This window comes from uncultured Negativibacillus sp., assembly GCF_944388365.1.
Classification (GTDB): Bacteria; Bacillota; Clostridia; order Oscillospirales; family Ruminococcaceae; genus Negativibacillus.
Window position 1 is genome coordinate 1 of record NZ_CALXIN010000005.1, and the last position, 56,826, is coordinate 56,826.

Annotated in this window: 57 protein-coding genes (1 of these 57 only partly in view); 27 read left to right on the top strand and 30 right to left on the bottom strand. The window is 48.8% G+C overall.

What is annotated here, in order from left to right:
* Window positions 1-92: 92 nt before the first annotated feature.
* Window positions 93-395, bottom strand: a complete 303-nt coding sequence (locus Q0L39_RS01400; RefSeq protein WP_296626554.1) for a sigma-70 family RNA polymerase sigma factor — start codon at window positions 393-395, stop codon at window positions 93-95.
* A 175-nt stretch (window positions 396-570) separates the two neighbouring features.
* On the opposite strand from Q0L39_RS01400, the gene Q0L39_RS01405 reads away from it, so the two are divergent.
* A complete protein-coding gene (locus tag Q0L39_RS01405) occupies window positions 571-822 on the top strand; it encodes a helix-turn-helix transcriptional regulator (protein ID WP_296626555.1) in 252 nt (83 codons plus the stop codon).
* Between the two features lie 6 nt (window positions 823-828).
* On the opposite strand, the gene Q0L39_RS01410 is transcribed toward Q0L39_RS01405, so the two are convergent.
* Window positions 829-2,259 (bottom strand): MATE family efflux transporter, encoded by a 1,431-nt coding sequence (locus Q0L39_RS01410; protein ID WP_296626556.1) that lies wholly within the window; start codon window positions 2,257-2,259, stop codon window positions 829-831.
* Between the two features lie 374 nt (window positions 2,260-2,633).
* On the opposite strand from Q0L39_RS01410, the gene Q0L39_RS01415 reads away from it, so the two are divergent.
* The 4 genes from Q0L39_RS01415 (at window position 2,634) to Q0L39_RS01430 (ending at window position 6,818) form a co-directional block, all read left to right on the top strand.
* On the top strand, window positions 2,634-3,965 hold the full coding sequence (locus Q0L39_RS01415; protein ID WP_296626557.1) for a patatin-like phospholipase family protein: 1,332 nt from the start codon (window positions 2,634-2,636) through the stop codon (window positions 3,963-3,965).
* A 112-nt stretch (window positions 3,966-4,077) separates the two neighbouring features.
* Complete coding sequence (locus Q0L39_RS01420; protein WP_296626558.1) at window positions 4,078-4,824, top strand: gamma-glutamyl-gamma-aminobutyrate hydrolase family protein; 747 nt, start codon at window positions 4,078-4,080, stop codon at window positions 4,822-4,824.
* A gap of 236 nt (window positions 4,825-5,060) precedes the next feature.
* Complete coding sequence (locus Q0L39_RS01425) at window positions 5,061-6,569, top strand: IMP dehydrogenase (protein ID WP_296626559.1); 1,509 nt, start codon at window positions 5,061-5,063, stop codon at window positions 6,567-6,569.
* Between the two features lie 120 nt (window positions 6,570-6,689).
* The gene (locus Q0L39_RS01430; protein WP_296626560.1) at window positions 6,690-6,818 is read left to right on the top strand and encodes a helix-turn-helix transcriptional regulator; all 129 of its coding nucleotides are present in this window, start codon (window positions 6,690-6,692) and stop codon (window positions 6,816-6,818) included.
* Window positions 6,819-6,909: 91 nt separating this feature from the next.
* Here Q0L39_RS01430 and Q0L39_RS01435 read toward each other — a convergent pair whose 3' ends face one another.
* Window positions 6,910-7,605 carry a hypothetical protein gene (locus Q0L39_RS01435; RefSeq protein ID WP_296626561.1) on the bottom strand — a complete coding sequence of 232 codons (696 nt, stop codon included), beginning with the start codon at window positions 7,603-7,605 and terminating at the stop codon, window positions 6,910-6,912.
* Between the two features lie 391 nt (window positions 7,606-7,996).
* On the opposite strand from Q0L39_RS01435, the gene Q0L39_RS01440 reads away from it, so the two are divergent.
* Window positions 7,997-8,206, top strand: coding sequence for a hypothetical protein (locus Q0L39_RS01440; protein ID WP_296626562.1), 210 nt, complete (start codon window positions 7,997-7,999; stop codon window positions 8,204-8,206).
* Between the two features lie 2 nt (window positions 8,207-8,208).
* Here the strand turns inward: Q0L39_RS01440 and Q0L39_RS01445 are convergent, their stop codons facing one another.
* The gene (locus Q0L39_RS01445) at window positions 8,209-9,111 is read right to left on the bottom strand and encodes a helix-turn-helix domain-containing protein (RefSeq protein WP_296626563.1); all 903 of its coding nucleotides are present in this window, start codon (window positions 9,109-9,111) and stop codon (window positions 8,209-8,211) included.
* Window positions 9,112-9,281: 170 nt separating this feature from the next.
* Here Q0L39_RS01445 and Q0L39_RS01450 point away from each other — a divergent pair, with 170 nt between their 5' ends.
* Window positions 9,282-9,953 carry a hypothetical protein gene (locus Q0L39_RS01450; RefSeq protein ID WP_296626564.1) on the top strand — a complete coding sequence of 224 codons (672 nt, stop codon included), beginning with the start codon at window positions 9,282-9,284 and terminating at the stop codon, window positions 9,951-9,953.
* A gap of 215 nt (window positions 9,954-10,168) precedes the next feature.
* Here Q0L39_RS01450 and gpmI read toward each other — a convergent pair whose 3' ends face one another.
* The 7 genes from gpmI to metF all read right to left on the bottom strand — a co-directional run bounded on the left by gpmI (window position 10,169) and on the right by metF (window position 18,989).
* On the bottom strand, window positions 10,169-11,686 hold the full coding sequence (gene gpmI / locus Q0L39_RS01455; protein WP_296626565.1) for a 2,3-bisphosphoglycerate-independent phosphoglycerate mutase: 1,518 nt from the start codon (window positions 11,684-11,686) through the stop codon (window positions 10,169-10,171).
* 317 nt (window positions 11,687-12,003) lie between these two features.
* Window positions 12,004-12,768: a triose-phosphate isomerase gene (gene tpiA / locus Q0L39_RS01460; protein ID WP_296626566.1), complete on the bottom strand. Its 765-nt coding sequence runs from the start codon at window positions 12,766-12,768 to the stop codon at window positions 12,004-12,006.
* Window positions 12,769-12,794: 26 nt separating this feature from the next.
* Window positions 12,795-13,379 (bottom strand): hypothetical protein, encoded by a 585-nt coding sequence (locus Q0L39_RS01465; protein WP_296626567.1) that lies wholly within the window; start codon window positions 13,377-13,379, stop codon window positions 12,795-12,797.
* A gap of 84 nt (window positions 13,380-13,463) precedes the next feature.
* Window positions 13,464-14,660, bottom strand: coding sequence for a phosphoglycerate kinase (locus Q0L39_RS01470; protein ID WP_296626568.1), 1,197 nt, complete (start codon window positions 14,658-14,660; stop codon window positions 13,464-13,466).
* 341 nt (window positions 14,661-15,001) lie between these two features.
* On the bottom strand, window positions 15,002-17,449 hold the full coding sequence (locus Q0L39_RS01475; RefSeq protein WP_296626569.1) for a homocysteine S-methyltransferase family protein: 2,448 nt from the start codon (window positions 17,447-17,449) through the stop codon (window positions 15,002-15,004).
* Complete coding sequence (locus Q0L39_RS01480) at window positions 17,430-18,101, bottom strand: hypothetical protein (protein ID WP_296626570.1); 672 nt, start codon at window positions 18,099-18,101, stop codon at window positions 17,430-17,432. Before Q0L39_RS01480 ends, Q0L39_RS01475 begins: the two co-directional genes overlap by 20 nt.
* Window positions 18,102-18,113: 12 nt before the next feature.
* Window positions 18,114-18,989 (bottom strand): methylenetetrahydrofolate reductase [NAD(P)H], encoded by an 876-nt coding sequence (gene metF / locus Q0L39_RS01485; protein WP_296626571.1) that lies wholly within the window; start codon window positions 18,987-18,989, stop codon window positions 18,114-18,116.
* Between the two features lie 237 nt (window positions 18,990-19,226).
* Here metF and Q0L39_RS01490 point away from each other — a divergent pair, with 237 nt between their 5' ends.
* Complete coding sequence (locus Q0L39_RS01490; RefSeq protein WP_296626572.1) at window positions 19,227-19,667, top strand: GNAT family N-acetyltransferase; 441 nt, start codon at window positions 19,227-19,229, stop codon at window positions 19,665-19,667.
* Between the two features lie 54 nt (window positions 19,668-19,721).
* Here the strand turns inward: Q0L39_RS01490 and Q0L39_RS01495 are convergent, their stop codons facing one another.
* Window positions 19,722-20,348, bottom strand: a complete 627-nt coding sequence (locus Q0L39_RS01495) for a hypothetical protein (RefSeq protein WP_296626573.1) — start codon at window positions 20,346-20,348, stop codon at window positions 19,722-19,724.
* A gap of 15 nt (window positions 20,349-20,363) precedes the next feature.
* On the bottom strand, window positions 20,364-20,618 hold the full coding sequence (locus Q0L39_RS01500; RefSeq protein WP_296626574.1) for a hypothetical protein: 255 nt from the start codon (window positions 20,616-20,618) through the stop codon (window positions 20,364-20,366).
* A 228-nt stretch (window positions 20,619-20,846) separates the two neighbouring features.
* Between Q0L39_RS01500 and Q0L39_RS01505 the strand changes: the two genes are divergently transcribed.
* From Q0L39_RS01505 to Q0L39_RS01515, 3 genes are read left to right on the top strand one after another with little or no spacing between them, the layout of a single operon-like run.
* Window positions 20,847-21,218, top strand: a complete 372-nt coding sequence (locus Q0L39_RS01505; RefSeq protein WP_296626575.1) for a GntR family transcriptional regulator — start codon at window positions 20,847-20,849, stop codon at window positions 21,216-21,218.
* 28 nt (window positions 21,219-21,246) lie between these two features.
* On the top strand, window positions 21,247-22,098 hold the full coding sequence (locus Q0L39_RS01510) for an ABC transporter ATP-binding protein (RefSeq protein ID WP_296626576.1): 852 nt from the start codon (window positions 21,247-21,249) through the stop codon (window positions 22,096-22,098).
* Window positions 22,099-22,122: 24 nt separating this feature from the next.
* The gene (locus Q0L39_RS01515; protein WP_296626577.1) at window positions 22,123-22,740 is read left to right on the top strand and encodes an ABC-2 transporter permease; all 618 of its coding nucleotides are present in this window, start codon (window positions 22,123-22,125) and stop codon (window positions 22,738-22,740) included.
* Here Q0L39_RS01515 and Q0L39_RS01520 read toward each other — a convergent pair.
* Both Q0L39_RS01520 and Q0L39_RS01525 read right to left on the bottom strand, forming a co-directional pair.
* Entirely contained in the window at window positions 22,737-23,129 is a 393-nt protein-coding gene (locus tag Q0L39_RS01520; protein WP_296626578.1) for a hypothetical protein, read from the bottom strand. The two genes, Q0L39_RS01515 and Q0L39_RS01520, sit on opposite strands and share 4 nt — an antisense overlap.
* A 98-nt stretch (window positions 23,130-23,227) precedes the next feature.
* Window positions 23,228-25,822, bottom strand: coding sequence for a LysM peptidoglycan-binding domain-containing protein (locus Q0L39_RS01525; protein WP_296626579.1), 2,595 nt, complete (start codon window positions 25,820-25,822; stop codon window positions 23,228-23,230).
* Window positions 25,823-26,239: 417 nt separating this feature from the next.
* Between Q0L39_RS01525 and Q0L39_RS01530 the strand changes: the two genes are divergently transcribed.
* Window positions 26,240-27,478: a class I SAM-dependent rRNA methyltransferase gene (locus Q0L39_RS01530; protein ID WP_296626580.1), complete on the top strand. Its 1,239-nt coding sequence runs from the start codon at window positions 26,240-26,242 to the stop codon at window positions 27,476-27,478.
* An 81-nt stretch (window positions 27,479-27,559) separates the two neighbouring features.
* On the opposite strand, the gene Q0L39_RS01535 is transcribed toward Q0L39_RS01530, so the two are convergent.
* The 4 genes from Q0L39_RS01535 to Q0L39_RS01550 all read right to left on the bottom strand — a co-directional run bounded on the left by Q0L39_RS01535 (window position 27,560) and on the right by Q0L39_RS01550 (window position 31,206).
* Window positions 27,560-28,873, bottom strand: coding sequence for a cation:proton antiporter (locus tag Q0L39_RS01535; RefSeq protein WP_296626581.1), 1,314 nt, complete (start codon window positions 28,871-28,873; stop codon window positions 27,560-27,562).
* 362 nt (window positions 28,874-29,235) lie between these two features.
* A complete protein-coding gene (locus Q0L39_RS01540; protein ID WP_296626582.1) occupies window positions 29,236-30,054 on the bottom strand; it encodes a hypothetical protein in 819 nt (272 codons plus the stop codon).
* The gene (locus Q0L39_RS01545) at window positions 30,048-30,788 is read right to left on the bottom strand and encodes an ABC transporter ATP-binding protein (protein WP_296626583.1); all 741 of its coding nucleotides are present in this window, start codon (window positions 30,786-30,788) and stop codon (window positions 30,048-30,050) included. Before Q0L39_RS01545 ends, Q0L39_RS01540 begins: the two co-directional genes overlap by 7 nt.
* 40 nt (window positions 30,789-30,828) lie before the next feature.
* Window positions 30,829-31,206: a GntR family transcriptional regulator gene (locus Q0L39_RS01550; RefSeq protein WP_296626584.1), complete on the bottom strand. Its 378-nt coding sequence runs from the start codon at window positions 31,204-31,206 to the stop codon at window positions 30,829-30,831.
* 139 nt (window positions 31,207-31,345) lie between these two features.
* Between Q0L39_RS01550 and Q0L39_RS01555 the strand changes: the two genes are divergently transcribed.
* The 11 genes from Q0L39_RS01555 to Q0L39_RS01605 all read left to right on the top strand — a co-directional run bounded on the left by Q0L39_RS01555 (window position 31,346) and on the right by Q0L39_RS01605 (window position 44,840).
* The gene (locus Q0L39_RS01555; protein ID WP_296626585.1) at window positions 31,346-32,977 is read left to right on the top strand and encodes an amidohydrolase; all 1,632 of its coding nucleotides are present in this window, start codon (window positions 31,346-31,348) and stop codon (window positions 32,975-32,977) included.
* 146 nt (window positions 32,978-33,123) lie between these two features.
* Window positions 33,124-33,816, top strand: a complete 693-nt coding sequence (locus tag Q0L39_RS01560) for a GntR family transcriptional regulator (RefSeq protein ID WP_296626586.1) — start codon at window positions 33,124-33,126, stop codon at window positions 33,814-33,816.
* A 306-nt stretch (window positions 33,817-34,122) separates the two neighbouring features.
* A complete protein-coding gene (locus Q0L39_RS01565) occupies window positions 34,123-34,761 on the top strand; it encodes a GntR family transcriptional regulator (RefSeq protein ID WP_296626587.1) in 639 nt (212 codons plus the stop codon).
* Between the two features lie 115 nt (window positions 34,762-34,876).
* A complete protein-coding gene (locus tag Q0L39_RS01570; RefSeq protein WP_296626588.1) occupies window positions 34,877-36,568 on the top strand; it encodes a peptide ABC transporter substrate-binding protein in 1,692 nt (563 codons plus the stop codon).
* 122 nt (window positions 36,569-36,690) lie between these two features.
* Window positions 36,691-37,614 carry an ABC transporter permease gene (locus Q0L39_RS01575; protein WP_296626589.1) on the top strand — a complete coding sequence of 308 codons (924 nt, stop codon included), beginning with the start codon at window positions 36,691-36,693 and terminating at the stop codon, window positions 37,612-37,614.
* A gap of 15 nt (window positions 37,615-37,629) precedes the next feature.
* The gene (locus Q0L39_RS01580; protein WP_296626590.1) at window positions 37,630-38,586 is read left to right on the top strand and encodes an ABC transporter permease; all 957 of its coding nucleotides are present in this window, start codon (window positions 37,630-37,632) and stop codon (window positions 38,584-38,586) included.
* A 10-nt stretch (window positions 38,587-38,596) separates the two neighbouring features.
* Window positions 38,597-39,619, top strand: coding sequence for an ABC transporter ATP-binding protein (locus tag Q0L39_RS01585; protein WP_296626591.1), 1,023 nt, complete (start codon window positions 38,597-38,599; stop codon window positions 39,617-39,619).
* Window positions 39,619-40,608, top strand: a complete 990-nt coding sequence (locus Q0L39_RS01590; protein ID WP_296626592.1) for an oligopeptide/dipeptide ABC transporter ATP-binding protein — start codon at window positions 39,619-39,621, stop codon at window positions 40,606-40,608. The genes Q0L39_RS01585 and Q0L39_RS01590 overlap by 1 nt, the downstream gene beginning before the upstream one ends.
* 59 nt (window positions 40,609-40,667) lie before the next feature.
* Window positions 40,668-42,047: a TldD/PmbA family protein gene (locus tag Q0L39_RS01595; protein WP_296626593.1), complete on the top strand. Its 1,380-nt coding sequence runs from the start codon at window positions 40,668-40,670 to the stop codon at window positions 42,045-42,047.
* The gene (locus Q0L39_RS01600) at window positions 42,044-43,387 is read left to right on the top strand and encodes a metallopeptidase TldD-related protein (protein ID WP_296626594.1); all 1,344 of its coding nucleotides are present in this window, start codon (window positions 42,044-42,046) and stop codon (window positions 43,385-43,387) included. The genes Q0L39_RS01595 and Q0L39_RS01600 overlap by 4 nt, the downstream gene beginning before the upstream one ends.
* A gap of 175 nt (window positions 43,388-43,562) precedes the next feature.
* A complete protein-coding gene (locus tag Q0L39_RS01605) occupies window positions 43,563-44,840 on the top strand; it encodes a M20/M25/M40 family metallo-hydrolase (protein ID WP_296626595.1) in 1,278 nt (425 codons plus the stop codon).
* 58 nt (window positions 44,841-44,898) lie between these two features.
* Here Q0L39_RS01605 and Q0L39_RS01610 read toward each other — a convergent pair whose 3' ends face one another.
* The 6 genes from Q0L39_RS01610 to Q0L39_RS01635 form a co-directional block, all read right to left on the bottom strand.
* On the bottom strand, window positions 44,899-45,348 hold the full coding sequence (locus Q0L39_RS01610; RefSeq protein WP_296626596.1) for a hypothetical protein: 450 nt from the start codon (window positions 45,346-45,348) through the stop codon (window positions 44,899-44,901).
* 16 nt (window positions 45,349-45,364) lie between these two features.
* On the bottom strand, window positions 45,365-45,727 hold the full coding sequence (locus tag Q0L39_RS01615) for a NusG domain II-containing protein (protein ID WP_296626597.1): 363 nt from the start codon (window positions 45,725-45,727) through the stop codon (window positions 45,365-45,367).
* 99 nt (window positions 45,728-45,826) lie between these two features.
* Window positions 45,827-46,201, bottom strand: a complete 375-nt coding sequence (locus Q0L39_RS01620; protein ID WP_296626598.1) for a desulfoferrodoxin family protein — start codon at window positions 46,199-46,201, stop codon at window positions 45,827-45,829.
* A 205-nt stretch (window positions 46,202-46,406) separates the two neighbouring features.
* Window positions 46,407-47,102, bottom strand: a complete 696-nt coding sequence (locus Q0L39_RS01625; protein ID WP_296626599.1) for a hypothetical protein — start codon at window positions 47,100-47,102, stop codon at window positions 46,407-46,409.
* A gap of 11 nt (window positions 47,103-47,113) precedes the next feature.
* Complete coding sequence (locus tag Q0L39_RS01630) at window positions 47,114-47,965, bottom strand: ABC transporter ATP-binding protein (RefSeq protein WP_296626600.1); 852 nt, start codon at window positions 47,963-47,965, stop codon at window positions 47,114-47,116.
* Entirely contained in the window at window positions 47,962-48,330 is a 369-nt protein-coding gene (locus tag Q0L39_RS01635) for a GntR family transcriptional regulator (RefSeq protein ID WP_296626601.1), read from the bottom strand. The genes Q0L39_RS01630 and Q0L39_RS01635 overlap by 4 nt, the downstream gene beginning before the upstream one ends.
* A gap of 223 nt (window positions 48,331-48,553) precedes the next feature.
* Here Q0L39_RS01635 and Q0L39_RS01640 point away from each other — a divergent pair, with 223 nt between their 5' ends.
* Window positions 48,554-48,928, top strand: a complete 375-nt coding sequence (locus tag Q0L39_RS01640; RefSeq protein ID WP_296626602.1) for an SdpI family protein — start codon at window positions 48,554-48,556, stop codon at window positions 48,926-48,928.
* 47 nt (window positions 48,929-48,975) lie between these two features.
* On the opposite strand, the gene Q0L39_RS01645 is transcribed toward Q0L39_RS01640, so the two are convergent.
* Window positions 48,976-49,992 (bottom strand): hypothetical protein, encoded by a 1,017-nt coding sequence (locus Q0L39_RS01645; protein ID WP_296626603.1) that lies wholly within the window; start codon window positions 49,990-49,992, stop codon window positions 48,976-48,978.
* 154 nt (window positions 49,993-50,146) lie between these two features.
* Here Q0L39_RS01645 and Q0L39_RS01650 point away from each other — a divergent pair, with 154 nt between their 5' ends.
* A complete protein-coding gene (locus Q0L39_RS01650) occupies window positions 50,147-50,944 on the top strand; it encodes a hypothetical protein (RefSeq protein WP_296626604.1) in 798 nt (265 codons plus the stop codon).
* Window positions 50,945-50,988: 44 nt separating this feature from the next.
* Here the strand turns inward: Q0L39_RS01650 and glsA are convergent, their stop codons facing one another.
* Window positions 50,989-51,909 carry a glutaminase A gene (glsA, locus tag Q0L39_RS01655; RefSeq protein WP_296626605.1) on the bottom strand — a complete coding sequence of 307 codons (921 nt, stop codon included), beginning with the start codon at window positions 51,907-51,909 and terminating at the stop codon, window positions 50,989-50,991.
* A 209-nt stretch (window positions 51,910-52,118) separates the two neighbouring features.
* Between glsA and Q0L39_RS01660 the strand changes: the two genes are divergently transcribed.
* Window positions 52,119-52,610, top strand: coding sequence for a hypothetical protein (locus tag Q0L39_RS01660; protein ID WP_296626606.1), 492 nt, complete (start codon window positions 52,119-52,121; stop codon window positions 52,608-52,610).
* 63 nt (window positions 52,611-52,673) lie between these two features.
* On the opposite strand, the gene budA is transcribed toward Q0L39_RS01660, so the two are convergent.
* Window positions 52,674-53,381 carry an acetolactate decarboxylase gene (budA, locus tag Q0L39_RS01665; RefSeq protein ID WP_296626607.1) on the bottom strand — a complete coding sequence of 236 codons (708 nt, stop codon included), beginning with the start codon at window positions 53,379-53,381 and terminating at the stop codon, window positions 52,674-52,676.
* Window positions 53,382-53,447: 66 nt separating this feature from the next.
* Window positions 53,448-54,440: a 2-keto-3-deoxygluconate permease gene (locus Q0L39_RS01670; protein ID WP_296626608.1), complete on the bottom strand. Its 993-nt coding sequence runs from the start codon at window positions 54,438-54,440 to the stop codon at window positions 53,448-53,450.
* 151 nt (window positions 54,441-54,591) lie between these two features.
* On the opposite strand from Q0L39_RS01670, the gene Q0L39_RS01675 reads away from it, so the two are divergent.
* Window positions 54,592-55,794: a CdaR family transcriptional regulator gene (locus tag Q0L39_RS01675; RefSeq protein WP_296626609.1), complete on the top strand. Its 1,203-nt coding sequence runs from the start codon at window positions 54,592-54,594 to the stop codon at window positions 55,792-55,794.
* Between the two features lie 64 nt (window positions 55,795-55,858).
* Here Q0L39_RS01675 and Q0L39_RS01680 read toward each other — a convergent pair whose 3' ends face one another.
* Window positions 55,859-56,826: the 3' portion of an acetate kinase gene (locus Q0L39_RS01680; RefSeq protein WP_296626610.1), read on the bottom strand. It continues 226 nt past the right edge of the window; only the last 968 of its 1,194 coding nucleotides appear in the window; its start codon lies beyond the right edge, outside the window; the stop codon is at window positions 55,859-55,861.

Consider the following 56,826-nt stretch of genomic DNA (forward strand, 5'->3'; position numbering starts at 1 on the left):
CACAGACAACAAGCCCTTTCGGTTGCTTAAACAATTTTTACTTTCAAATATTGTCTAACTTTTGGGGGTCACTTCAGTTGGCAGGCGTTTTTTTATCGTTGATTACATGAAAAGTAAAGTTCAGCCAAATCTGCCAGCCGATCCAACGCGCGATGCAGCACGCGGCAGGCGGAAGATTTGTTGATATGCAGCTGTCGTGCAATTTCTTCAAAGGTCATTCCTTCAAAAAAATACATCGAAAGCACCTGCCGCTGCCGCTGCGTCAGCTCGGTTTTGATAGCGCGGTACAAAAAAGCGCGATATTCCTCCAACTGCCGCCGGTTGGTTTGTCCGCGAAAACAGCTCACCAGATCGGGGTAAGCATCCATGTTGTCACTCGAAAAATGTCGATTCATCCGCTTCACCTTCTTTAAATGTGATTCTCATGTGAATTTAAGATTAGATTAGCACATAAAACAGATGAAGTCAAGAATAAAATCACATAAATCATACAAAATTACTTGATAACCGCCTGATTATCTGTTAAAATACAAAATGAAAGATGTGATTTTGTGTGAAATGGAGGCCGCGATGTTTTCAAAAAAACTCAAACAACTGCGCAAAGAAAAAGGATACACCCAGAAACAGCTGGCAACACTGTTACAGACAGCAGAAAGCACCATTGGAATGTATGAGCAGGGAAGGCGGATGCCTGGACCAAAGATGGTGCACAAAATCGAGCAGGTGTTGGAATTGCCGGATGGCTATCTGATGCAGGAGCTGGAACAGGCGCAGGGAATCGACCTGCTGTCCAGCGAGATTAAGAGAAGATTGAGCCGCTGAGCTCGTTTAAGCTTCAGCTTCTGCGGGTTCAGCAGAAGGCTGATGCGCTGCGAGGATCCATTTTCCCTGGCGATAGCGCAGGAAGTAGAGGACAAAACGGACGATATTGTCCAGACACATAGCGGCGCAAACCCATGGCAGATCCTTGTGCAGCAGTCTGACCACGATGAGAGAACCGAGGATACGGACGCCCCACATCGAGAACAGAGTGATGACAAATGGGCTGCGGGTATCTCCGGCACCACGCAGAGCACCGGAAAGAACCATTGCCAGCATCTGTGGAACCTGGATGAATGCAAGGATGCGCAGCAGTTTGCCGCCCAAAGCAATGACGGCAGCATCTGGTGTGAACAGTGCGATGATGTTTTCTGCACCAAAGAATAGGAAACAGCTCATGACAAACATGACAAGAGAACCGATCAGCGAGGAGAGCCGGACATATTTTCTGGCCAGCTGTTCGTTGCGGGCGCCCAAAGACTGACCAACCAGAGTGGTTGCGGCAGTACCAAAAGCAAAGCCAGGCATAAAGCTCAGCGATTCTGCCTGTCCTGCCAGGGAGTTTGCCGCCAGAGAAATGGTACCCAGCGAAGCGATGATCGAGGAGGTTACCACGAAAGCGCCGGAGATGGTGAAACGTTCAAACATAACAGGGAGACTGACCTGAGCAACATCCTTGAGCGTTCCCCAGCTTGGACGGAAGCTTTCGTTGAGGAAGATGCGCATAGGGCCGGAGCGAGGAAGGAAACAGATCAGCAGCAGCACCAGCGAACCGAGGATACCGGAGGCAGCGGTGGAAAGAGCCGCACCGGCAACACCCATATCGGCGCCCCATACCGTAAAGGTGTGTCCAAAGAGGGTGACATCGTGGGTGTCATAGATCAGCAGATAGTTGCCGATAACGTTCAAAGCGTTGATGCCGACGTTGATAAGCATCGGAGTACGGCTGTCGCCAAAGCCGCGGTAGATAGCAGTCAGAACCATCAGCAGTCCACGGAACATCATGGCGCAGGCAATAATGCGGATATAGATCTGCGCATCGTCCAAAATTTCGGGAGCGCCGCCCATCCAAATCGGAATTTTGCGGGAAAGCGCAAAACACAGAACGGACAGAGGGATACCCAGACCGACGACGACAACGATCGACTGACGAATCAGCAGACGGCTGTATTCATATTGTTTAGCACCGACCGCCCGTGCAATCATGGTGGTAAAACCGACACCGAGTGCCATAATGACCGAGTTGATCAGGTTGATAGGGTTCTGGCTGATCGCGACCGAGGCGGTAGCTGTGGCGCCCAGCGAGCCGACCATGGCAGTATCGACCGACTGAACCAGAGAAACCAGGACCTGCTCAAGAAAGATCGGCCATGCCAGCATAACGATGACCTTAATGGGATTGCTGGCAGGGTCCGTTACAGAAACGATTCGATGCTTCATTAAAAACCCTCCTCAAATATACAAAACACGATAAAAAAAGTGGTGTTTCACGTCGGAAAAATAACGCAAAACAACCATATCGTTATGTTAAATATAGCATATTTTAAATATGATTACAAGGCAGGGGACTTCCATAAGATATTCTGGTTTTTTGTATATATTTTATAAAAATATTCGCTTTTCAGAAAATACTTCTTGTCAAAACGGGCGATTTATGGTATTACTGGATAGAGTGTCTATTTAAAAAAGAGGGTCGGCGAATCAGAGGAGAACAATGCCTTTACAGGGGCAGTCAAGTGCAAAAGAATCATCGGCCCAACGATAAAAGGGTGTATATTTTTACAATTATTATATGGTGATAAGGAGTGACACAGATGAGCAAAACAGCAGTTGTGCTGGCAGGAGGCGGTTCCCGAGGCGCTTATCAGATTGGCGTATGGAAAGCGCTTCGCGAACTGGGTATTGAATATCAGCTGGTTACCGGCACTTCCGTTGGTGCGCTCAATGGTGTGCTGATGGTGCAGGGCGATTTTGAAAAAGCGCTGCAAATCTGGGAAAATCTGTCCTCTCAGGACGTAGTAGGCGATATGCTGGAAGGCAAAGGAGAGCTGGACGACCGTCAGCTGACTCGAGTGTTTGCACATGAGGCATTGGCAAAGGGTGGAGCAGACATATCCGCTTTGGAAAAGTTTGTCAATTCGATGCTGGATGAACCTCTGTTCTGGAAATCGCCGGTGGACTTTGCACTGGTGACAGTGGAGTATCCGTCGATGAAGCCGCTGGAACTGGAGAAAAAAGACATTCCCCAGGGAATGCTGGGAGAGTATCTGTTGGCCTCAGCAGCGTGTTTTCCTGCGTTTCAGGCAAAGGAGATCGACGGAAAGAAATATATTGATGGTGGTTATCACGACAATATGCCGATCAATCTGGCGCTCAAAATGGGTGCAGATCAGATTATCGCCATTGATCTGGAATCGGTTGGGGTCAGCCGCAGGATCAAAAAGGGAGATCAAAAGATTGTTTTAATTCGCAGTCTCTGGCCGTTGGGTTCCTTTTTAAAGTTTGAAGGACAGCTGGCAAGGAGAAATATTCAGCTTGGATATCTGGACGCCTGCAAAGCATTTAATAAGGTAGACGGGCAGATGTATGCCTTTGTCAAGGACAGCGCGTTTTTCTATACGGCTGCGCTGCATGAAGCGATGGAAGAACTGGCACAGCAGGCAGAACAGAGGGAACCTAAAATTGTTTCTGCTGTGCAAAATGTGGTGCTGCACCGGATGCTGCGGGAGTTTCGCAAACGTTCACGTTATATGAGCACACCTCATTCCTTTACGCTCTCTCGCCAGATGATGATGGCGGCGGAGTATCTGGGAGAAATTTTGGGAGTCGACCCGCAAAAAGAATATCTCTTCGGGGATTTTCTGCAGCTTCTTTTGCAGAAGTCAGAGCAGTGCAGAGAAAAAACGGTGGATACAGAGGCATTTCATCCCGAACATTTTACCGATCTTCAGCGGATGGCGGAGGAGCTGCAAAAGCTGGATCGCTCCTTCCTGGTGCTGTTGATCCGGCAGCGGATCGAACATTTCCTGCAAGGCGGAGGCAGTCTGGCGGAGCTGGTGGTTGTTTCTGCCTTTTGGCGGGAATTTGTGGCAGCAGTATTTTTGTACCTGCTGGAACGGATTTCGTTTGAAGATATCATCGAATAGACAGAAACACAAAAAGCATATAAAATATGAAGAAGAGAACACAGGTTCATTTTAGATGCAGCATTTCCTGATATAACATCGGGAAACGCTGATGACAAGACGGAGGGATCTTATGAGAAAACCAGTGATTGCAATTACTCCCAAAAATGGGGAATATGAAAAAGAAGAAAGCAAGTTCTGCTATGCGCTGCCGCGCTTTATTCGGGCGATCCATGCCTGCGGAGGTATTCCGATTGCGCTGACCAACCTGGAGGATGGCTTTCATCCGTCCGATGTGACCTCTATTCTGGAGCATGTCGACGGAGTGCTGTTCAGCGGCGGTGCGGATATTCACCCTGGACTGTACGGTGAGGAAACGCTCGATTGCTGCGGAGAACTTCAGCCGGAGAGAGATGCGCTGGAAATTCCGCTGATGCAGGAGGCTGTCCGTATGAACAAGCCGGTGCTGGGTGTGTGCAGAGGATTTCAGATTATGAACGTGGCGCTGGGAGGAACACTGTATCAGGACATCAATTCCCAGCACAGCAGCTCGGTACATATTGAGCATTGCCGCGACAAGGAAGAGGAACAGGAAAAGCCGATGCACAAGGTCAATGTCATCCGCGATACCCCTCTGTACACCTTCAGCGGAGGACTCTTGCAGATCGGCGTCAATACCCTGCACCATCAGGCGATCAAAAAGCTGGCGGATCCGCTGCACAGCATGGCGACAGCGGACGATGGCATCATCGAGGCGGCATATCTGCCAGATAAAAAGTTTGTCATGGGTATCCAGTGGCATCCGGAATATCTGGGGCTGGGAGATAAAGTATCGGAAAATATTTTCTGCGCATTTATTGATGCCTGCTCCAAAGCATAAACGAAAGTTCGGCAAAAAGCGCTGTTTTCACAGGAAAACAGCGCTTTTTTCTATTAAACTTTTGTAGCATATTTGCGAAAAGGCACGCCTGCGCATCGGCCAAAATTTATTCACTGTGCCGTTTTGCAAAATTTGCTGTTGAAATTGTCGTGGGCTTATAGTATCATTATTAGAAATACAGGAGTTTCGTAAACCGGTTTTACAGACAAATTAATGTATCGAGGAGAGTTGAGATTATGGCATTTTATTTTAGTGAACCGTCCCACACCTTTGGCGAATATCTGCTGGTTCCTGGATATTCTTCTTCCGAGTGTATCCCAGCAAATGTCAGCCTCAAGACCCCACTGGTCAAGTTCAGAAAAGGCCAGGAGGAATGTCCGCTGACCATGAATATCCCGCTGGTATCTGCAATCATGCAGTCGGTATCCGACGACAACATGGCGATTGCACTGGCTAAAGAAGGCGGAATTTCCTTCATCTATGGCTCCCAGACCATCCAGGACGAGGCAGCGATGGTTGCAAGAGTAAAAAGCTATAAAGCAGGTTTTGTCACCAGCGATTCCAACATCAGCCCAGACAAGACTCTGAAGGACATCCTTGATCTGAAAGAGAAAACAGGTCACTCCACCGTCGCAGTTACCGAGGACGGCACTGCCACCGGCAAGCTGGTTGGTATCGTCACCAGCCGTGACTACCGTGTCAGCAGAATGAGCCTGGATACCCCTGTTTCCGAGTTCATGACCAAATATGAAAACCTCATCACCGCTGATGCAGACACCTCTCTGAAAGAGGCAAACGACATCATCTGGGATCATAAGCTCAATGCACTGCCGCTGGTAGATAAAAACCAGAGACTCAAATACTTTGTATTCCGCAAAGACTACTCCTCCCATAAAGAAAATGCAAACGAGCTGCTCGACCAGCACAAACGTTATGTTGTCGGCGCTGGTATCAACACCCGTGACTATGAGGAGCGTGTGCCTGCACTGGTAGAAGCTGGCGCAGACGTTCTGTGTATCGACTCCTCCGAAGGGTTCTCCGAGTGGCAGAAACGCACCCTCGACTTCATCCGTGCAAAATACGGCGACACCGTTAAGGTCGGCGCAGGCAACGTTGTTGACCGCGATGGCTTCCGCTTCCTGGCAGAAGCTGGCGCAGACTTTGTCAAAGTCGGTATCGGCGGCGGCTCCATCTGTATCACCCGTGAGCAGAAAGGTATCGGCCGTGGACAGGCTACCGCAGTCATCGAAGTAGCAAAAGCCCGCGACGAGTACTTCAAAGAGACTGGTATCTACGTTCCGATCTGCTCGGACGGCGGTATTGTTCAGGACTACCACATGACTCTGGCACTGGCAATGGGTTCTGACTTCATCATGCTGGGCCGTTACTTTGCACGTTTCGATGAAAGCCCAACAAACAAGGTCAATATCAACGGCAACTACATGAAAGAGTACTGGGGCGAAGGCTCTGCCCGTGCAAGAAACTGGCAGCGTTATGACCTGGGCGGCGACAAGAAGCTCTCCTTCGAGGAAGGCGTTGACTCCTACGTTCCATACGCAGGTTCGCTCAAGGATAACGTTAACCTCTCGCTGAGCAAGGTTCGTTCCACCATGTGCAACTGTGGCGCAATGACCATTCCGGAACTGCAGGAGAAAGCAAAGATCACACTGGTATCCTCCGTTTCGATCGTCGAAGGCGGTTCCCACGACGTTGTCCTCAAGGACAGCAACCGTCAGATCATCTAACGGTTTCTATGCGAAATTGAAAAAGACCTCACCAGCTGGTGAGGTCTTTTTTTGCTGTTTGACAAAGATATCAAAAATTCGCTGGCTGTGATATAATAAAGAAAACAGGAGGTGGAAGGTGTGAAAGGTTATCATATCGGTTTTTGTATCCGCAGAAAGCGGGAAGAACAGGGAGTCAGCCAGTCCCAACTGTGTTATGGTATCTGCGACCGCACCACCCTCTCGCGCATCGAGTGCGGAAAGAGCTAGGCAAGGATTTCATCAAAATAAAAACCCATCCTGTATAGGCTGGGTTTTTATTTTGATGAATCTATTAAGGGCAAGAGAAAATGAGGGGTTGTTATTGTGCATAGCCAAGAACACTACCGCTGTAAGGACCGAAATCTTCTTCTGCTTGTATTGGGAGATGATTAATGATATATTCAAATTCCAGTGTCAAAGAGAATGTTGCGCGGAAGTTAACACGATTGTTTCCAGATGTAGGCGTAGCACTTGTATTAATATTAAATAAATGATAGTCAAATGCACTACCAGCCCAGAAATAATCAATATTTAAATATGCGTTAGAATAATCAACAATTTGCCTGCTAGAGCTATCAAAAGAGTAATCGCCACTAACAGTATATGTCATTTCAAAAGTTTTTCCAGGAGAAAATTCTGTTGTTTCGTCTATAACATAAAAACTTTTTTCTACAGAACGATTAACAATTGTTCCTCGTGTGGATTTCTGTGTTTCATCTTCCCACATGATGCCGTACAGTTCATCCTTAAAAGCATCCCATAATACGCCATATTCTTCGGCAGCATAATATGAAGCATACTTATTGATGAAAATATTAGTGACATCATTCTGTCCTTTATCAAGTGCCTTGTATTCTTCAGGGTTATTAAAAAGATTATCGCACATCTCAATGAACTTTTCTGTGGGCTCTGTAAGACCTTGATTCGATGGAGCAGCAGCAAAGCATGATGTCGATACGATGAACGTCATAGCAATAGCTAGTGCGGTGCTAAAAACAGCTTTTAGTTTCTTCATAATAAGTTGACCTCCCTTATGTTTTCTACTGCATGTGATCGAAGATTATCAAACAAAGAACAACCGCATAAAAAGCAAAGGGTATGATTTTTCCAAGCAGATGTTCTTTCTGAATGATGACCAGATAAAGCAGAAATACTATACCGACAACGCATAAAAAACACGTCAAAAACGGTGAGTGCATAAAGAGACTGATTGTAAGAAGAGTGCTGATTATGGCAACTGCTTTCTCTGAAAAATCTTGATTTAGCATGAGATAATCTATCCATCCTCTGCATAGAGTTTTAGGAGCTCCTGATTCACATAATACCCTATAATATTCCAAAAATCAATGAGCAATTCACGCAATTATATTATTGCGTGAATTGCCTATTGACAAGGATGTAGTACTATGGTTATAGTTAATACGTTGCAACAAAAACAAGTGAAGAAAGGTTGTATATCGATGAAAAAATTTCTGGTTTCCATGCTTGCTGTTTTAATGATTCTTGTTGTTGTTCCACAGATATGTTTTGCGGACGATACAAATATTCCAGAAGAAGCAGTCAATGCAATTGACACCTATAAGTGTGTAGACGATCCTGATGGAGACGTAATGTAAAATTAAAGTTTCATTCCGAAAGTTTCTTCTGCATATTTACGGACGACATCACAACTTTTGCATTTTTTCATCAAACGATTGGCATAATAAGAATCTATAAGTCTAGATTTACTTTCTTCATCTTGTCCCAATGCATGAAGACTATAAGATATGTTTAGGAGAAGTCCTCCCATTTCCTGACATTTATTGTATTTCACACAGATGTCATATCCATACTGGGCAACTTCGATACATTCTTCATATCGTCTTTCTTTTCCCAATAATCGGGAATAATTATAAGCAAGTAATGATAAAACAGAAGCTCTTGCTTCGTTGTTCACTACTTGTTGTAAAGGGGATTTAAATAGTTGTTGATAAATGTAGATAGCATAGCGGCGGTCGCCTGTTTCCGAATAGGTAACTGCAATTTGATTTAAAATTTTTACTTCATCGATACTCAGAAGATAGTCGCCGATGTGGTCGAAATCAAAATCAGGATGGGTTATGCGGAGTGATTCTAATAATATTTCACGTGCAGTCGTATAATCTGTCCAACAGCATGCGAGTGCTTTGGAACGTAGAATGAACTGTTTTACGATCTTATCTTCGGAATCCGCAATTTTTTCAAGCTGCTTTATTTTTTCCGCTGCTTGCTCAAATTGCTTTTGTGTATTGAGGAATACAATCTCCTTTTGGAGATTTGATATTTCAAAATCTTTGGGACCCAACAGAATGGAAAACGGATCTTCATCCATGCCTAAACGTTGTAATAATGCTTTTAGAATACTAATGGATGGCTCATGTTTTCCTCGTTCGATGCGTGATAATGTTGAGTTATCACAAATCCCTTTGCAAAGTTCTTTCTGGCTGATTCCTTCTTTTTCTCGCTTTTGCTTGATGAAAAAACCAATGTGGTAAGCTTTCACAATAATCACCTCCTAATATGCATATTATAGGGTAAAAATTAAACCAAATCAAGCCACCGAAAAAGGACATCCGTTCGGATGTTCTTTTGCCCTCTTGACTTTGCGATCGTTGTAGAGTAATATGATGACAAGGTGAACATAAGCTTTTGCGGGAAAAAGGAGGCAATCCTATGAACAGACACCTTTGTAAAACTGCGAGAAAACTTGCCATTGTGATGGCGTGTGTGCTGGTTAGCCTCGGCTTGTCGGCGTGCAGCAAGGATGCTGCCAGCGGCTATCTTCCAGATGAGGGCGCTACCTGGGGCGACCTGTGCCGCGAGATGGACAAGTCGTGGTTTGAGTCGCAGCCCGATGAGGTGCAGGCAACGTTTGATGCTCTGACTCTGGGCGAAGTTCCACCCAAAGAGGTGGACGAAGAAGTACATACCATCCACGCATCGACACCGGTGATAGAGGTTGAGCAGGATGAGCAAAAGAATACCATCTTTGCCAAAGACCATGGCTGGCTGACCGGCGAAGGATTGGAACGAGAGATGGTGGAGCTGGGTCTGCTGCTCGACGAGCAGGAAGGCAGCGTTGACTATCAGGTGCTTGTCGCCTGCGAGGAGCTTGCGCCACAGGCAGCGGTCGTTGTTGCTCTATCCGACGCAGAAACAGGAGAATACCTTGCGGTCAAGATGCTGGACACCTCCATCGAGCAGATGGAACAGCTCGACGGCAGTTTTGACGGCTTGACCAGCGGTCACGAATATCAGGTGCAGGCGATTTCGCTGCTGACACCTCCCGACGGCTACACCAGCGATGGAGCCCTGTATGCAGCAGAAAGCGTCACTGCAAAATAAAATATGAGATCTCCTCAACACAACATCAATAAATTCCCAAAAGGAAAAGGACATCCGTTCGGATGTCCTTTTCTCGTGTATCCATTTTTGTAGGTTTCGCCTGCCTTTACCCTGACGGGAGAGTAACGCGAAGCGAACACTTTTTGTTCCCTTTTTATCCAAGCAAGGAAGGAGCGCCGCGAAGCGAATACTTTTCTTTTTGCTCCCTTTTTCTTTTAGCAAAGAAAAAGGGAAGTGCCGGTCATTGCTTTGGGCTGAGGCAGACCCAGAATCTGGAGCATGGTCGGCGCGATGTCTGCCAGTCTGCCTTCGTGCAGCTTGCAGTCGCCCTGACCGATGACCAGGAACGGAACTGGATTGGTGGTGTGTGCGGTGAATGGAGAACCGTCCTCCTCGTACATCTTGTCGGCGTTGCCGTGGTCGGCGGTCAGCAGAACGGTGCCCTGCATCGAGAGAACCTTCTCGATGATCTTGCCGGCACAGGTGTCGACTGCTTCCACTGCTTTGACAGCGGCATCGAATACACCGGTGTGTCCAACCATGTCGCAGTTTGCGTAGTTGAGGATGACAACATCATATTTGCCGCTGTCCAGACGGGCAAGCAGCTCATCGGTGACTTCGTATGCGCTCATCTCCGGCTTCAGGTCGTAGGTTGCAACCTTTGGAGAATTGATCAGTGCGCGATCCTCTCCTTCGGAGACGGTTTCCACGCCGCCGTTAAAGAAGAAGGTAACGTGTGCGTACTTTTCGGTTTCTGCAATGCGCAGCTGGGTCAGTCCTTTTTTGGAGATATATTCGCCAAAGGTGTCGTGCAGGCTCTGCGGTTTGAAGGCAACCTGTACGTTTGGCATGGTGGCATCGTACTGGGTCATGCAGACATAGTACAACGGGAAGAATTCGCGGGCAAATCCGGTGAAGTCCGGATCAACCAGAGTGCGGGTGATCTCTCTTGCACGGTCTGGACGGAAGTTAAAGAAGATGACCGAATCATTTGCGGAGATTCTGCCCTCTTCAGGATTGCCGATCACGCATGGAATGACAAATTCGTCGGTGACTTCGTTTGCATAGGAATCCGCCATCGCCTGGACGGCATCTTCACAGAGGACGCCTTTGCCGCGAACCAGTACATCGTATGCTTTTTCGACACGTTCCCAGCGGTTGTCGCGGTCCATTGCATAATAACGACCCATTACAGAAGCAATTTTTCCAATTCCAAGTTCGGAACATTTATTCTGGATCTGCTGTACAAAGTCCTTGCCGGAGGTAGGCGGAACATCTCTTCCGTCCATGAAGCAATGAACATAGACGTTGGAGAGGTTGTTTTTCTTTGCCATTTCCAGCAGACCATACAGATGTTCGATGTGACTGTGTACGCCACCGTCGGACAAAAGTCCCATTAAATGCAGGGAAGAATTGTTTTTCTTGCAATTTTCGACTGCACCCAGCAGTGCTTCGTTCTGGAAGAAGTCGCCGTCCTGAATGGATTTGGTGATGCGGGTCAGTTCCTGATAGACGATGCGGCCGGCGCCGATGTTGGTGTGTCCAACCTCGGAGTTGCCCATCTGACCATCCGGCAGACCGACATCCAGACCGGAGGCACCCAGCTGGGTGTGTGGATACTGAGCAAAATATTTATCGAGGTTTGGTGTTTTGGCAGCATGGATAGCGTTGCCGTTGTCGGAGTGATTGATACCGAAACCATCGAGAATCATTAAAACGAGTGGTTTTTTCATGGGAATACACCTTCTTTTGATACTGGAAGATTATAGGAATGTGGTGGATGAAAACTTTTGTTTTACAGACTACCTGTCTTTGCGCCGAAGGCAAATGGGCAATGTTTTGCTTTGTGATCAAAACAGGTTTTGCGTTCATTGCCCCCGAGAATGTCGCTGCGCTCCATTCTCCGAAAGTTTGGCTGAAAAGAACAGGGTGCAGGCTCAGCCTGCTTTTTGCTTACTATCGAAAGAGTGCCGCGAAGCGAACACTTTTCTTTTGGTCGGACAAATATGGAACATATTTTGTCCTCTTTTCTGCGCAAAGAAAAGGTAACTTAGCGGGCAGCGTCGATGATAGCTGCGAAGTCGGAAGCAACCAGTGCAGCACCGCCGATCAGACCGCCGTCAACATCCTCCTTGGAGAGCAGCTCTTTGGCGTTGCCTGGTTTCATCGAACCGCCGTACTGGATGGTCAGCGCGTCAGCAGCAGCTTTGGTGTAGAGTTTTGCAACCACGCCGCGGATGATAGCACAAACTTCCTCTGCCTGCTCTGCAGTAGCAGTTTTGCCGGTGCCGATTGCCCAAACTGGCTCGTAAGCGATGATAACGCGGGAAAGCTCCTCCTCGCTGACGCCGCCCAGTGCAACCTTGGTCTGCAGGCTGACAATCTCCTCGGTGATGCCCTGCTCGCGCTGTTCCAGCACTTCACCGACACACAGGATGACCTTCAAGCCTGCATCCAGTGCAGCACGGACGCGCGCGTTGACGGTCTGGTCGGTTTCGCCGAAGTACTGTCTGCGCTCGGAGTGGCCGATGATGACATACTCAACGCCCATTTCAGCCAGCATCTCAGCGGAGATTTCGCCGGTGAAGGCGCCGCTCTTTGCCCAGTGGCAGTTTTCAGCGCCAACATGCATGTTGGTGCCTTCGCACAGGGAAAGTGCAGTTTCCAGGTTGGTGTATGGTACGCACAGAACGACCTCACAGGCAGCGTCTTTTACCATCGGTGCCAGTTCGGTGATCAGTTTTTTTGCAGCGTTGCGATCGTTGTTCATCTTCCAGTTGCCGGCTACAACGGCTTTGCGGAGCTGTTTGTTCATATTCAAAAACATCCTTTCAGTAAAGTCTAATGTACATTGTATTTTGGCTGGACGGGATAACATCTGCCGGCAATTCCCACCGGAACATTGTGGCGGGACAAAAACAGCAGAATGCCGCCCAGATCAAAGAAAGCGAGAACGGTGTACAGTACTGCGCGGGATGGCTCGTAATCCATCGTCACGTAGTAAAAACTGAGCAGGTAAAATACCTTGTATGCGATACCCACAAGGCTTGCCAGGAACAAAAACAGCAGCAAAGCAAGCAGCAGAATGGGTACGTTGTAAAATAATGGGGAAAGAACAATAGCAATGATGACCAGGAAATAAAACAGCGGAGTCTGGATACCGCTGAGGATGGTCAGCCACAGATGCAAGGAGGTGTTTTTGTGCATCGCTGTGCTGTTATAACGGTCAGCAAGCGATCCCAGCAGAAAGTCTCTGGCGATGGGAATCCAGGCAAACCAGGGGTTTCTGACACCGGTGTTGCGGGCCATGCTGTAAAGTCCTACCGATCCGAGGATATACAATACCAGGCTGATCAGCGAAGAAAAACTAAACATCACGGGAACCAGGGTGCTGAAAATATGGGAAAAATCGGGATAATACATCATGATTCGAAGGTTCCTTTCGGGAAAAGTTGACAGGCAAAAAACAGATGCAAGAAGGTTCCTGCATCTGTTTTTAGAAACGTGCGATTATTTCTCGTTGAGAGCAGCGATACCAGGCAGCTCCAGACCTTCCAGGAATTCCAGCGAAGCGCCGCCGCCGGTGGAAATGTGGGTCATCTTGTCGGCAAAGCCCAGCTTGGTAACAGCAGCAACGCTGTCGCCGCCGCCGATGATCGAGATGGCGCCCGAAGCAGCGATTGCTTTGGCAACTTCCAGTGTGCCCTCTGCAAATGCAGCAAATTCAAATACGCCCATAGGACCGTTCCAGATGACGGTGCCGGCATCCTTGACAGCGTCGCAGAACAGTTCGATGGATTTTGGACCGATGTCCATACCCATCCATCCGTCTGGAATCCTGTCGGAATCAGCAAACTGGGTCTGGCAGTCCTCTGCGAACTTGTCGCCGAGTTTGTTGTCAACCGGCAGCAGGAATTTAACGCCTTTTTCTTCTGCTTTCTTGAGCATCTCTTTTGCAAGGTCAACCTTGTCGTCCTCGCACAGCGAAGCGCCGACGTTGTAGCCTTTTGCTTTGAAGAAGGTGTAAGCCATACCGCCGCCGACAATCAGGGTGTCAACCTTTTCCAGCAGGTTATTGATAACGCCGATCTTGTCGGAAACCTTAGCGCCGCCCAGGATAGCAACCAGCGGACGTTTTGGATTGTTGAGCGCCTGGCCCATCACCGAGATCTCTTTCTGAATCAGATAGCCGCAGACAGCCGGCAGGTAGGATGCAACACCGGTGGTGGAGCAGTGTGCGCGGTGCGCGGTACCAAATGCGTCGTTGACATAGATGTCAGCCAGCGAAGCCAGCTCTTTGGAGAAGTTTTCTTCGTTCTTGGTTTCTTCTTTTCTGAAGCGAACGTTTTCGAGCAGAATTACCTGACCCTCCTGCATTGCAGCGGAGAGAGCCTTTGCATTTTCGCCGACAACATTTTCATCTTTTGCAAGTTTTACTTCCTGACCAAGCAGCTCGGACAGTCTTGCAGCGACCGGAGCCAGCGAGAATTCCTCTTTGTATTCGCCCTTCGGTCTGCCCAGATGGGAGCAGAGGATGACCTTTGCATTGTGTGCAACCAGGTACTGAATGGTTGGCAGAGCAGCAACGATACGTTTGTCGTTGGTGATAACGCCGTCCTTGAGAGGAACGTTGAAGTCGCAGCGGACAAGCACACGTTTGCCGGCTACATCAATATCTTCGATGGTTTTTTTATTCAGAGAGTTCATCGTAAATGACCTGCCTTTCCTTTTATCACACCATTTTGGTGTTTGTAAAATCTGTGATTCACAAGGGAAATTTGTGCCCAAAATGCAGATGAGAATATCTACAATTTAAGTCTATTGTAATCTATCCCACCTCTTTTTGCAAGGGCAGAGGATATGGTTTTGCAGCATTTTAACAAAGGTTTTCCTTTTTGTGGTGTCCAAAGGAGAATCACAAAGATAAATTGTGTAATTTTTCACAAAGCTTTGCAGGAACGCCGTTGCACTGTCTGCGAGATAATGGCAAATTTGCAGGAAATCCTGCTTATTCTTGCAAAATAGAACAATTTCTTTGCAAAATACGGCTATCCCAGCACCTTTTTGGCGATGTCTGCGGATGCCTTGGCATCCTTTGCATAGAAGTCAGCGCCGATTTTTGCGGCATATTCCTCGGTCAGCACGGCACCACCCACCATGATTTTGCAGTCGAGTCCCTTTTGACGGAGGGCAGCGATGGTTTCCTCCATGCTTTTGAGGGTGGTGGTCATCAGGGCGCTGAGTCCCACCAGACGAATGTGATGCTGTTCCACAGCGGCGACCACCTGCTCGGCAGGGACATCCCGTCCGAGGTCGATGACCGGATAACCGTAGTTTTCCAAAATCACTTTGACAATATTCTTGCCGATGTCATGCACGTCGCCGTGGACAGTTGCCAGCACGATTCCTTTTTCGGAAAGGGACTGGGAAGAAGATTTTGCATTTGGATGAACGGAAAAATAGTTCTTAATTTCTTCAAATCCGGACTGAGCTGCCTGGGCGGACTGGATCATCTGAGGAAGAAATATTTTTCCGGTTTCAAACTCCTGTCCGACGATATCCAATGCAGGGATGAGTCGGGTGTTGATGATCTCCTCCGGCTCGACAGAGCCGAGCAGCGCAGCCACTTCGCGGCGCACCGATTCACCCAAACCTCGCTTGATGGCTTCGGTCAGGCTGTCGGCAGCTGCCTGAGCAGTGGGAGCTATTGTTGCTGCAACTGCAGCAGGTTTGGCACTGATGCGGGCAATTTCCTCAGGACGGCTGAAGTTTTCGATGTAGCGCGCAGCGTGAGCATCGTGGTTATAGAGCACCTCAAAGGCGCGGATGGCGTCGAGCATCGACGGGACGTTTGGATTGATGATCGGCAAATCCAGCCCTGCTTCCAGCGCCATCAGCAAAAAGCTGTGGTTTAACAGTTCACGGTTTGGCAGACCAAACGAAATGTTGGAAACACCCAGTACCGTTTTGACGCCGAGTTTCTCTTTGACCATCCGCATGGCTTTGAGCGTTTCGACGACCTCCTTCTGCTGTACCGAGGCGGTCAGCGTCAGACAGTCGACGAAGATGTCCTCCTTCGGGATGCCATATTCGGCGGCGCGGCGGACGATGCGCTCCGCGACAGCAAAGCGCTGCTCAGCAAGCAGTGGGATGCCGGTCTCATCCATGGTCAGAGCGACCACGGCAGCGCCATATTTTTTGACCAGCGGCAGGATGGTTTGCAGCGATTTTTCCTCGCCATTGACCGAGTTGACAATCGGCTTTCCGTTGTAGACGCGCAGAGCAGCCTCGACCGCCTTTGGATTGGAGGAGTCGATCTGCAAAGGGGTATCCAGCACACTTTGCAGTTTTTTGACAACGGCAGGCAGCATGACAGCTTCGTCGATGTCCGGCATTCCCATGTTGACGTCGAGAATGTCTGCACCGGCTTCCACCTGGGAGATGCCCTGGCTGAGGATGTAGTCAAAATCCTGCTCCACAATGGCCTGTTTCAGCCGCTTTTTGCCGGTAGGATTGATGCGCTCTCCGATGATGCGCACGCGGTCAACCGGCACAAAGCAGGTCGGCGTGCAGACGCCGGCAATACGGGTCGGTGCCGGCACCGAACAAGGCGTGTGTCGATCGAGCATTTGACGCAGTGCACGGATAAACGCAGGGTCGGTGCCGCAGCATCCGCCCATCATGCAGATGCCAAGCGGCAGATATTCCTCCATGCAGGCGGCGAACTGGTTGGCGTCGATCGAGTAGAGGTTGGTCTGTGGGTCGGGAAGTCCTGCGTTTGCCTTGATGAAGATAGGGAGCGAGGTGTGCTCACGAAGCTCCCGAGCAAGCGGCAGCAGCTCCACCGGTCCCAACGAGCAGTTAAAGCCGATGGCGTCGGCGCCGAGTCCCTCAATGACGGCAGCCATCGAAGAGATGCAGCAGCCGGTAAAGGTGCGGCCGTTCTGCTCAAAGGTCATGGAAACGAGCAGCGGCAGCTGTTTGCCGAGCTTCTCACAGGTTTCTTTGGCGGCGAGGATGCCGGCTTTGACCTCGTACAGATCGGTCATCGTTTCCAGCACGATGAGGTCGGCGCCGGCAGCGATACCGGCATTCATTTCCTCGGCAAAGATATCATAGGCCTGCTCAAAGGTGAGGGTGCCAGTCGGCTCCAGCAGCTCTCCAATAGGACCGACATCCAGCGCAACCAGTGCATCGGTGCCGCTGGATGCAGCCTTTGCATTTTGAATGGCCGCGGTGATGACCTGCTCGACGGTGTAGGAGCAGCCTGCCAGCTTTTTGCGGTTGGCTCCAAAGGTGTTGGCATAGAGGATGTTGGAGCCGGCTTGCAGGTATTCGCGGTGTACCTGGGTGACGACCTCAGGGTGAGTGAGGTTGAAGGTCTCGGGCTGGACGCCCAGCGGCAGACCGCGCTTTTGCAGCTGGGTGCCCATCGCTCCGTCCAGAAGCCAGAAGCGGTCGGCACGCTGCAAACAATCAATCAGAATATTTTCCACAAAAGACACCCTTTCTTCGTAATTCACAGTCGTTGTTTCGAGGACAGATGGCGCAGGGGAGAGCAGTCTCATTAGGAACGACACCCTCCGGCAGAATACCTGCCACTGCTGTCACCGATTTGATGGGAATGAGCATCCCGGATGGACTTAATGTCAGCCCGATCCTACGTCCGGCATCGAGCACACGCAAGAAATCTCCCTGTGCGATGAGCGGCAGGTCGCCGTAGCCACAGCTGAAACGGGTGGTCAGGCTTTTTCCCAAGGTCAGGGCAATCTGCTGCTGAGCGCCGTCGCAGACTTCCTCGATGGCGGCGGAGGCGGCTGCATCCAGCCACAGCGCCTGAGCCATGTCGCAAACCTGGGTGCGCCGGATGAGCGCGTCCACCTGCGGACCCAGTGTGGCACACAGCAGAACACAGTCGCTGCACCCTGACAGATGGCGGCGGATGTCCTGCCCTGTCAGAAAGGAGTCGAGCAGCGGCTGCACCGAATCGATTTGATAGTGATACCTTGGCTGCGCACAGTCCAGCACCTTTTGGCAGGCAGTCTGTGCCTGCTGCAAAAAGGCGTCCGGCAGCGGGTCGGGAGGTTTTGTTCCCAGTGCATAGCGCAGCACCTCCCGAATAGGGATGGAGGTCAACCTGTACTGCATGAGGACACTCCTTTAGCGGTTGGAACAGCGGATCAGGCTTGCCACCGACTGACTGATTCTGCGTGCAATGAGCGGATTGTTCATGGTGTACAGATGGATGCCCTGCACGCCGTTGGAGATGAGGTCGACAATCTGCTCCACCGCATAGGCGATGCCTGCATCCTGCATGGCGACGGGATCATCGCCATAACGGTGCATGATCTTTACAAACTTTTTGGGCAGGCTGGCGCCGCACAGCGACACCATCCGTTCAATCTGTTTGCGGTTGGTCACCGGCATGATGCCCGCTTCCACCGGCACCATGATACCGGCCTCACGCACACGGTAAAGGAAGTTATAAAAGTCATTGTTGTCAAAAAACAGCTGGGAAATCAGATGGGAAGCACCGGCGTCCACCTTTTCCTTCAGATGGAGGATGTCCTCCTCCATATCGGGACATTCAGGGTGTACCTCGGGATAGCAGGCGGCAGCAATGTCAAAGTCACCGTGGCTGTGCAGCTCCCGAATCAGATCACCGGCATAGTGGTAGTCGGTCTGAGGCGGAACATTGGGGTTAATATCTCCGCGCAGTGCCAGAATATTTTCGATGTCGTTCTGGCGCAGGTCATCCAGCACCTGACCGATGTGTTCCCGTGTCGAATTGACACAGGTCAGGTGGGCCAGAGGTTCGATATGATACTTGTGCTTGATGGTGGAGGCAATCTCCACCGTTGAGCGGTCGGCAGGATTGCCGCCCGCACCGTAGGTGACGCTGATAAAGTCAGGGGAAAGATCGACAAGCTCCTCCAGGGTGTCATAGATGGTCTGAATCGAGCTGGTCTTTTTGGGAGGGAACACCTCGAAAGAATAGACGATTTTCTTTTGTTCAAATAGTGAGTTTAATTTCATCTGTCCTCAAGCCTTTCATGATTTTTTTATTACACAGTTTGTACGCAAATTCGGAATCAAACAAAAAACGATTTATTACATTATAGGGAAAAAGCGGTTCGATGTAAAGGAAAAATATCAAACACGAGGGTATCCCGAACCGGACAGAGAAAAACGAGATAATTGTCGGAGGACCTTGCCCGAAGGAGATGGCTATGTTATAATGAAGGTCAACAATGATAAGGAGGGATACAAACGATGGAAATTCGTGATTTCAGACCAGAGGACCGACAGGAATATCTGGACATGTCGGTTGATTTTTATTCGGGAGATGCGTCCCTGTTTGATGTGGATATGAAAAAGTTTGAGGATACCTTTGAAATCGGAGTCAAAGGCTCTCCATTGATGCGTGGACTGACCATCACCGAGGGAGAAGAAATCATCGGCTATGGTCTGCTGGCGCTCTACTGGAGCTGTGAAGCGGGCGGATTTACCGTACAGGTGGAGGAACTCTACTTTAAGCCGCAGATCCGCGGCAAAGGCTGCGGACATAAGTTTTTCCAGTGGCTGTTTGAGGAATACCCGCAGGCAAAACGTTTCCGCCTGGAGGTGTGTCCACACAATCCAAAGGCAAAGTTGTTGTACAGCCGTTTAGGGTTTAAAGATCTGGATTACGGACAGATGATTTTGGACAGATAAATGACAGAAAATAAAACAGGACGCCCAAAGCATTGCTTTGGGCGTCCTGTTTGTTTATCCTTTTTGAGCAAAATAATCGTCGCAGAATTTCCACCAGAGCGCTTTATAGTCCTGGTCGGACAGCGGCTGCAAGTCAGCAACACGGAAAATATTGCGTTCCTGCGCCATTCTGACAAAGTCCGGAAGATAATCGCCGCTGTCCTCTGCATCGTAGATGTAGCATTGCCCGATTCCCATTTGCAGAGCAGCATACAGTCTGGTGTGCCCGTCACAAATATAGTTGGTATCGGGATGGACAGGGATGATGAGATGATGGGCGTCCTTTACCCATTGGGAACATTGTGCCATCTTATCCAGATTGACATAAAACTGGGAGGGCTGCAAGGTGTCGATCTCCACCAACCGCAGCTCGACAGGAGGGAAGGCTTTCAGCAGACGGTGCTGCTCATCCAGAAACTGGGTGACATGAAAGCTGTAAAACCGAAATTCCTGGATGACTTCCTCCAGAAGAAGCTGATTTTCCAGCACGGCTTGGTCGCAGTGGATGACAGCCTGTTCAGGGTTTAAAATTTCAAAAGATACGACCGAGTCACCAGCTAAAAAGGCTGTGTGACAAGCGATCCATCGAAGGTCTGCACTCGGGTGCTCATCGGGCGACTCGATGCGTTTGATGTTGGTCATAGGATTCCTTTCCGCTTATGCGCTGTACGGCAGAATCATCAGACTGAGGAACAGCAAAATTGCCATGGCAAGGTTAAAGGACAGAACAATCCACCGGCGATGAAGTCCGCAGTAGACGGTGGTAGCCAGAAACAAAACCAATGCTGCCAGCCAGCTGATGAACACCGGTGTCTGTTGATAGCCGTTTGTATAAAAGAAATAGATCAGGGTCAGAACGATGGACAACCCCTGAAGAATCAGATAGCGTTTATCTGAAAACAGTTTTTTCATAGGAAACCTCCAAAGTTGAGAGATGATGGAATTTTGGTTGCTTCTCATAAGTCGGTTTTTTCATCAGCCTCCAAAATCAGGTAACTGCCGCTGCTTTTTTGAGTATAACACGCGAAGATGAATTTTTCTACAAAAATCAAGAAAAACCTATTGACAGGTGGAAAATAGTGTGATACTGTATATATACGATATATACAGTATATACGGACAGCAAGGAACGGTGATTTTTTGAATCTGATAATCAGTAATTCCAGCGGCAGACCGATCTATGAACAGATCACCGCCCAGATCAAAAACAGCATTATCAGCGGCGAATTGCAGGAGGGAGAGGCGCTTCCCTCGATGCGCGCGCTGGCAAAGGATCTGCACATCAGTGTGATTACCACCAAACGTGCCTATGAAGATCTGGAGCGGGACGGATTTGTGGTGACGGTTGCCTCCAAAGGGTGCTTTGTTGCACCAAGAAATCTGGAACTCATGCGGGAGGAGCAGCGCAAAAAGGTAGAAGGTGCGCTGCAGCAGGCGGTCGATCAGGCAAAGATGGCGTCGATCACCCTTTCAGAGCTTCAGGAGATGCTCAAACTTTTGTATGAGGAATAGATCTTTTTGCAGAAAAGGGGTCAGAAGTATGGAAAATAGTATGATGCTTTCGGTCAATCATCTTTGCAAAAACTATGAGAAGTTTACTCTTTCGGATGTTTCCTTCTCCCTTCCAAAGGGAAGTATCATGGGACTGATCGGCGAAAATGGCGCAGGCAAGTCCACTACAATGAAAATTATTCTCGGGATGACCTGTTCGGACGGTGGAAGTGTCTCTGTCTTTGGGCATGAGGGCATCCGCGCAGAGGATCGGGAAAAAATCGGTGTTGTCTTTGATGAACTGCCGTTTGTACAGACGATGTTTACCTCTCACCTGGGGAAGGTGATGAAGGGTGCCTATAAAAACTGGGATCAGAAACAATATGAGGAATATCTTCGGAAGTTTGCTCTGCCAGATAAAAAGGAGCTCAAGGATTTCTCCCGCGGCATGAAGATGAAGCTGTCGCTGGCGGTGGCTTTAAGCCACAATGCCAAGCTGCTCATCCTCGATGAGCCGACCAGCGGATTGGACCCTGTGGTTCGCTCGGAGATTCTGGACATCTTTCTGGATTTTATCTCGGACGGTGAGCGTTCGGTACTGGTATCTTCCCACATCACCAGCGACCTGGAAAAGGTAGCGGATTATATCACCTTTATCCACAACGGCAGACTGATGCTGTGCGAAAACAAGGATGACATTCTGTATGGATATGGCATTGCCAAAGCCGACCAGGACACCATCGACCATCTCGACAGCGAGCTGGTCCTCAAAAAGAAAAAAGGCAAGTATGGAAGCGAGGCGCTGGTGAAGGATAAAGAAGCATTCTTGCACCAGTATCCCGATATTTTGGTGGACAATATCAATCTGGACGAGCTGATGCTTCTGCTGTGTTCCGACTAAGTGCTGCGGAAAGAAGGGAATTTTATGAAGGGCTTGATTTTAAACGATTTTTACGCGATGAGAAAGCTGCTCAAAAGCATTCTGTTTGTCTTTGTTATTTTTGGCGTTATCTGGGGAATTGGAAAACAGCCGACGACCGGCGCTCTGGTGATCTCAGTCATGGGAATCAGCTATCTGTTTAACCTTTTCTCCTACGATGAATATTACCATTGGGAGCAGTATGCGGCAATCCTTCCGGTGACCCGCAAACAGATCGTACTGGCACGCTATGCCACCTTTGGCATCACTGCGCTATTGACGCTGGCAATTTCGCTTGTTTATGTGATTGCGCTGGGTGGCATCGCTGACTGTGCCATGGTGCTGGTGACCATCCTGTGTATGCAGGGCTATACGGCGGCGGTGATTATTCCGGTCGCATATAAGTTTGGAATCCAGCGCGGACGCATCCTGTATGTTCTGCTGATGTTTGTTCCGTTTGGAGTTTTGCTGGGACTTATGACGGCACTTCAGCTGGGCGGCGGCTTTTCGCCGGATGGTTCTATGCTGGCGGGAATACTGGTCGGTGTGGTCGCAGTCGTCGCTTTGATGGTGGCAATTTCCATCAAAATCTCCATTGGCATTGTCAGCAAAAAGACCTTTTAAATGCCGCTTAGTTTCCAGAGCAGATACAAACCGCCGCCCAGCGTGCGAAAGCGAGCGGGAATAAAAAAGCGAAAGCGCAGATAATCTTGTTTTAACCGGTCGATCAGCTGGCTGGTTTTGAGTGCAGATAACTCCTTTTTCAATCCAAAGAAACTGATGGAAAGGACATCCGTGTCATCGAACGGATGTCCTTTCCCATCTGTGGACAGCGGCTGAGAAGAGGAAAGGGAGGCAGAAATCAGCGGTTCCTGGATGCCGCTGTCCCGCCCGTAGGCGATATAAAGAAATGCAGTGACAAATAACAGAAAAATCAGGCTGATAAAAAAGCTTTCCCAGAACCAGCGCCACTGGCGGGAAGTAAATAGTTGACGTTTTTTAAAATGGTGCATCGTCACTCCTCCTTGGTAAAAGAGGATGCACCAAAAGCAGGAGAATATACGAAAAAAAGGATGTATGCAGCTGCATACATCCTTTTTTATGGTTCATATCAATGGCTGTATCCGATGTAGTTACGAGCATCCAGGTAGGAACCGCCGCTGATAATCTCAAAGTGGCAGTGGTTGCCGGTTGCCCATCCTGTACGGCCGACATAACCGATGACCTGTCCCTGCGATACCTGCTGTCCGCTGTAAACCGCCAGACTGCTGCAGTGTGCATAACGGGTCTTGGTGCCGTCTCCGTGGTCGATGAGGATGTTGTATCCATAGCCGTTGGACCAGCCTGCATAGGTGACGGTACCGGACTTGGCTGCCCAGATGGTAGTGCCTGCCGGAGCCGCAATATCCGTACCGGTATGGCCTGCATAGCCCCAGATTGGACAGGAGATATAACCGCCGTTGACCGGCCAAATATATCCGCCGACATTGGATTCGGTGGAAGCAGTACCGGAGCCGGAGGTGTTGTATCCGGAACCATACGAGCTGCTCGACAGCGAGCCGACGATCACCTTGGCGCTGACCGGTTCTTTAATAACATTTTCAGAAACGACGGTGCGCGCGGTTTCATAGCCATCAATATAGGTGATCTCGCTGGTGACCTCTTTCAGACCGTTCTGGCCTTGCTGAACGACCTCTTCGTAGCTCTTTTCCTTGTTCTGGTCGATTTCCGTTTCGGTGGTATAGGCAATTTCCTCTTCCTCGGTAACGGTGCGGACGACCTTGGTCTGTAAGAATGGCTGTTCCTGCGAAACGATCATTGTTTCTCCGACCAGCATAGTCTTGCTGACCTCAGGGTTGAGGTTGATAAGTGTCTCGGTTGGAATATCAAACTTGTTGGAGATGTCCCAAGGAGTATCACCCTGCTGGATGGTATAGGTCTGTTCGCCTTCGACGATGCGGTCGAGTTTAACGTTGATAGATTCGAGGGTTTCCACAGAAGAAACTGGATACAATCCTGTTTCCAGACGGATTGACTGAACGAAGCTGACTGTTTCCGAGGAAACAGTACCGGATTCTACCTCTGGAAGGTTGAGGTGAGAAGGTGTTTCGGTCGATGTTTCCGTATCGGAGGTCTCTTCCGAGCTGTCTTCCGTATCAGTGGAGCTGCCGTTGGAGATGATCAGCTCATCGCCGACCAGCATCGAATCCTCGATAGAAGGATTGAGTTCAATCAGTTCATCCACCGAGATGCCAAATTCGCTGGCAATCGTCCATGGGGAATCCCCTTCCTGAACGACATAGGTTTGCTGTTCCGAAGAAGTGGAAGTGGTTTCTTCGGACTCGGTTTCAGGTTCTTCTTCTGGTGTTGTGTCAGCAGATTCTGTTTCTTCCGACGTTGTGTCGGTAGATTCGGTGCTGCTGGAAGCGGTGTCACCGACCAGAGTCAGCTCATCACCAATGAGCATCGAATCCTCAATGGAAGGATTGAGTTCGATCAGTTCATCCACAGTCATGCCAAACTCACTGGCAATCGTCCAAGGAGAGTCGCCTTCCTGAACGGTGTAGGTCTGTGGTCTGTCTGTAGATTCAGAATCTGTTTCAACAGAGCGTGAACTTTGAGTATCGGCGCTCGAAGCAGAGCCGCCTTCCGAAATAATCAGCTCGTCGCCGATCAACATGGAATTTTCAATGTTTGGATTGAGCTTAATCAGCTCGTCCACCGAGATGCCAAATTCGTTGGCGATGGTCCAAGGAGAGTCGCCCTCCTGAACGATATAGGTTTGCTGCTCCGGTGCGGTTGTTTCCGGTTCGGTGGCAGGTTCCTCCGCAGGTTGTTCTGCAGGTTCCTCCTCCGGAGTTTCCGGCTCCACAGGCTGTTCTTCCAGTGTTTCCGATTCTTCAGGGATGACAGCTCCTGGTGTGTAGGTGCCGTCCTTACGGGACTTCAGGCTCATCAGCAGTGCATCGCCGTCTTCGACAGCGCCGATAAATTCACCGTCGACATACAGACCTGCTGCTTCTTCGATTTCATTTCCCGAAGCGCGGATAATGTTGTTGATGAGGACATCCTGGTCAGAGATCTGATCGTCCTCGACGATGACAAGCGAGAAGATAGGGACGCTATCCTCCGGAGGGAGATATTCCTCGTTGACAATACGTTCCCTTACCTTGGCTTCGGCTTCATCGAAGTCAGATTCAGAGAGAATATAACCCATATGCTGACCATTGTACTGTACCTGCAAACCATAGGTGAGCGTACTAAAGTGGTAGATGGTGGAGGTTAAGATGATAATACCGACTAAAGGGAGAATGTAGTTGACTGCACCAACAACCAGCTTGAACGAAGGGGACAAAGCCCTGACCAGCTGAGGCAGACAAAGGCCTGCAGAAGGCTGTTTGCGTTGTCTGTTCCAGTCCTGTAATCCGCTGTTGGTCTGGGAGATGATCTTTTGCAAATCCCGTTTCCAGCGTCCTCTTGATGGCGCCGCAGCGGCATGTTGATCCTTGATATCAAAATAGAATCGGCGCACAGCCCATTTCAGATGGAGGGCAGTGCGTTTCAAAATGCGCCGATGTCGGCGATAATATCGAATGATTCTTGCGCCGATCAGATAGCAGATGGCGTAAAGAAGAGAAATCAAAGAGGAGAAAGCTTCAGGAAGTCTGGAAGCAGAGGTGTTGTTACAGTTTTCCGGTTTTTCCACCGGGCACCCGCTCCTTTCCTATCTTCGAATAAAAACCAGTGTATACGTCGAAAAATGACGTTCTTTAAAAGTTGCACTACTTATTATAAATGTTTACGCACATGAATTCAAGATGTGTTACAGAATTGATACCGAAAACACAGCGTTTTTGACAATTTCCCCTAGTCGGGAATACCTCCATTTATCAGTGTAACCGAATTTTTTAAATAAGGACAGGGTGAAAATATTGCGGTTTTATGAAGAATTTACTTTTTTTTAAAACTTTCCTGAAATTATCCTGAAAGAATGCGGAAAAGAACACGCTTGATGCACAGCAGATTTGGCGCAACGCGAAAAAGATTTGACTTTAAAACAGCAAAAATATCTGGTACAATGGACAAAACAAAGCATGAAGATGGAACGCTCAGGAGGAACAATATGAAACAGAGCAGAGAATATCCGCAGCTGCGGGTTACAAAAAAAGCGGAACAGTCGATTTTAAAGGGGCATCCGTGGGTATATAACACCGAGATTACCGATGTACAGCCGTTTGAAAACGGAGAACTGGTGGATGTAGTCAGCCAGAAGGGCAGCTATCTGGGCACCGGTTTTGCCAATACCAACAGTAAGATTCGCGTGCGCATCATCTCGCGCAATGCAAACGACCGCTTTGATGAGGCGTTTTTTGAGCGTCGTCTGCGCTATGCCGTCGACTATCGCAAGACGGTCATGGGCGACGATTTTTCCAACTGCCGCCTGATCTTTGGCGAGGCAGATTCCTTCCCTGGTTTGACGGTGGATCGCTTTGGCGATATTCTGGTGGCGCAGGTGTTGTCGCTGGGCATCGAGAAGAGAAAAGCGATGATCTTTGAGCTGCTGGCCAAAATTTTCCGCGAGGAAGGTCAGCCGCTGCGCGGCATCTATGAGCGCAACGATGTAGCTATCCGTGAGCTGGAAGGCATGGAGCAGTACAAGGGATTTTTCCCGCTGAAGGATTGTCCGATCCCAGACTCCACCCAGACGACCATCACCGAAAATGGGATTACCTATGCGGTGGACTTTGAAAACGGACAAAAGACCGGATTTTTCCTCGATCAGAAATATAACCGTCTGGCAGTTTCCAAGCTCAGCCGCGGCAAGCGGGTGCTGGATTGCTTTACCCACACCGGTTCCTTCGGTTTGAATGCGGCGATGGGCGGTGCCGAACATGTGCTGAGCGTGGATATCTCTGAATCTGCGATTGAGATGGCGCGTGCAAATGCCTGCCGCAATGGTCTGGAGGAAAAGGTGGAGTATCTGGCTGAAAATGTGTTTGATCTGCTGCCAAGATTGTCCGAACCGGAGATGGTGCAGAAGTACGGCAGATTTGACTTTATCATTCTGGACCCGCCTGCCTTTACCAAATCCCGACAGACGGTGGAGAGTGCGATGCGCGGCTACAAGGAGATCAACCTGCGTGCGATGAAGCTTCTGCCGCGCGGCGGTTATCTGGCAACCTGTTCCTGTTCTCACTTTATGACCGAACAGCTGTTTGTCAAGATGCTGCATCAGGCGGCAGCAGATGCCGGTGTGGCGCTGCGCCAGATCGAAGCAAGACAGCAGTCGCCAGACCATCCGATCCTGTGGAACGTGGAGGAAACAAACTACCTGAAATTCTACCTGTTCCAGGTGGTATAGGATACAAAAAAACAGCGGAGCGATTGCAATCGCTCCGCTGTTTTTTGTATAAAGATAAAGGTTTCAAAGGAAGAAAAGAGGTTATTTTTTGACCTTTTCTGCTTTCTTGTCTTTGTCTTTTTTCATCATGTGGTTGTTTGCGCGGATCAGGTTTTCTGCAATGTAATCCAGCTGTTCGACCTCGTCGTAACGATCGACCAGGGTGCTTTCCAGCATCTCGTCGTAAGCAGCGCTCTTGCGGTATGCCAGCTTCAGCAGGATTGGAGTGATAACGGTGGTCGCAACGACCATGATGATGATTGGGCCGAAGAAGATTTCCGGCATCAGACCCAGAGCAGAACCCTTGTTAGCAACGATCAGGGCAACCTCACCACGGCAGACCATGCCGACACCGACCTGTTTGCACTGGTGATTGTTGAGGCCGCAGATTTTTGCACCCAGTCCACAACCGATGAGCTTGGACAGGACAGCGACGATAACCAGCAGGACAGAGAAGAGCAGGATTTTTGCGTCCATCTCTGGCAGATCCATGCTCAGACCGATGCTTGCAAAGAAGATTGGTGTAAGCAGCAGATAGGACAGAGGGGCGAATTTGACCTCGATGTATTTTGCCTTGGAGGTGGTGGAGATGATCAGACCGGCAGCAAATGCACCAGTGATATCAGCAACACCGAAGAAGTGCTCTGCACAGAAGGACATGAGCAGACACAGAACAAAGGCGAAGATTGGGTAACGCTGCAAGTCGGTGGAGTGGACGTTGGCGATGTACCAGTCCATCAGCTTTTTGACCAGAATGCCTACCACAAAGACAAAGACGAAGAAGAGAACGACTTTGACAAGAACCATGAGCAGGCTGTCGCCGGAAGAACCGCCGACACTGGTGACGATGGTCAACGCAATCAAACCAAGCACGTCGTCGATCAAAGCGGCAGCCAGAATGGTGTTACCGACAACGGTGGTCAGTTTTCCCATCTCCTTGAGGGTTTCAACGGTGATGGAAACAGAGGTGGCGGTCAGGACAACGCCGACAAAGACATCCTGAATAAAGACATTGTCCGAACCGGAGCTATTAAAGAGCATTGCCAGAGCAGTACCGCCGATCAAAGGGACGATAACGCCGCACAGAGCGACCAGAAAACCGGATTTTCCGCTGTGCTTCAGATCGTCCAGGCTGGTTCCAAGTCCGGCGGTGAACATCATGACGATGACACCCAATTCGGAAACCTGAGACAAAAATTCGGTGCTCTGAATAACACCGAGAACAGCAGGACCCAAAACGATGCCTGCCAAAAGTGCACCGACAACCTGCGGCATCTGCAGCCGCTTGGTGACAATTCCAAGAACCTTGGTAGAGAGAAGAATCAGTGCAATATCGACCAAATAATGATACGACATATCAAAAAACCTCCTTTTTGCTGATAACTTTTTGTTTCAACATTATACTTGATTGAGCGAAACATTCAAGAGGAAATGTATTATTTGTTGCTAAGTTCTAATATTTTTGTGAAAAAACATAATATTCAATAGATCGTTGTCTATTTTTTATAGGAATTTTGATTGGGAAAAGTGACGAATAGAATAAATAAAATCATAATATTTGTGTGAGAAAACAATAAAACGCCAATTTTTTTAGAAGAAATACTAGATATAATACAAATTGGAATAAGCTTTTTGTATATTAAGGATATAGAATACTGGTAAAAACACAAAGAAAATGACCAATACTTTTCGTACTGGTCATTTTCTTTATGGATGAATTATTCAAGATTAAGTTTATTTTTGAGAATATAACGGCTGGGCAGATAGAGCAGCACATTTAACAGCATGGTGCTCACAAGGAACAGGAAAAACATCAGGCATAAACCAGAGAGCGGGTTCGTTTCTGAGGTAGGCAGGGTGCTGAAAGTATCGAGTGCAGCGATGCCAGCCATGATGAAAGCACTGACGACCGACAGCGGAATGCTGATCAGCAGATAGGCGATGACCGAGCCAACAACGCGGTTTTTGGTGAAAGGATACAGCTGGGAACAGGCCATTGCACAGTAAAAGTGCAGCAGCTCATTGGCAATGCTGGCAAGGATCAGCAGAATACCAAGCACCATTGTCAGAACAAACCAGAATGTTTGTGTCAGATCGGAAGCAAGAAGGGCAGCCAGCTGGGAGAAGAAGGTCCCAACCGTGTGGATAAAAGCGATAAAATCAACGCTGAGAGCGCTGCCTGCCAGCAGGATAAAACCACTGAGCACAGCAGTGATGCCGCTGAGAATAATCCACACCGTAGCGGAGATCATCTTGGAAAAAAGGATGGTGTCCACGCTGACCGGCAGAGTGTTTGTCAGATACCCCTGATCTCCCAGTACACTGTGGTAAAACTGGGTGATAATCATTACGATAGTGGTGACCAGCAGGGCGATCAGCAGACCAGCCATAATGGCGCCGCCGCCGATCAGAGCGGCAATCCACTCGTTTTGGAAAAACAGGATGTTGAGGATGGACATGCCCAGCATCGCGATAAAAAGCGGGACAAAAGTGTGCGCCATCGATTTGATGTCATATTTAAGCAGTTTTCCTAACATTTGAATACCTCCCGAAACAGTCCGTCGATGGATTTTCCATACAATTCGCGGATCTCGTCGACCTGACCATTGATAACGATTTTTCCCTGGTCGAGAAACAGAACCTGGTCGAAGATCGTTTCGACATCATGGATCAGGTGGGTGCTGATGAGGATGGACGAGCTCTCATCAAAGTTTTTCAGAATGGTGCTCAGGATATAGTCCCGTGCAGCAGGATCAACGCCGCCAATCGGTTCGTCCAGCAGGTACAGCTGTGCACGTCGGGACATGACCAGAATCAACTGGACCTTCTCCTTGGTGCCCTTGCTCATCGTTTTCAGCTTTTGTTTGTCGTCGATCTGAAGATTTTGCAGCATCTGCCGTGCCCGTTCCAGATCAAAATCCTGATAAAAATCGGCGAAGAAATGCAGAAGGTCCTGCACCTTCATCCAGTCGTTGAGGTAGGTGCGCTCCGGCAGATAGGAGATCAGTGCCTTGGTCTGCCGGCCTGGAGTGAATCCGTTGATCCTGATTTCGCCCTGATCCGGCTGAAGCAGACCAGCCATCAACTTGATGAGGGTGGATTTGCCACAGCCGTTGGGACCGAGCAGCCCCACGATTTGTCCGCGTGGAATCGAAAAGCTGACTCCGTTCAGGACAGGATGCTGATGATAGCCCTTGTGAATGTTCTTGATTTCTGCAACGGTGTCGGAAACAACTGCGCCGCCGGAAATCATCTCTATATTTTCGTTCATAAAATCCTTCCTTCCCTGCAGTTTTGATCGGCAGCTCTTTTTATTGTTTGTTTGCCGATTGAGTAAGATATTTTTCTACCAGGGACAAAATCTCTTCGGTCGAGTATCCCAACGAGGAGATATTGTCGATCATACGGGCAATCTCGCCGTATGCCAGTGTTTTTGCAACCTCCATAATTTTCTCCTTATCCTCCGTCACGAATCGTCCTGCGGTACGCTGGCTTTTGACCAGTCCATCCCGCTCCAGTTCCGCCAGCGCTTTCTGCATGGTATTGGGATTGACACCGGCTTCCATCGCCAGTTCCCGAACAGCGGGCAGCTTTTCTCCTGGCAGATACTTTCCGCGGGCAAGATCACATTTTAAAATTTGGATGATCTGCAGATAAATGGGTAGATTGTCATCGAATGACCAAGGCATCCTCCCGCTCCCCTTTCATTATTGTATTAAGTGCTTAATACAATAATACCAGAACAAAATTTGATTGTCAAGGGGGAAAGGGCTGTTATTTGCCGAGGAAATCGTGCATAATGAAAGAAAAAACAAAGGAGGAAATGTGGTGAAACAATTATACTGTCATGCGCAGGTAATTACGATGGAAGAGGACAAGCAAGGTCAGATCAAAACAGCACAGGCGGTTTTGGTGTCGGATGGAAAGATTGAAGCAGTCGGAGAGGAGGCAGAGCTGCAGACCTTAGCGGGAGAGGACTGTGAGCGAATCGACTGCGGCGGCGGAGCGCTGCTGCCTTCCTTTATCGACCCGCACAGCCATCTGACAGCATTGGCGCAGACACTGGCCTACTGTGATCTGAGCTCAGCGACCAGCTTTGGACAGATTGTGGAGCAGCTTGTTGCGTTTGCCTCCAAAAAGGAATGGAAGCAGGGAGACTGGCTGATCGCCTTTGGATATGACCACAATAATTTGGAGGAAAAGGCGCATCCAGACCGACATTTGCTGGATCAGGCAGCAGAGAAGATCAAACAGAGCAAGGGCGTATCTCTTTCGATTGCAATGACCCATGCATCGGGACACATGGGTGTCATGAGTACCATGGCACTTGAAAAGCTGGGAGTGGATGCGCAGACACCGGCGCCAGAAGGCGGTGTGATCGGCAGAGAGGCGGATGGTACACCAAGCGGTTATCTGGAGGAAAAAGCCTTTATTGAAAGGACAGCACAGCTTCCCAAGCCCTCGAAAGAGGACAGCATGCGCAATATCGAGCAGGCGCAGAAGATTTATTGGAGCTATGGAATTACTACAATTCAGGATGGATTGACCAAAACGCCGGAGTGGGAGCTGCTGCACGAGATGGCAGAACAGGGACGTCTGCACAGTGATGTGGTCTGTTATGTGGATTTACTGGATCACCGCGATCTGGCAGTCAACAACCCTGATTATACCGGCCGCTATCGTCATCATCTGCGGATAGGCGGCTATAAGATTTTTTTGGACGGCTCGCCGCAGGGAAGGACCGCCTGGATGACACAGCCATATGAAGGTGGGACAGATTGCGGCTATCCTATCTATCACGATGCAAAGGTACGGGAATTTGTGGAACAGTCGGTGAAGGATGGACGACAGCTGCTGGCGCATTGCAATGGCGATGCCGCTGCTCAGCAGTATCTGGATGCCTGCCGCGGTGTAGAGAATGTCGCTTCCATCCGACCGGTGATGATTCATGCACAGACACTGCGTCCCGATCAGCTGCCTCAGCTCAAGGAGGTGGGAATGATTCCTTCTTATTTTGTGGCACATACCTGGTTTTGGGGAGATGTTCATCTGCAAAACCTGGGAAAACAGCGCGCAGAAAATATCAGTCCGCTGCATGCGACAGAAGAACTGGGAATTCCCTATACCCTCCATCAGGACACACCGGTCATTCCGCCGGACATGCTGCAAACGGTATGGTGTGCAGTCAACCGCCGCAGCAAAGGCGGACATTCGATGGGAGAAGCACAGAAGGTAAGCGTTGCCCAGGCTCTGAAAGCGGTCACCGTTTCGGCAGCATATCAATATTTTGAGGAAAAAGAAAAGGGAAGTATTGCGCCAGGAAAGTGGGCAGATTTTGTTTTACTTTCAGAAAACCCATTGACGCAGCCACCTGAAAATATTGTCAATATTGATATTTTAAAAACATTTTTTCATGGTAAAAAGTTATATGACAATGAAAGGAAAGAGGATAATCTTTAGTGAAAAACGATAAAACAGTTAAAAAGCTTTAATCTTTTTAACTATAAAAGTGATGAATTTTTAAAAAATGTTTTGATTTTCATTGCAAAGACGGTAAGGTTATGCTATCGTAAGAATAGTTTTTTACGATTTGGGGGAAATTTACGATGGCAAAAATTATGCGCCAGACCCTGCGTGAACAGGTGACCCAGGCAATTCGCATGAAATTGCTGACAGGGGAATTGAAGCCAGGGACAAGAATTGTAGAACAGGATATGGCGCAGGAGCTTGGCGTCAGTCGTGCGCCCGTTCGGGAAGCGCTGCGTCAGATCGAACAGGAGGGTCTGGTGGAGTATACCTCGCATGTGGGTTGTTCCGTCAAGGAGTTTACCGCACAGGATGTCTATGAGGTCTATCTGCTGCGTGCCAATCTGGAAATTCTGTCGGTAAAGATGTGCGAAGGACATTTTTCTGAGGAAACGCTGGAAAAAATGGAGCAGATTCTGACCCGTATGTCGATGCTGGAGGATGTCGAATGCTTCGATCAGACCATCGAAAACGACAACGAGTTTCATGCCTGTATTGTCAAAGAGGCCAAGCTGGGCAGACTGTATACCCTTTGGAACAGCATGTCCGGAGCAAACACCATTGTATTTTACCGAGGCACCGGAAAGAGTGAGTATGTTGTTCGCAATCAGAAAACCATCCATCGAGCGGTTTTGGATGCGCTGAAAACACAGGATGTTACCTTGATCTGCAATACACTGATGCAGCACTATATGCAGACCATCAAGGGATATCTTTGGGAGCACAAAACCTCTCCGAATGACTTTCCGTATAAGATCAATATTGAATTTTAGAAAAAAGCCGAACGCAATTTGCTTGCGTTCGGCTTTTTCAATAGCATCATTTAGTTAAAGCGCGATTTGTCCTGTAAGATAACACCCTTTTTGAAACATCCGTTAGATTTTATGACTTTTTTGTGCATTTTATATACAAAATAAGAGCAAAAAATGAGTATAGAATTAACAAAATGTAATTGGATTTGTTGCAAAGGATAAAGAAGTGTGCTACAATACATCACATGAAATTGTATACAATCGTCAGTATTCAGAAAACGATCGTTCACAAAGACAGAAACTGAAAGCGGGGAACATCAATAAAACATGGCAAAATTAAATTACAGGACCCTGCGGCAAGAGGTCGTGGACGAGATTCGTCAGAAGATTCTGACGGGGGAATTTAAAGAGGGGGAACGCATCAAGGAAAATGAGATAGCAACACTTTTTGGTGTCAGCCGCGGACCAGTGAGGGAAGCACTCCGCCAGATCGAACAGGAAGGTTTGGTTCACTACGAACGCAACGTCGGATGTTCGGTGGCGGCAATTACACAAAAAGATGTCTATGAGGTTTGCCTGCTTCGTGCAGCGCTGGAGGTTTTGTCCGTCAAGCTGTGCCATGGAAAGATCAGCAAAGGTACACTGGACAAAATGAGAGAGAGCGTTCAACGCATGAAGGGCATGGAAACAGATCTGTATGCACTGACACAGGAGGACAAGTTTTTTCACAACTGTCTGGTGGAAGAGGCGCAGGTTTCCAGACTCAAACATACCTGGTGGACGATGGGTTCCAACCACGCCGTTTTGCTGTGTGCACATCAGAACGGTACAAAAACACATTATGATCAGCATCTTGAGCTGCTGCAGTGCTGTGAGTCAGGAGATACAGCAAAGATTGTGGAGGCAATCAAGGCACACTACAATCTGAAAACAGATTACGTTCAGCGGACACAGCTTCAGATTTAAATCGCGCCGCAGGTTAGAAGCGGCAACAGAAAATGTTAAATACATGCCGCTTTGTTTTTGACAGAGTGGTGTGCAAATATAAGAGAGTTTGATAAGCCCGAAAGGAGAAATTATCATGAAGATCAAAAAGATCCTGGCGGTTCTGCTGGCAGGCGCAATGATGCTTTCTATGGCAGCTTGTGGCGGCGAAGAAGAAACCACCACAGAAGCAACTGGCGAACAGAAGACCATTGATGGCAACGTTCTGGACGCAGAGCAGTACTTCAACGGTTACCTGAGCAGCGAGCCAACTACACTGGACAGCGTAACAGGTAACGATACCTACAGCTCCACCATTCTGACCAACACCATGGAGCCTCTGACCAGACTGGCAGAGAAAGATGGCGAAAACGTTCGTGAGGGTGCAGGCGCTGAGTCCTGGGAATCCAACGAAGACGGTACCGTTTGGACCTTCCATCTGCGCGACAACAAATGGTCCGATGGCGTTGATGTAACCGCAAACGACTATGTTTATGCAATCACCCGTGTTCTGACTCCAGAAACCGGTTCTCCAAACTCTTGGCTGCTGACCTGCATCAAGAATGCAAACGCAGTTCTGGCTGGCGAAATGGATCCATCCGAACTGGGCGTCAAAGCAGTTGACGAAAAAACAATCGAATTTACTCTGGAAAGCCCAACTCCATACTTCCTGTCTCTGACCGATACCCGTGTTATGATGCCACAGCGTCAGGATATCGTAGAGCAGTACGGTGAAAGCTATGGTGCAGAAGCTGCTAACCTGGTATACAACGGTCCATTCAAACTGGATACCTGGACTCACAACTCTGAACTGATCCTCGTTAAGAACGACCAGTACTGGGATGCTGAGAGCGTAAACCTCCAGACCATCAACTACAAGATCATGAACGATGAGAACACCATCTTCAACTCCTTCACCAATGGTTCCATCGACTCCTGTGGTTGCGGTACCCCAGAATGGATGCAGAAATTCGAAGCTATGGACAATGTAGACTACATCCACTACACTTCTCCAGCAGTACGTTTCAACTTCTACAACACCAAAGATGAACTGTTCCAGAATGAAAACATCCGTAACGCATTCACCCTTGCTCTCAACCGTGAGGACATCGTTGAAACTATCTACCACGGCACCATGTCCGCAGCATACAGCTGGGTACCGGACGGCGTATCCGTTGGTGATGCAGGTATCTACAGAGATCAGGTTGAAGAACCTCTGAAAGCAATGGTAGAATCCGAAGATCCAAAAGAACTGCTGCTCAAAGGTATGGAAGAGCTTGGCCTCGGCGATGATCCTTCCACCCTGGAAGTAACCTTCAGCCTCGGTGGTGTTGACCAGTGGATGAAGAACTACGGCGAATACTATCAGCAGACCTTCAAAGAAGTTCTGGGCGTCAATGTTGTCCTCGACTTCAATGAGTGGGGAACCTTCCAGTCCAAAATTAACAACGGCGAATATCAGATGGGTTACATGTCCTGGAGCATCGACTACAACGATCCATACTCCATGCTGGCTGTTATGTACTCCACTTCCGGCAACATCAACACCGGTTGGGTAAACGAAGATTATGATGCACTGCTGGATCAGGCTGCTGTTGAGATGGACGATGCAAAACGTCTGGAACTCTACAAACAGGCTGAGGAAATCCTCTTTGAGGAAGGCCCACTCTGCCCAGTTGTTAACGAAGCTGCAAACACCTTCCGTTACAGCTACATCAAGAACAGCAACACCATGCCATTTACTTCTACCGGCCTGAAATACGCTTATGTAAGCGGCCGTAACGCATAATTTAATTTCATAACGAAGTAAGGCTTTCTTTACAAGCAAAGCGCGGACAGGCAGCCGAAACGGCTGCCTGTTTCTGATTGTGAATAAAGGGTAAGGAATAAAAGAGGACAAGGGGGAAAAGTATGATCAAGTATGTGCTTAAACGTATCGGCTATATGCTGATCACGCTGTTTATCATTGCAACGGCTACCTTCTTTATGATGCACTCCATCCCAGGCGACCCTCTGGGTGCAATGGCAAATAAACTGCCGGAACAGGCAAAAGCAAACTACTATGCAAAATACGGTTTGGATAAATCGCTGACCGAACAATATACGATCTTCATGAAAAACCTGATTACCAAAGGTGATCTGGGTGAATCGCTCAAATATCCAGGCAAGAGCATTACCGACACACTGCTTACAAACTCCAAGGTTTCCGGTGTAACCGGTGGTCTGGCTCTGTTTTTCGGTGTTGTCATCGGTGTAACTTTGGGTATTGTCGCAGCGCTTAACAAAAACAAATGGCCGGACTATCTGGTTATGTTTATCGCGATTTTAGGTATTACCATTCCAGTATTCGTTATGGCGTCGCTGCTCCAATATCTATTTACGGTAAAATGGATGATTCTGCCGACGACCGGCTGGGGCAAACCAAAGAACCTGGTTCTTCCGGTCATCGCAATGTGCTTTGGTACCATCGCTACCTATGCACGTTACCTGAAATCCAACATGCTGGAGGTTATGGGACAGGACTACATCCTGACTGCGGAAGCAAAAGGTGTCAGCCGTTTCCATATCATCAAGGATCACGTTCTGAAGAATGCCTTCCTGCCATGTATCACCATTCTGGGTGGACAGATCTCCGGTATCTTTACAGGTTCTTTCGTTATTGAGAAAATGTTTGGTATCCCAGGTCTTGGTTTCTATTATGTATCCTCGATCAATGACCGTGACTATACCATGATTATCGGAACCACAATCTTTGCAGCAGCCCTGTTTGTTGTAGCACAGCTGCTCATCGATATTGTTTATACGCTTCTCGACCCACGAATCCGCGTAAAATAGTAAGGAGGAGAACGCATGTCTGAAGAAAAGAAAGTGACATCTGCAACGGAATGGGAGGACATTCCGGCAGAAAAGTTCCAAATTATTGGAACAGATGATTTCTCCGGCGACATCATTGCTCGTCCAAAAGTCGGCTATTGGGCAGATGCGTGGAGAAGATTTAAAGAAAATAAGATTGCTCTGATCGCTTTGATTATCCTGATTGTTCTTCTTTTCATGGTAATTTTTGGCCCAGCAATCTCTGGATATAACTTTGAACAGATGGATACTTCTGCCATCAACCAGCTTCCAAGCTCGGAGCACTGGTTTGGTACCGACTCTCTGGGTCGTGACCTGTTTGCACGTGTATGGCAGGCTGGCCGTGTTTCTCTGGCAATCGGTATCGTTGGTGCGGTTGTAGCCAGCGTTGTCGGCAGTATCTATGGCGGTATCGCTTCCTACTTCGGCGGCATTGTCGATGATATTATGATGCGTATCGTTGAGGTATTGCTGAGCATCCCTTACCTCATTATCGTTATTCTGATCTCGGTTGTTACCGATTCCAAGAGCATCGGAACCATGATGCTTGCGCTGACTCTGACCGGATGGTGCGGTATTGCTCGTCTGGTTCGTGGACAGATGCTCCAGTTAAAATCCCAGGAGTATGTTCTGGCTGCAAACGCACTGGGCGTATCTCCATTCAAAACCATCATGCGCCACATGATCCCGAACACCATTGGTATCATCATCGTAGCAATCACCTTCGATATCCCAGGTTACATCTTCTCCGAGGCATTCTTGAGCTACATCGGTCTGGGTGTTCAGCCACCGGATACCAGCTGGGGTGCTCTGGCTTCGGCAGCACAGCAGAACTTCATGTTCTATCCATATCAGCTGTTCTTCCCATCGCTGATGATCGCACTGACCATGCTGTCCTTCACTCTGCTGGGCGATGGTCTGCGTGATGCACTTGACCCGAAACTGAGAAAGTAGGAGGATACAAATGGAAAACGATAAAATCTTAGAAGTAAAAGACCTCAGCGTATCCTTTAACACTTATGCCGGTGAGGTCAAGGCTGTTCGCGGTGTCAGCTTTGAATTGAACCGCGGTGAAACACTTGCGTTTGTAGGTGAGTCCGGCTGCGGAAAAACCGTTACTGCAAAATCGATCCTTCGCCTGCTCAAACCTCCGTTTGCTGTTATCAAGGAAGGTTCGCAGATCACCTGCGACGGCAAGGATGTTCTGGCATTAAATAAGAAGGAACTGTGTGAGTTCCGCGGCGATGAAGTCAGCATGATCTTCCAGGACCCAATGACTTCTCTGAACCCGACCATGACCGTTGGCAAACAGATTATGGAGAGCCTGCGCATCCATCGCCACCTGAATAAAAAGGAAGCAAGGGAAGAAGCCATCAAAATGCTCAAGATGGTAAATATCCCAAGCCCTGAAAAACGTATCGACAACTATCCGCACGAGATGTCCGGTGGTATGCGTCAGCGTGTCATGATCGCAATGGCACTGGCCTGCAGCCCAAAGATTCTGATTGCGGACGAGCCGACTACCGCTCTGGACGTTACCATTCAGGCACAGATCATGGACCTGATGCGTGAACTGAAAGAGAAAATGAATACAGCAATCATCCTGGTTACCCACGACCTGGGTGTTGTAGCAAACTTTGCAGACCGCATTCAGGTTATGTATGCTGGTCAGGTTATGGAGCGCGGAACTGCCCGTGAGATCTTCTACGAGGCAAAACATCCGTACACCTGGGCACTGCTCAGCTCTGCACCAAAGCTTGCAAAAGAGGCAAAACAGGAGCTGTATGCGCTGAAAGGTACCCCACCGGATCTGATTCTGCCGCTTAACTGCTGCCCATTTGCATCCAGATGTGAATACTGTATGCCAATTTGTAAGGAAAAGAATCCGCTGGAAACCACCATTACCGATACACATCGTGTATCCTGCTGGCTGCAGCATCCAAAAGCACCAAAGGTAAAATCCTTCTATGACAGGGAGGCGAAATAATGGATCAGGTTATTGAAAAACTGCAGAACGCCGATAATATCCTGGAAGTAACCGACCTGTGCAAATTCTTTAAAGCAGGCCGCAAACAGGTGCTCAAGGCGGTTGACCATGTCAATATTTCGATCAAACGAGGCGAGACACTGGGTCTGGTTGGTGAGTCCGGTTGTGGTAAGACCACCTGCGGACGTACCATGATCAAGCTCTATGAGCCAACCTCGGGCAAGGTCGTTTTTGATGGTAAAGATATTTCTACCCTCAAAGGAAATGATCTTCTGGACTTCAAGAAGAACGTTCAGATTATTTTCCAGGACCCGTACGCTTCTTTGGACCCTCGTATGACCATCGGAGAGATTATTTCCGAGGGAATGGACGTCCATTTCCACATGTCTGAAAAGGAAAAGGCAGACAAGGTTGCAGACCTGCTGGGCAAGGTTGGTCTGAGCGCAGAGTATGCAAACCGTTTTGCACATGAGCTTTCCGGTGGACAGCGTCAGCGTGTCGGCATTGCCCGCGCACTGGCAGTAGAACCAAAGTTCATCGTCTGCGACGAGCCAATTTCTGCTTTGGACGTATCCATTCAGGCACAGGTAGTTAACCTTCTGATCAAATTGCAGAGAGAATTTGGACTGACCTATCTGTTCATCTCTCACGATTTGTCGATGGTAAAACATATTTCCGACCGTGTTGGCGTTATGTATCTGGGTTCGCTGGTCGAGCTGGCAAGCAACTACGATCTGTACGACAAACCGCTGCACCCATACACCCAGGCGTTGATTTCTGCTATCCCGATGGCAGACCCGGATGTGGAAGCATCCCGCGAGAGAATCAAGCTGGAAGGAGAGGTGCCAAGCCCGATCAATCCGCCCCCAGGCTGTAAATTCAGAAGCAGATGTAAATATGCGATGGATATCTGTGCAAAAGAAAAGCCAGAGCTCAAAGAGGTGGAACCAAACCACTTTGTTGCCTGCCATCTGTGCAATAAAAAATAATCTAAGATTGAGGGGCGGCTTTTTTGAAAGCCGCCCTTTTTCTTGACAGGAGGGATTCTGTGTTAACAAAACAGATGATCGAAAAGATCTTGGACTACGCGGTCAGCCATGGCGCAGATTTTGCTGAGATTTTCTGCGAGGATGTGCGCCGCAGCAATCTGACCGTTTTGGGAGAAAAGGTGCTCAATGCCTCCTCCGGCGGTGAAAAAGGCATCGGCATCCGCATGTTCCGTGGATTGGAGAGCAACTATCTGTATACCTCTGATCTGCGCGAGGAAACCATTCTGAACCTGCTCAAACAGGCATGCAGCAATCGCAGCGGCAGCTTTGAGCGTCAGCAGCTGGAACAGATGCAGCAGGTGATGCTTAATCCGATCGCCCGCGCACCGCAGACCGTCGGACTTTCGGACAAGATGGGACTGCTCAACCACGTTGTAGCAGCCGGAAAACAGGCAGATCCGCTGGTCAGCCAGGTTCGTGTCAACTATGTGGATATGGACCAGAAGGTGCTGATTGCCAACAGCGAAGGACGTTATGTCACCGATGACAGAGTCAAGACCAGACTGCATATCACCGTATTCTGTGAGGAAGGCGGCGATCGTCAGTCCAGCTATATCGGACCTGGCGCCATGAAGGGCTTTGAATTCTATGATGAAATCAACGTCGAGGACTATGTGAAAAAGGCGGCAGCCAACGCAAAGGCAATGCTTCATGCAAAGGCATGTCCAACCGGACGGATGCCGGTCATCATTGCCAACGGCTTCGGCGGTCTGTTCTTCCATGAGGCGTGCGGACATTCGCTGGAAGCTTCCAGCACCGCAAAGGACTGCTCTGAATTTTCGGGCAAGATCGGCCAGAAGGTTGCTTCGGACAAGATCACATTGATCGACGACGGCAGCATCGAAGGTCAGTGGGGATCGCTGAAGGTGGATGACGAGGGTGTTCCGACCCAGAAAAATGTGCTGATCGAAAATGGTATCCTCAAGAGCTACATGGTGGATAAGCTCAATGCCCGCCGTCTGGGCTGTCAGCCGACCGGCTCCTCTCGCCGCCAGAGCTACCGCTTTGCACCGACTTCCCGTATGACCAACACCTACATCGCACCTGGAGAAAGCACACCGGAACAGATCATCGCTGCTACCGAGCGCGGCATCTTTGTCAACAGCATCAACGCCGGTTCGGTTAATCCGGCAACAGGAGAGTTTAACTTTAACACCAGCGAAACCTTCCTGATTGAAAACGGAAAGATCACCACACCGGTCAGAAGCGCAACCCTGATCGGCACCGGTGGAGACATCCTGAAGAAGGTCGACATGGTTGGCAACAACTATGCACTGGGACAGGGATTCTGCTATGCAGCCAGCGGCGCACTGTACATCGGTGCAGGTCAGCCGATGGTTCGCGTAACCGAGATGACAGTAGGAGGAGATGAGGTATGATGAAAACAGAAAAGGAGACACTGTGCCAGCTGGTGCAGCTGCTGCAGAAGGAAGGCTTTTCGGATGTCCGGTTCTACCTCCAGCACACCAGGCGGTTTGGCGTCAATGTATTTGAAGGAAAACAGGAAAACACCGTCCGTGCAGATGACCGCGCCTACTTTGTGGAGGCGGGCAAAAACGGAAAACGCTGCTGCACCTTCTTTAACCACCTGGACGATTTGCAGGGAGTTGTAGAACAGATGCAGCTGTCCGCTCTTGCTTCGCAGGAGGAATATAATCCGACGCCGGCGATTGCTCAGCCGCAGGATTTTGCACAGTCCTGGGAGGAGCCACAGGAGCAGGTGGTTGTTGACCGCCTGATCGAGGCAGAACAGGCAGCGCGCAAGGAAACCAAGATTTCCTGCGTCGACCACTGCGGTTATCAGGAAACCTGGCAGGAGATCACACTGATGGACGAACAGGGCAACACCCTGACCGACAGCAGCCGGTCGGCGACCGTTTCGGTCAGCGTTGTTTCCAGAGAAAACGGAGATACCGAGATTGCAAACGGACAGCGCAGTGTGGCATCCCTTGCAGAGATGGACGCCGTTTCTCTGGCACAGCAGGTAGCACAGCTGGGTGCAGATCGTCTGCACTCAAAACCGATTGTATCGGGCAATTATGCAGTCATCCTCAAAAACGATGCAGCAGCAGAGCTGCTGGAAGCCTATCTGCCAGTCTTCTATGCATCCGAGCTGCAGAACCAGATGAGCGCCCTGGGCAATCAACAGGGACAGCAGGTTGCAGCGCCGGATCTGGAACTGATTGAGGACCCGCAGTATCCACAGGGAAGGGTACATCGCCACTTTGACGATGAAGGCACACCGGTCAGCCGCAAATATCTGCTGAAGGATGGAGCGTTTGTCTGTGCACTGTACAACCGCAAGAGCGCCTCCAAGGAGGAAAAATCCAGCACCGGCAACGGTTTTAAGTCGGACGTTTCCTCGGCGGTCGGCACTGGTGTCACCAATGTACTGCTTCAGAGTGCATCGGGCAGCTATTGCAGCATGGAGCAGCTTTGTGCAAAGATGAAGGATGGTCTGATCGTCACCGGTCTGGAAGGTGTATTTGCAGGCGTCAACACCATCAACGGACGTTTCTCGCTGCTGTGCAAAGGCATGGTAGTGGAGAACGGCAAGCAGGTGAAGCCGTTCTGCGAAGTTACCATCGCCGGAAGCATCGGGGATTTACTGCGCGATGTTGTTGCACTGGGCGATGATCCTGCACCGACCGCAGCCGGCAGCCAGTTTTTGCAGACACCATCTATTCTGCTCAAAAAGTTAGCTGTTTCAGGATTGTAACTTGAAAAAGTTTGTGCTATACTAAGAGTCGAGGGAAATACGCACAGAATTATAAAATTTTCTGTTGAAATTTTAGTAAATACAACTAAATTACATTGCCGCCTGGAAGGAGCGGCGTTCTGTGTGTGTTCCATAAATTCTGCTTAAATTTATCTATAGAGAAGGAGTGTAGCACATGGATATTCTGAAGAATACCGAAGAGATGGGCAAACGAATTTTTGCTGATTTGGAGAAGATCAACTTTATCCGCACCAGCACCTCTGCCGAGGAGACCAGAGCCGCAGAGATCATCCGCGACGAGCTGGCAAAAGAAGGCTTGGAGGCACATATTGAGGAATTCATGGTAGAGACCGCCGACATCAAGAAGGTTTCTCTGCATGCACTGGGCAAAGATTGGGAAGTGCAGGGCTATCGCCGTTCCGGCAGCACACCGGAAGAAGGCTTGACTGCAAAATTTGCATATGTACAGCAGGGTACTGATGTAGACCTCTACGACAAAAAAGGCATGATCGTTCTGGTCAACAACGGCAAACTCAACGAAGAAGTATACGAAAGAATGGTTCGTTACGGTGTTGCAGGTTTCCTGACCTGGAACGGAAACGTATCCGATGTTCGTGAAGATACCGATATGCCGGAGAGAGAGCTGCGCGGTTGGGCACTGCGCTATGGCAAGATTCCTGGCGGTGTTGTCCGTGCCATTGATGCAATGGAACTGGTCAAAGGTGAGCCGGAGACCGTCACCTTCACTCTGATTCAGGAAGATGTCAGCCGTGCTTCTAGGAACGTTATCCTCAACATGAAGGGTACCGACGATACTACCGAGAACATCACCTTTGGTGCGCACTATGACAGCGTTCCATACAGCCATGGTGTTTATGACAATGGCGCTGGTTCGGTCATCCTGATGGAGCTGGCACGTCATTACAAACAGAATCCTCCAAAGAGAAATCTGACCTTCTGCTGGTATGGTTCCGAAGAGGTTGGTCTGCTCGGTTCCAAAGCGTATGTAGAGGCGCATGAGGAAGAACTGAAGAATGTCCAGCTGATGATCAACGTCGACGTTGCAGGTCCTGTTCTGGGTGCTGACTGGGCTGCTATCACTGCGGATGAGTCGCTCTGCCGCTTTGTAGAGTACCTCTCCAAGGAAGTTGGCTTCTCCACCGATGTTACCCAGGAAGTTTACTCCAGTGACTCGGTTCCATTTGCAAACAAAGGCGTTCCTGCTATCAACTTCTGCCGCTTTGGCAGAAACGGTGGTGCAATGATTCATTGCCGTCACGATGTAATTGATTACCTCGATTACAGAAACTTTGGCAAGACTGCTGCCTTTGTACAGGAATTCTCCGATCACATGGTCAATGCCGTTGTTTTCCCAGTTCCAAGAAAGATGCCGGAAAACATGGTAGAAGCAGTTGACAAATACCTGCGCAAAAAGAGAGTAGACGAGAAATAATCGCAATAAAAAACCTCTGGGCATTTGCCCAGAGGTTTTTTTGCTGCACAAAATTGTTTCATATAATGACATTGACCAGACTGGAGATCAGATGGGTCAGCAGATAGATGGTAGCGGGAACCACTGCCGGCCAGTTTTTGCGCTCCAGACAGTACAGCAGCAGCGCAGCACAAGGCAGCAGACACAGTCCCAGCACCATTCCTGTGCCGGAGAAAGGGAGCAGATAGAGGGCTGCCCAAAAGCCATAATAGGCGACGCAGCACAGCGCTACCGCCAAGGTCAGGAAATTTTTTCGGGAAAGTTTCTTATGGCGGCGGTTGGATGCAAGGCAGAGGGTGACGACGGTCAGACCCAGCATGATCCAGGCGACCGTATCCAGTTCCGGTGTAGCCGTTTGAGAGAATCCGCCGCCCTCAAACAGAACGTTCTGGATAAGGGTCGGCAAAATCAGGATACCGGACAGAATCAATGCTCCAACATCAAAACCGAGTTTGTAATTCTGAAACATAGTTTTCCTCCACTGTTTAAGACGGATGGTAGGTGGACTGGCTGTTGATGGTCACCGCCACACGGTTGGGCATACAGACGGCACTCTGAGGTTCATGGTCGATCAATCCAAAGTTGATGCACAGATGATCGGGGCAGTCGGAAGAAAGAAAGTGGATCTGATGATTTATTACCTCCAGTACGACGTTGACACCGTATTCATTGAGGTCGATCTGTTGATCTTTTGTTTGAGGGAGGTTCAGCTCCATCACCGGCTGTCCGTCGATGGTGACCAGTGCATAGGAACCTGTGCTGGTTTGTCCCATCCAGAAGAAAATCCCCATCAAAACCAGTGCAGCAACAGCAATTCCCAAAAGGATTTGTTTATCCCGTTTTCCCATCCAAAATATTCTCCAATCCGTAAAAAGGTAATCTTATTATACAAAAAAGCAGGGACATCTGTCAAGATGTCCCTGCCACTTTTTGGTTATGTTGAAAGATTATGCGTTTGCTTTCCACAGACCGTGCAGATTGCAGTAAGCATAAGCAGCAACTACTTTGTCGCTCTCGGTCATCATGAATACAGCTTCCGGTTTCTGGCCTGGTTTGAGCTCTTTGCGCTGGTTGCCTTCTGCGGTTTCCAGAGCGATCCACTCGATAAAGTGTTCCTCAGCCATTGGATGTGCAACTTCACCGACGGTAACGGTCACTTTGTTGCCCTCTACCGAGATAACTGGAACGTGTTTTTCGCTTGCAGCATCAACGCTTCCTGGAACCAGTTCGGTCATCTTTTCGCCGCAGCACATAACCGGCACACCTTTGTTTTTTGCATAAGCGATGATATTTCCACAATGTTTGCATACATAAAATTTCATAATGTTATTCCTTCTTTCCTGATAGTTTAAAATATACTAATTTAGTGAATTTTCTCTTTGATTGTATTATAACCGATTTTTTTCATGTTTGCAAGGGGTAACAAAAAATTTTACATATTAAATAAAGCAAAGGAGCAGAGTTTGGAATTATTTCCAAACTCCGCTCCTCAACTTTGATTTCTCATGGATAAAAGACTCGGGATGATTAAACTTTCGCGGGCATTTTTCGAATGAGCAGCCAGCAGAAGCTAAGAATCACGGCAGTAAATACAAGGTAGATGCCGGAGACGATCCACGGATGAGCCAGCGGGAAGAAGACGATGGCATCCACATAGCTTTCATAACGCACCAGGGAGAGAAGAAGGTACATTCCACATCCGCCCATCAGGATAGAAACAATCCATTTTCCGGTTTTGTTTAAACGATAAAAACCGATGGTGATCAGGTAGCCAAGGGAAATGAACAGAAGATACTCACAGAAGTAGTAGACGGTGCCGCTCAGCAGCCGCAGAGGAACATTTTCAATCTCGATGGCGAAGATGGTGGAACCGACCGGTGTGTGAAAAAGAAAGTTCATGAGCAGCAGCAGGAGGAGATTCAAGCAGGTCATTCCAAGGCAGACCGCAGCAGCGGAAGAAAGCCATCCTTTGAACAATGTTTTGCGGGTAGAGCTAAACTGCAGGTGAAACAGAAAGTTTGCACGAAAGGTATTCATTCCACAGACGAAGATAAACCAGACAGAACTTGCTTCCAAACCGTAAATATTCATCTGTTTATCCCCGATAGAAAGGAGAGATACTCCGGAAAACACCGTAAAAATCAGAACAATGATAATATAATAAATGATAACGGCGGAACGATATTCTTTTAATTGAAGCCGAAAAGATGTGGCAGTACTCATGAAGATACCTCCTAAGATGGATTTTCGCTGCCTACCAGCTGGACAAACAGCTGCTGTAAGCTCAGACCGGTGACATCGAGGGTGTCGGGAACTGCGGTGTGCTCTCCTAAAATAGCCGCCGTTTTTAAACCGCCGACGCTGTTGGAACCGATGACCTTTTTGCCCGAGCAATAGTCATCTACCTCGGAGATGCGTCCGGAAACACAATATCCCTGTGAAAGCAGCTTTTCTGCCGATTCGTCGATGAGCACCTTTCCGTGGTCGAGAATAATGACATTCTCCAGCAGACCTTCCACCTCACCGATCAGGTGGGTGGACAGCAGAATACAGGAAGGAGCTTCGCTGTAACTTTCAATCAGCAGTTTATAAAACAGTTCGCGGTGAAAAGCATCCATCCCAAGGGTTGGTTCATCCAGGAACAAAAACGGCGTATGTGCCGAAAGGGCAAGGATTGCACGCAGTACCGACTTGTAACCGGTGGAGAGTGTGGGATACTTTTTGTTCAGACTTAGCTCAAAGCGTTTGGCATAGGCAAGGCATTGCTCCTTGTCAAAGTTGGGATAGGCACCCGCCATGAAGTCGATCAGTTTTTGTGCGGTCATCTCTCCAAAGTAGGAGTTTTCGGTGACAAAAAAGATCTGCTGCAAGGCTTTCTCGTTTTCCCAGAGATTTCTCTCATCCATGGTGATGCTGCCCTCGTTTGGTTGGATGTAGTTGGTCATCAGGCGCAGTAAGGTAGTTTTGCCGGCGCCGTTGCGACCGAGCAAACCGCAGATTTTTGGTTCCTCCAAACACAGATTGACTCTATTTAATGCGACGGTATCTCCGAATTTTCGGGTCAGATCATGACAACACAGTTTCATTGTGTAAATCCCCTTTCAATCCACTCCCGCAGTGTCTGCGGCTCAATATTCAGGCGTTTCGCTTCCTGAACCAACGGCAGTACATATTGCTGGAAAAATTCCTCCTGCCGTTTCTCTTTCAATTTTTGCAGCGCTCCCGATGCGACAAACATTCCAATCCCTCGTTTCTTGTACACAATCCCTGCGTCCACCAACAGGTTGATTCCTTTCAGTGCAGTGGCAGGATTGATTTTATAGTTGGCGGCAAGTTCCGTGATCGAAGGTATCTGTTCCTCCTCGCCATAGATGCCGGACAAGATTTCATCCTCCAATCCCTGCGATACCTGCAGAAAAATGGGTGTCTGGCTTTGAAAGTCTATCTTCAACAGGAAACCTCCTTTCGGCTGTATATTGGTTAGTTAGTTGAGTAATTAACTATGATTCCATTATAATCAGAGGAACAACGATTGTCAATAGGGAAAGGGAAAAAATTAGCTGAGAAGATGAAAGGATAACATAAAGAAACCTTTTTACAAATGGACGCAGATGTGCTATACTGATAAGACTGATGTACTTACAAATTCTGTATGGAAAGGATTGTCACCTGTTATGTTGTTGCTGTTGCTTATACCGATCATGATGATCGTCTGGGGATTATGGTGGAGAAGAAAACCGCCGAAGTATCCGACAAATCCAGACTCGTTGCTGCAAAACTTTTTCTTTATCACCTACCGCACCGACTGGGCACTGAAAAGTCAGGAGACCTGGCAGTATGCCCACATCAGCTATGGCCGCATCATTCTGCCGATTGGCATTATTGCGCTGGTGCTGTCGATTGTGGGAATCTTCCTGCTGCCGCTGTCGATCGCACCAAAGGTGCTGATTGTGATGGATATTATCTGCATCATTATTCCGTATTTCCCGATTGAGAAAAAACTCAAACAGAATTTTGACACCAAGGGAAGATGGAAAGAAGGACTGTAAGTCCAATCATAAAACAAGGCTCCCGCCATGGCGGGAGCCTTGTTTTGTTATCCTAGCAGATAGATCAGCCGTTCCAGCTGAGGATGGATCAAGCCGACTGCCGTTATCTCTCCATTCTTCGTATCCAGGCAGATGCCGAGGGAAGGGAAAAGAACGCGGCTGCCGTTTTCGACACATAGGCTGTTGGAGCAGAGTTTGACTAGCTCCATCTGTGTCGGCTCCTCGGAAAAGGGAAGCAGAAAACGGTCGGAAGCATCTGGAAAAGCGATCGAAAACAGCGGCTGACTGATGAGAAATCCGGCGGCCTGTCCATCGACATACCAGGCGGTGATCTCTCCGCCGGAAAGCTGATAGCTGGTTTTGACCATCCTGCCAAGGGAAATGTCGGAGGTTTGTTCCAAGCTGAAAAACTGCTCGATGGCCGACTGCACCTGCTGCGGTGTCATCCCAAGGTGTAGCGGACCGATTCTGCCGGACACCGGCAGAATCGGTTTTGGCGGCGTGGAAGATGCCAAACGTTCGGTGCTCCAGAGATCGGTCAGTCCCAACAGTTCCTCGTAAATCGGGTCGTAAACCCGCACAAAATTAAAGTAGAGATGGTCGTAGTCATCCGCCTGGATCGTGTTGTTCTCCGTTTCAGAAAGGTCGAAAGCCATTTCCCGCCAGAGACTGACGCCAAGCTGCGGGAAGGTATATTGGGTGGCGTCCTGCCACTCCATGCTGTCATAGAAGCAGCAGTTTTGTTCATTGAGGGCGGCGATCAGCGCAGCTGCCTTGGTGGTAAAAACAGGCAGGTCCAACAGGACCACATCATAACAAAGGGCGATATTTTTGTCCACCGAAATGCAGACGCATCGCTGCTTCTGGTCAAAATAGAGGAGCAAAATAGCCGCTGAATCCTTCAAAAAGTAGCGGATACAGGAGCCTTGTTCATACCCATCCCAATCTTCGGGGATCATCTCAAACGATTCCGGCAGAGCGGAGAGAATGTGCTCGATTTCGTCCGGTGTCATTCCAAGCGAAAGCGGACCGATGCTGCCTTTGGTGACGGTCCATCTGTTCATACGACATCCTCCTTTCAGATTTTTGAAAGCAGCATCCGGCAATAAAAACTGGATACTCTGTAGGAATTTACAAAAACGCCTTCCTTTTTTTGGAGAAGAAAGCAATGGAAAGGATTCCTTTTCCTGTGCTATCCTAAACAAAAGGAGGGATACAATGATTAGAAAAGAAGTGACATCCCGAGATGCAAAGGTGGAGATCCTGCTGACTGCCATCTGGCTGGCAGCTTCGTTTTTCCTGTGTGATGGCTGGGCCGCGGCCATTTGTCTGGCGGGTGTGGCAGTTATCGGGTTTCGTTGGATGCGTCACCGCGGTGTTCTGGTGCGGGAATTGCTGCTGGGCATCGTCCTGATGGTCACGGCAGTGCTGCTGTTAGTAAATGGTATTCGGCAGATGGCGCCGACCCACTATTTTGGAGAGATGTGCGACCATCTGTTTGCAAATCCGCAGCTATATCGCGCAATCGACCAGCAGCAAAACGATGTCACCGACGTGTTTGCAGAAAAGTATCGTTCCACCTACGAGCAGGGAGACGAGGATGCCCTACGGGAAGCATTTTTGCAGGAGCTGTCCGCCATCAGTTGGGTGGAGGAAAACAAACAGGAGGAGCAGGCAACAATCCGAACCGACTATCAAATCCATGTTTATCTGTTCGATCGTATCGAGGAGATCGACAGGTGCTTTGAGCAGTTTTATGTGATGGAAGGCAGCATGGTGCAGGATGTAAAGACAAGGGAAGTGCTGGAGTACGAAAACCCACGCTTTCATCCGACAGAATTTTATGGACAAAATGGGCTGGAAGGGATGCCGTATGGCATTTCCCTCGGTGCAGAGCCGTCAGAAGATGGCAAGGAGCTGGAAATTTGCAGCAGCATTTCGATGCTGCTCAGCCGTTCCAAGCTGCCGCAGCTGATGCAGATGACTGAAGAATACAAAGCAGTGACCAAAATATAGATGGAAACAGAGAAGCCTGAATTTCAGGCTTCTCTGTTTTGCTGCTAGAACAGATTAAAGTCCAGTTTGTCCGAAAGGTATTCCAGAATCTTGATGCCGCCGATACTGTTGCCTTTTTCATCCAGGGCAGGACCGAAGACACCGATGCCCATGCGGTCGACCAGTGCAGCTGCAATACCGCCGCCTACGCCGCTCTTGGCAGGGAAGCCGACGCTCATCGCAAACTCACCCGAGCCGTCGTACATGCCGCAGGTCAGCATCAGTGCGCGGATGGCTTTGGCGCTCTTAGGCGGGATGAGTGTCTCGCCGGTGGTCGGACAGGTGCCGTGGTTTGCAAGTACGGCGCTCATCTGGGCGATGTCCACGGCGGTAACATTGACCGAGCACATCTTGAAGTAGAAGTCCAGACATTCCTCCACGTTGCCCTCCAGGATGCCGGAAGCTTTCAGGTAATAGGCAAGCGCACGGTTGCGGTCGCCGGTTGCTTTTTCGGAGAGATAGACTGCCTCGTTGAGCTGGATGTCCTCGTTGCCGCAGAGCATGCGGATGAATTTTAAGAAGCGCTCGAACTTTTCGTCCGAGTCCTTGCCGTCGATGCAGCTGGCTACCGTGATGGCGCCGGCATTGATAAATGGGTTGAAAGGTTTGGTTTTGGTTTCCAGCTTGATAATCGAGTTAAAAGGATCGCCGGTTGGTTCCACACCCACTTTGTCATGGAACAGATAATCAGCACCGCGGTCGCTGATTGCCAGAATCAGCGAAGCCAGTTTGGAGATACTCTGGATGGTGAAGGGAACGCGGGTATCGCCGCACTCCATGATGGTTCCGTCCAAACCGACCACACAGACACCCAGATGGTATTTGTTGACTCGTGCCAATTCAGGGATGTATTCGGCGGTTTTTCCAAATTTAATAAAACATTCGCCGTATTTGACGGCGTCCTGCAAACATTCCTGTGTTAACATGTCCGATCTTCCTTTCGGGGTAAATTTTGTTGAGGTCAAGAATATTGTACAACAGATTACACAGGATGCAAGAGGTATTTTTTGTTTTTAGAAAATAATTTTTATGAGAGATATAAAATGAAAATGGCGACAAATTTACCGAGCATGCAGCAAATTGTTTTGCTGATGACACTGAAAAAATAAAGGAGTAGAAAAGGAGAGGTGGCAGCATGAAAAACAAATGGAGAGTTCTGATTTTGATAGCTGTGATGCTGATTGCTGTGCTGATGCTGGGATGGTATCGGGCAGGACGAAGGCCGTTTCGCAATTTAAAAGCGGAGGAGATTGCCAGCGCTTCTATGGAGATCATGCCGCCCGATCAGGAGGTCGTGGTGGAGGACCTCGATGAGCTGGTTTCCCATTTGCAGCAGCTGGTCATCTACCGGCAGGACCAGACTTACTCGGAATATGCCGGTCAGGCGGTAGTCATTACCCTGGAAATGAAGGACGGCAGCAGGATAGAGATTGTGGAATACAATCCGTTTGTGATCATCGACGGCGTCGGTTACCGATGTAAATATGAACCCAGTGAGCAGCTTAATCGTTATGCAAATCAGTTGATGCGAGAAGCACAATTAGAAAATAAAAAAGAAAGGACACTGTGCAACAACAGTGTCCTTTCTGCTATAAAAATGACGAGTCTGCGCAGGTTGTCCGTCTAAGGTGGCAGGTGTATTTATTCTTGGTTGACGGTTTAGCCTGCGCAGAAGTGGTAAGGTGTTGGCTTAGCCTTCAACAGCAGCAGTTTTTGCGCTCAGATCTTCGCACAGGTTCAGTTTGGAGAACTCTGGGTTGGATGGCAGCGTCAGCGAGAACTCGGAGATTGGATTGAGCTTGAAGGTAAAGTTGTTGGTCGACAGTCCCAAAACATGACCGCCCTTGCTCTTGTCTCCGCTCAGGAAATGGAAGTGCCATCCTGGGAGGTTGATGCCTTCTACATAGGCTGGGCAATATACAGCGATCAGACTGCCGGTGACATGCTCATAATGGAATTCTCTCTGTTTGCTGGCAGCTTCGGACAGTGTCGGATATGGTTTCTGACATGCAAAGCAGCTGCGGACGTGCATGGTGGTAAATTCGCCCTGACCTTTGAGCAGATAGAAGATGTTCTGATTGTCTTTGACGTAAGGCTCCAGTTCTTTTCTGAGCTGGTCGAGCGATTCAATATTCGAGAAGGTATGCTCCGGTACGTTTCTGTCAAATTCAGCGACGGTTCCGAATGCAACGCCATCTTCCGGTTTCATCTGGGTGACGGTACCTTCTGCGGTAGCGCGGTAAGCAACGCCGTCCTCAAAGATTGCCTCACCGTCCAGACCGGTATAAGTACCAATACCGGTGTCTGCATGGTGCAAAAATTCTTTTACAGTAGTGGTCTGGTCAAAATTGCCCAGCATCAGAGCGTTTAAAGTAGAAGCTTGAATCAGTGTTTTCATAAGAACACAACCTTTCTTTTTGCTAAATGTTATATCGTAAATCCATAGGATAGAGGCTTACAAATTTTATCGAACTTCGTTTGCCGGATGGCGCTGGAGATCCCATTTGACGAAGAATGGCGCCAAAATATTGGTGACGGCCAGAACAAATGCCAGAATAGCAACCGAGCTGGAAACGTATGGCTGCAAAGCTTCGTTGGAAGCGGCTGCCATGGATGGGATGCTCAGTGCAACACCTGCCAGGGATGCAGAGGCAAAGGAGACATAACCTGGACGTTTCAGGACGTAGCGCTCAACCAGGCAGGAAGGAACAATGGTGATGATGAAGTAGAGAACACTCATCAGGATGCCCTGTGGCAGCATTTTAACAGCGTCTACCAGATTGATCGTCGAACCAAATTCAAAGCCCAAAAATGGGAGGATAATCGCATTGCCGCCGGCGAAAACTTTGCGGATATCTTCATCCAGGTTGCCGAGGAGCATACCTAAGATAAATGGAATCAGCAGAGAGATAATCTGGATAACCTGCGGCATACCAAATCCGGAAGTTCCAAAGAAGCCCAGGAACAGCAATGGGAGCAAAGGCATCGAACAGATCAGCATGATACCGAAGCTTGCCTTATCTGCTTTGTCACCAAATGGCTGAATGATGCCCATGTACAGCGCTGCATTGGCGCTCGAAACGGCGCAGACAAATGCCAGGAAGGAGATTCCAAAGATGCCGTCGTAGCCGAATGCCAGGAAGTACAGCGCACTGAGCACGTAAGCGACGATCAGTCGTGTTGCGATCAGGAGGACACCGCGATGAAGAGCATCCTTCATATCACTCAGCTTCAGGGAAGTACCTGTGCAGAAAAGCATCAAACCAATCAGAAGCATCTGACCGCTGGAAGAGAACATATCCTTCATAGGATTGCCCAAAGTTTCCCACAGATTGAAATGCAGAAAGCCTTCGCAGATAGTTGTGATGATTGCACCAATAATCAATGGGACAAACATTGTGCCTGCCGGAACTTTTTGCAATGATTTCCAAATTTGAACGTTATGTTTTTCGTTCATACCAACACCTTCTTCATTTGTTGTCTGATTTCTTTTGTTTGCGACTTTATTATACAGTTTTGATCTTGCTTTTTCACGAATTTCAATCTATAATTTGAAAAGATTTTTTGTGCTCATAGCACAAGTAATGTCCGGTGAAGAGGTGTTGAAGATGGATATTAAAAGCTTGGTGGATACATTTTTTGAGACAGATAATTTAAAAGAGCTGCTGGAACAAGCGGGAAGAATGTTAGATTGTCCTTTGCTGGTGGTGGATGATGCCTTTCGGATTGCGGCCAGCTACTGGCCAAACTCCTTTCAGGACGAGTTGTTTTTTGGAGCACTGCGCAGGGGAGAGATCACCTATGAGGCGATTTTGGCAATTAGTCAAAGCGAACAGATTGCACAGGGGCAATCTGTTCGCATGGAGGTGCAGGACACGCCCTATCCGAGATGTTTTGCACCGTTGATCAGCAGCAATATCCACATTGGTTATCTGATCTATGTGGATTGGAAGAATGAATTGCACCAGACGCCGGATGAGCAGCTGCACATGCTTCAGATGATTTTGGCAAAGCAGCTTTTGTCCGAGTCCAGCCGCAACCATATCCTCTCCAGCACCTCCGAGGAGATTCTGGTGCGGCTGCTGCAGGGAGAGTTTCCCAGTGAATCAATCTTTCAGCTGCAAATCACCTCGTCCTATCTGGCACACTACAAACCGCACCGTTTGGCGGTGGTCGATTTGGGCTTGTATAGAAACCTCCATTTTGGACAGGATACCTTAAAAAATGAGCTGCGCTATATCTTTTATGCATGCCACCCTTTCTTTTATCAGAAGCAGCTATTGTTTTTTCTGACGGCGGAGCATGATTCCACATTGTTATTTAGCTTTAGTCAGAAATTTCAGCTGCGCATTTCTATTTCTGGACCTTTGGACAGCCTGTATCATCTGCCGCAGGCCTATCAGACCGCACAAAAAGCGCTGGACTATATGCTGACGCAGTCCAATCAGCCGTTTGTCATCTGGGCCCCAAGGCTGTATCAGCGCATACTGCTTGAACAGATTCAACCGCAATATGCATTGTGTCATCCAGGTGTTTCTGCGTTGTCTGCGTATGATGAAAAAAATCACACCCAGTACTGTCTGACGCTCTATACGTATTTGATCTGTCATCACTCTTTACAACAGACCTGTGACCGTTTGTTTCTGCATCGAAATACGGCACTGTATCGCATCCGAAAGATACGGGAGCAGTTTCAGATTCCTTTGGATGATCCCGATCAGACACTGTATCTGCTGATTTCAGCTTCGATGGTTTTGCTGCAGGAGGGAGAGGAACAGCTCTTTTCTTCCGATTTGGATCAGCCGCTGTAACAGATAAAGAAAAAAACCGCTCCTGTCCAAGCGGACAGGAGCGGTTATAGTTTTCAGGTCAAACTTAGATGAGTGCCAGGGTATCTCTAGCGATTGCAAGCTCTTCGTTGGTTGGGATAACCATAACTTTAACCTTGGAATCAGCGGTGGAGATAACTTTGTTCTCGCCTCTGGTGTGGTTAGCTTCTTTGTCGATCTTAACACCGAGGTAGCCCCAGTATTTCTCGCAGAGTTCTTCACGAATCTCAACATCGTTTTCGCCAACACCAGCGGTGAATGCGATAGCGTCAACACCGTTCATAGCAGCGGTGTATGCACCAACGTATTTTGCAATGCGGTAGGTGTAAGCATCCAGAGTAACTTTAGCCAGGTGGTGACCTTCTTCAGCAGCTTTGGTGATATCTCTGCAGTCGGAGGACAGGCCGCCGCTCATGCCGAGCAGACCGGATTTCTTATTGAGCATGTTGAGAACTTCATCAACGGATTTGTTCTCTTTGTTGCAGATGTACTGAACAACAGCTGGGTCCAGGTCACCGGAACGGGTACCCATGATCAGACCTTCCAGAGGGGTCAGGCCCATGGAGGTGTCTACACATTTGCCGCCGATGGAAGCGGAAACGGAAGCACCGTTACCGATGTGGCAAACGATAACCTTTGCATCAGCTGGGAGGTTACCGAATTTGATAGCTTCTTTGGAAACGAAGCCATGGCTGGTACCGTGGAAGCCGTAACGACGGATGCCGTATTTCTCGAAATATTCATGTGGGATTGCATACAGATAGGATTTCTCATCCATACCCATACCGAAGGTGGTGTCGAATACAGCAACGTTTGGTTTGCCTGGGCAAACTTTTTCGCAAGCTTCGATACCCATCAGGTTAGCTGGGTTGTGGAGAGGACCGAGGTCGAAGCACTCACGGATAGCAGCTTTTACATCCTCGTTAACAACGATGGATTTGGTGAATTTTGTGCCGCCGTGGAGTACGCGGTGACCGATTGCGTTGATTTCGTCAACGGAAGCGATTACGCCGT

Excerpts from the sequence above, each read along its gene's own strand:
- Q0L39_RS01645 (WP_296626603.1), bottom strand. The coding sequence starts at position 49,992 with ATGAACAGATGGACCGTCACCAAAGGCAGCATCGGTCCGCTTTCGCTT.
- metF (WP_296626571.1), bottom strand. The coding sequence starts at position 18,989 with ATGAAATTAAACTCACTATTTGAACAAAAGAAAATCGTCTATTCTTTC.
- Q0L39_RS01675 (WP_296626609.1), top strand. The coding sequence starts at position 54,592 with ATGGATATTAAAAGCTTGGTGGATACATTTTTTGAGACAGATAATTTA.
- Q0L39_RS01590 (WP_296626592.1), top strand. The coding sequence starts at position 39,619 with ATGGATCAGGTTATTGAAAAACTGCAGAACGCCGATAATATCCTGGAA.
- Q0L39_RS01425 (WP_296626559.1), top strand. The coding sequence starts at position 5,061 with ATGGCATTTTATTTTAGTGAACCGTCCCACACCTTTGGCGAATATCTG.
- Q0L39_RS01450 (WP_296626564.1), top strand. The coding sequence starts at position 9,282 with ATGAACAGACACCTTTGTAAAACTGCGAGAAAACTTGCCATTGTGATG.
- Q0L39_RS01620 (WP_296626598.1), bottom strand. The coding sequence starts at position 46,201 with ATGAAATTTTATGTATGCAAACATTGTGGAAATATCATCGCTTATGCA.
- Q0L39_RS01420 (WP_296626558.1), top strand. The coding sequence starts at position 4,078 with ATGAGAAAACCAGTGATTGCAATTACTCCCAAAAATGGGGAATATGAA.
- Q0L39_RS01540 (WP_296626582.1), bottom strand. The coding sequence starts at position 30,054 with ATGTTAGGAAAACTGCTTAAATATGACATCAAATCGATGGCGCACACT.
- Q0L39_RS01640 (WP_296626602.1), top strand. The coding sequence starts at position 48,554 with ATGTTGTTGCTGTTGCTTATACCGATCATGATGATCGTCTGGGGATTA.
- Q0L39_RS01625 (WP_296626599.1), bottom strand. The coding sequence starts at position 47,102 with ATGAGTACTGCCACATCTTTTCGGCTTCAATTAAAAGAATATCGTTCC.
- Q0L39_RS01415 (WP_296626557.1), top strand. The coding sequence starts at position 2,634 with ATGAGCAAAACAGCAGTTGTGCTGGCAGGAGGCGGTTCCCGAGGCGCT.
- Q0L39_RS01470 (WP_296626568.1), bottom strand. The coding sequence starts at position 14,660 with ATGAACTCTCTGAATAAAAAAACCATCGAAGATATTGATGTAGCCGGC.
- Q0L39_RS01660 (WP_296626606.1), top strand. The coding sequence starts at position 52,119 with ATGAAAAACAAATGGAGAGTTCTGATTTTGATAGCTGTGATGCTGATT.
- Q0L39_RS01520 (WP_296626578.1), bottom strand. The coding sequence starts at position 23,129 with ATGCACCATTTTAAAAAACGTCAACTATTTACTTCCCGCCAGTGGCGC.
- Q0L39_RS01495 (WP_296626573.1), bottom strand. The coding sequence starts at position 20,348 with ATGACCAACATCAAACGCATCGAGTCGCCCGATGAGCACCCGAGTGCA.
- Q0L39_RS01630 (WP_296626600.1), bottom strand. The coding sequence starts at position 47,965 with ATGAAACTGTGTTGTCATGATCTGACCCGAAAATTCGGAGATACCGTC.
- Q0L39_RS01440 (WP_296626562.1), top strand. The coding sequence starts at position 7,997 with ATGGTTATAGTTAATACGTTGCAACAAAAACAAGTGAAGAAAGGTTGT.
- Q0L39_RS01600 (WP_296626594.1), top strand. The coding sequence starts at position 42,044 with ATGATGAAAACAGAAAAGGAGACACTGTGCCAGCTGGTGCAGCTGCTG.
- Q0L39_RS01585 (WP_296626591.1), top strand. The coding sequence starts at position 38,597 with ATGGAAAACGATAAAATCTTAGAAGTAAAAGACCTCAGCGTATCCTTT.
- Q0L39_RS01400 (WP_296626554.1), bottom strand. The coding sequence starts at position 395 with ATGAATCGACATTTTTCGAGTGACAACATGGATGCTTACCCCGATCTG.
- Q0L39_RS01650 (WP_296626604.1), top strand. The coding sequence starts at position 50,147 with ATGATTAGAAAAGAAGTGACATCCCGAGATGCAAAGGTGGAGATCCTG.
- Q0L39_RS01560 (WP_296626586.1), top strand. The coding sequence starts at position 33,124 with ATGGCAAAAATTATGCGCCAGACCCTGCGTGAACAGGTGACCCAGGCA.
- Q0L39_RS01615 (WP_296626597.1), bottom strand. The coding sequence starts at position 45,727 with ATGGGAAAACGGGATAAACAAATCCTTTTGGGAATTGCTGTTGCTGCA.
- glsA (WP_296626605.1), bottom strand. The coding sequence starts at position 51,909 with ATGTTAACACAGGAATGTTTGCAGGACGCCGTCAAATACGGCGAATGT.
- Q0L39_RS01610 (WP_296626596.1), bottom strand. The coding sequence starts at position 45,348 with ATGTTTCAGAATTACAAACTCGGTTTTGATGTTGGAGCATTGATTCTG.
- Q0L39_RS01570 (WP_296626588.1), top strand. The coding sequence starts at position 34,877 with ATGAAGATCAAAAAGATCCTGGCGGTTCTGCTGGCAGGCGCAATGATG.
- Q0L39_RS01405 (WP_296626555.1), top strand. The coding sequence starts at position 571 with ATGTTTTCAAAAAAACTCAAACAACTGCGCAAAGAAAAAGGATACACC.
- Q0L39_RS01500 (WP_296626574.1), bottom strand. The coding sequence starts at position 20,618 with ATGAAAAAACTGTTTTCAGATAAACGCTATCTGATTCTTCAGGGGTTG.
- Q0L39_RS01465 (WP_296626567.1), bottom strand. The coding sequence starts at position 13,379 with ATGATGTATTATCCCGATTTTTCCCATATTTTCAGCACCCTGGTTCCC.
- tpiA (WP_296626566.1), bottom strand. The coding sequence starts at position 12,768 with ATGAACAAACAGCTCCGCAAAGCCGTTGTAGCCGGCAACTGGAAGATG.
- Q0L39_RS01410 (WP_296626556.1), bottom strand. The coding sequence starts at position 2,259 with ATGAAGCATCGAATCGTTTCTGTAACGGACCCTGCCAGCAATCCCATT.
- Q0L39_RS01670 (WP_296626608.1), bottom strand. The coding sequence starts at position 54,440 with ATGAACGAAAAACATAACGTTCAAATTTGGAAATCATTGCAAAAAGTT.
- Q0L39_RS01530 (WP_296626580.1), top strand. The coding sequence starts at position 26,240 with ATGAAACAGAGCAGAGAATATCCGCAGCTGCGGGTTACAAAAAAAGCG.
- budA (WP_296626607.1), bottom strand. The coding sequence starts at position 53,381 with ATGAAAACACTGATTCAAGCTTCTACTTTAAACGCTCTGATGCTGGGC.
- Q0L39_RS01490 (WP_296626572.1), top strand. The coding sequence starts at position 19,227 with ATGGAAATTCGTGATTTCAGACCAGAGGACCGACAGGAATATCTGGAC.
- Q0L39_RS01580 (WP_296626590.1), top strand. The coding sequence starts at position 37,630 with ATGTCTGAAGAAAAGAAAGTGACATCTGCAACGGAATGGGAGGACATT.
- Q0L39_RS01550 (WP_296626584.1), bottom strand. The coding sequence starts at position 31,206 with ATGCCTTGGTCATTCGATGACAATCTACCCATTTATCTGCAGATCATC.
- Q0L39_RS01545 (WP_296626583.1), bottom strand. The coding sequence starts at position 30,788 with ATGAACGAAAATATAGAGATGATTTCCGGCGGCGCAGTTGTTTCCGAC.
- Q0L39_RS01515 (WP_296626577.1), top strand. The coding sequence starts at position 22,123 with ATGAAGGGCTTGATTTTAAACGATTTTTACGCGATGAGAAAGCTGCTC.
- Q0L39_RS01510 (WP_296626576.1), top strand. The coding sequence starts at position 21,247 with ATGGAAAATAGTATGATGCTTTCGGTCAATCATCTTTGCAAAAACTAT.
- Q0L39_RS01480 (WP_296626570.1), bottom strand. The coding sequence starts at position 18,101 with ATGCAGTACAGGTTGACCTCCATCCCTATTCGGGAGGTGCTGCGCTAT.
- Q0L39_RS01535 (WP_296626581.1), bottom strand. The coding sequence starts at position 28,873 with ATGTCGTATCATTATTTGGTCGATATTGCACTGATTCTTCTCTCTACC.
- Q0L39_RS01605 (WP_296626595.1), top strand. The coding sequence starts at position 43,563 with ATGGATATTCTGAAGAATACCGAAGAGATGGGCAAACGAATTTTTGCT.
- Q0L39_RS01435 (WP_296626561.1), bottom strand. The coding sequence starts at position 7,605 with ATGAAGAAACTAAAAGCTGTTTTTAGCACCGCACTAGCTATTGCTATG.
- Q0L39_RS01575 (WP_296626589.1), top strand. The coding sequence starts at position 36,691 with ATGATCAAGTATGTGCTTAAACGTATCGGCTATATGCTGATCACGCTG.
- gpmI (WP_296626565.1), bottom strand. The coding sequence starts at position 11,686 with ATGAAAAAACCACTCGTTTTAATGATTCTCGATGGTTTCGGTATCAAT.
- Q0L39_RS01565 (WP_296626587.1), top strand. The coding sequence starts at position 34,123 with ATGGCAAAATTAAATTACAGGACCCTGCGGCAAGAGGTCGTGGACGAG.